This is a genomic window from Microbacterium sp. KR10-403 (genome assembly GCF_040196215.1).
In the GTDB taxonomy this organism is placed as follows: Bacteria; Actinomycetota; Actinomycetes; order Actinomycetales; family Microbacteriaceae; genus Microbacterium.
Genome location: NZ_JBEGDC010000001.1, coordinates 168969 through 222442 on the forward strand (window position 1 = coordinate 168969; position 53474 = coordinate 222442).

At 70.4% G+C, this 53474-nt stretch carries 61 protein-coding genes (1 of these 61 only partly in view); 27 read left to right on the forward strand and 34 right to left on the reverse strand.

Annotated features, from left to right (window positions below):
• The first annotated feature begins 101 nt into the window (after positions 1-101).
• Positions 102-1271, forward strand: coding sequence for a MalY/PatB family protein (locus tag ABMQ42_RS00815; RefSeq protein WP_349720705.1), 1170 nt, complete (start codon positions 102-104; stop codon positions 1269-1271).
• Positions 1272-1286: 15 nt separating this feature from the next.
• Here the strand turns inward: ABMQ42_RS00815 and ABMQ42_RS00820 are convergent, their stop codons facing one another.
• A complete protein-coding gene (locus ABMQ42_RS00820) occupies positions 1287-2534 on the reverse strand; it encodes an alpha/beta fold hydrolase (RefSeq protein WP_349720706.1) in 1248 nt (415 codons plus the stop codon).
• 88 nt (positions 2535-2622) lie between these two features.
• On the opposite strand from ABMQ42_RS00820, the gene ABMQ42_RS00825 reads away from it, so the two are divergent.
• Positions 2623-3036, forward strand: coding sequence for a cupin domain-containing protein (locus ABMQ42_RS00825; protein ID WP_349720707.1), 414 nt, complete (start codon positions 2623-2625; stop codon positions 3034-3036).
• 3 nt (positions 3037-3039) lie between these two features.
• On the forward strand, positions 3040-4095 hold the full coding sequence (locus ABMQ42_RS00830; protein WP_349720708.1) for an NAD-dependent epimerase/dehydratase family protein: 1056 nt from the start codon (positions 3040-3042) through the stop codon (positions 4093-4095).
• Positions 4096-4195: 100 nt separating this feature from the next.
• Here ABMQ42_RS00830 and ABMQ42_RS00835 read toward each other — a convergent pair whose 3' ends face one another.
• Positions 4196-5782, reverse strand: coding sequence for a sialidase family protein (locus ABMQ42_RS00835; RefSeq protein ID WP_349720710.1), 1587 nt, complete (start codon positions 5780-5782; stop codon positions 4196-4198).
• A 108-nt stretch (positions 5783-5890) separates the two neighbouring features.
• Between ABMQ42_RS00835 and ABMQ42_RS00840 the strand changes: the two genes are divergently transcribed.
• From ABMQ42_RS00840 to ABMQ42_RS00850, 3 genes are read left to right on the forward strand one after another with little or no spacing between them, the layout of a single operon-like run.
• Positions 5891-7387: a class I adenylate-forming enzyme family protein gene (locus tag ABMQ42_RS00840; RefSeq protein WP_349720711.1), complete on the forward strand. Its 1497-nt coding sequence runs from the start codon at positions 5891-5893 to the stop codon at positions 7385-7387.
• Entirely contained in the window at positions 7384-8640 is a 1257-nt protein-coding gene (locus tag ABMQ42_RS00845) for a beta-ketoacyl-[acyl-carrier-protein] synthase family protein (RefSeq protein WP_349720713.1), read from the forward strand. Before ABMQ42_RS00840 ends, ABMQ42_RS00845 begins: the two co-directional genes overlap by 4 nt.
• Positions 8637-9806, forward strand: a complete 1170-nt coding sequence (locus tag ABMQ42_RS00850) for an acyl-CoA dehydrogenase family protein (RefSeq protein WP_349720714.1) — start codon at positions 8637-8639, stop codon at positions 9804-9806. The genes ABMQ42_RS00845 and ABMQ42_RS00850 overlap by 4 nt, the downstream gene beginning before the upstream one ends.
• A 9-nt stretch (positions 9807-9815) precedes the next feature.
• Here ABMQ42_RS00850 and ABMQ42_RS00855 read toward each other — a convergent pair whose 3' ends face one another.
• From ABMQ42_RS00855 to ABMQ42_RS00885, 7 genes are all read right to left on the reverse strand, one after another.
• A complete protein-coding gene (locus ABMQ42_RS00855) occupies positions 9816-11774 on the reverse strand; it encodes an ABC1 kinase family protein (protein ID WP_349720715.1) in 1959 nt (652 codons plus the stop codon).
• Positions 11775-11848: 74 nt separating this feature from the next.
• Positions 11849-12094, reverse strand: coding sequence for a hypothetical protein (locus ABMQ42_RS00860; RefSeq protein WP_349720716.1), 246 nt, complete (start codon positions 12092-12094; stop codon positions 11849-11851).
• A 66-nt stretch (positions 12095-12160) separates the two neighbouring features.
• Positions 12161-12514, reverse strand: coding sequence for a hypothetical protein (locus ABMQ42_RS00865; protein WP_349720717.1), 354 nt, complete (start codon positions 12512-12514; stop codon positions 12161-12163).
• 126 nt (positions 12515-12640) lie between these two features.
• A complete protein-coding gene (locus ABMQ42_RS00870; RefSeq protein WP_349720719.1) occupies positions 12641-13492 on the reverse strand; it encodes a GNAT family N-acetyltransferase in 852 nt (283 codons plus the stop codon).
• 57 nt (positions 13493-13549) lie between these two features.
• The gene (locus ABMQ42_RS00875) at positions 13550-13912 is read right to left on the reverse strand and encodes a hypothetical protein (protein WP_349720720.1); all 363 of its coding nucleotides are present in this window, start codon (positions 13910-13912) and stop codon (positions 13550-13552) included.
• Positions 13913-14045: 133 nt separating this feature from the next.
• A complete protein-coding gene (locus tag ABMQ42_RS00880; protein ID WP_349720722.1) occupies positions 14046-14714 on the reverse strand; it encodes an SGNH/GDSL hydrolase family protein in 669 nt (222 codons plus the stop codon).
• Between the two features lie 194 nt (positions 14715-14908).
• Entirely contained in the window at positions 14909-17419 is a 2511-nt protein-coding gene (locus tag ABMQ42_RS00885) for an MMPL family transporter (RefSeq protein ID WP_349720724.1), read from the reverse strand.
• A gap of 103 nt (positions 17420-17522) precedes the next feature.
• On the opposite strand from ABMQ42_RS00885, the gene ABMQ42_RS00890 reads away from it, so the two are divergent.
• Positions 17523-18101: a TetR/AcrR family transcriptional regulator gene (locus ABMQ42_RS00890; RefSeq protein ID WP_349720726.1), complete on the forward strand. Its 579-nt coding sequence runs from the start codon at positions 17523-17525 to the stop codon at positions 18099-18101.
• A 256-nt stretch (positions 18102-18357) separates the two neighbouring features.
• The gene (locus ABMQ42_RS00895) at positions 18358-18711 is read left to right on the forward strand and encodes a VOC family protein (protein ID WP_349720727.1); all 354 of its coding nucleotides are present in this window, start codon (positions 18358-18360) and stop codon (positions 18709-18711) included.
• 19 nt (positions 18712-18730) lie between these two features.
• Here ABMQ42_RS00895 and ABMQ42_RS00900 read toward each other — a convergent pair whose 3' ends face one another.
• The 3 genes from ABMQ42_RS00900 to ABMQ42_RS00910 all read right to left on the reverse strand — a co-directional run bounded on the left by ABMQ42_RS00900 (position 18731) and on the right by ABMQ42_RS00910 (position 20392).
• A complete protein-coding gene (locus ABMQ42_RS00900; RefSeq protein WP_349720728.1) occupies positions 18731-19162 on the reverse strand; it encodes a pyridoxamine 5'-phosphate oxidase family protein in 432 nt (143 codons plus the stop codon).
• Between the two features lie 35 nt (positions 19163-19197).
• Positions 19198-19527, reverse strand: coding sequence for a GrpB family protein (locus ABMQ42_RS00905; RefSeq protein WP_349720729.1), 330 nt, complete (start codon positions 19525-19527; stop codon positions 19198-19200).
• Between the two features lie 274 nt (positions 19528-19801).
• The gene (locus tag ABMQ42_RS00910; protein WP_349720730.1) at positions 19802-20392 is read right to left on the reverse strand and encodes a TetR/AcrR family transcriptional regulator; all 591 of its coding nucleotides are present in this window, start codon (positions 20390-20392) and stop codon (positions 19802-19804) included.
• A 75-nt stretch (positions 20393-20467) separates the two neighbouring features.
• On the opposite strand from ABMQ42_RS00910, the gene ABMQ42_RS00915 reads away from it, so the two are divergent.
• From ABMQ42_RS00915 to ABMQ42_RS00925, 3 genes are all read left to right on the forward strand, one after another.
• Positions 20468-21520, forward strand: a complete 1053-nt coding sequence (locus tag ABMQ42_RS00915; protein WP_349720732.1) for an ABC transporter permease — start codon at positions 20468-20470, stop codon at positions 21518-21520.
• 81 nt (positions 21521-21601) lie between these two features.
• A complete protein-coding gene (locus tag ABMQ42_RS00920; RefSeq protein ID WP_349720733.1) occupies positions 21602-22024 on the forward strand; it encodes a MarR family winged helix-turn-helix transcriptional regulator in 423 nt (140 codons plus the stop codon).
• A 59-nt stretch (positions 22025-22083) separates the two neighbouring features.
• On the forward strand, positions 22084-22932 hold the full coding sequence (locus tag ABMQ42_RS00925; RefSeq protein ID WP_349720735.1) for a 3-hydroxyacyl-CoA dehydrogenase: 849 nt from the start codon (positions 22084-22086) through the stop codon (positions 22930-22932).
• Between the two features lie 67 nt (positions 22933-22999).
• Here the strand turns inward: ABMQ42_RS00925 and ABMQ42_RS00930 are convergent, their stop codons facing one another.
• The 3 genes from ABMQ42_RS00930 to ABMQ42_RS00940 are packed head-to-tail and all read right to left on the reverse strand — an operon-like array spanning position 23000 to position 24346.
• Positions 23000-23431 carry a TA system VapC family ribonuclease toxin gene (locus tag ABMQ42_RS00930; RefSeq protein ID WP_349720736.1) on the reverse strand — a complete coding sequence of 144 codons (432 nt, stop codon included), beginning with the start codon at positions 23429-23431 and terminating at the stop codon, positions 23000-23002.
• Complete coding sequence (locus ABMQ42_RS00935) at positions 23415-23642, reverse strand: hypothetical protein (protein ID WP_349720738.1); 228 nt, start codon at positions 23640-23642, stop codon at positions 23415-23417. Before ABMQ42_RS00935 ends, ABMQ42_RS00930 begins: the two co-directional genes overlap by 17 nt.
• A gap of 29 nt (positions 23643-23671) precedes the next feature.
• A complete protein-coding gene (locus ABMQ42_RS00940) occupies positions 23672-24346 on the reverse strand; it encodes a 4a-hydroxytetrahydrobiopterin dehydratase (RefSeq protein ID WP_349720740.1) in 675 nt (224 codons plus the stop codon).
• A 48-nt stretch (positions 24347-24394) separates the two neighbouring features.
• On the opposite strand from ABMQ42_RS00940, the gene ABMQ42_RS00945 reads away from it, so the two are divergent.
• Positions 24395-25099, forward strand: a complete 705-nt coding sequence (locus ABMQ42_RS00945; RefSeq protein WP_349720741.1) for an NUDIX hydrolase — start codon at positions 24395-24397, stop codon at positions 25097-25099.
• 1 nt (position 25100) lies between these two features.
• Here ABMQ42_RS00945 and ABMQ42_RS00950 read toward each other — a convergent pair whose 3' ends face one another.
• From ABMQ42_RS00950 to ABMQ42_RS00965, 4 genes are all read right to left on the reverse strand, one after another.
• Entirely contained in the window at positions 25101-25973 is an 873-nt protein-coding gene (locus ABMQ42_RS00950) for a hypothetical protein (RefSeq protein ID WP_349720743.1), read from the reverse strand.
• Entirely contained in the window at positions 25970-26518 is a 549-nt protein-coding gene (locus tag ABMQ42_RS00955; protein ID WP_349720744.1) for a GNAT family N-acetyltransferase, read from the reverse strand. The genes ABMQ42_RS00950 and ABMQ42_RS00955 overlap by 4 nt, the downstream gene beginning before the upstream one ends.
• Positions 26519-26576: 58 nt before the next feature.
• A complete protein-coding gene (locus tag ABMQ42_RS00960) occupies positions 26577-26978 on the reverse strand; it encodes a PPOX class F420-dependent oxidoreductase (protein ID WP_349720745.1) in 402 nt (133 codons plus the stop codon).
• Positions 26979-27254: 276 nt separating this feature from the next.
• Positions 27255-28091 carry an SDR family oxidoreductase gene (locus ABMQ42_RS00965; protein ID WP_349720746.1) on the reverse strand — a complete coding sequence of 279 codons (837 nt, stop codon included), beginning with the start codon at positions 28089-28091 and terminating at the stop codon, positions 27255-27257.
• 75 nt (positions 28092-28166) lie between these two features.
• Between ABMQ42_RS00965 and ABMQ42_RS00970 the strand changes: the two genes are divergently transcribed.
• Positions 28167-28691: a TetR/AcrR family transcriptional regulator gene (locus tag ABMQ42_RS00970; protein WP_349720747.1), complete on the forward strand. Its 525-nt coding sequence runs from the start codon at positions 28167-28169 to the stop codon at positions 28689-28691.
• Positions 28692-29002: 311 nt separating this feature from the next.
• On the opposite strand, the gene ABMQ42_RS00975 is transcribed toward ABMQ42_RS00970, so the two are convergent.
• Positions 29003-30457: an MFS transporter gene (locus ABMQ42_RS00975; protein WP_349720748.1), complete on the reverse strand. Its 1455-nt coding sequence runs from the start codon at positions 30455-30457 to the stop codon at positions 29003-29005.
• A 105-nt stretch (positions 30458-30562) separates the two neighbouring features.
• Between ABMQ42_RS00975 and ABMQ42_RS00980 the strand changes: the two genes are divergently transcribed.
• The 4 genes from ABMQ42_RS00980 (at position 30563) to ABMQ42_RS00995 (ending at position 33719) form a co-directional block, all read left to right on the forward strand.
• A complete protein-coding gene (locus ABMQ42_RS00980; protein ID WP_349720749.1) occupies positions 30563-31036 on the forward strand; it encodes a MarR family winged helix-turn-helix transcriptional regulator in 474 nt (157 codons plus the stop codon).
• Positions 31037-31145: 109 nt separating this feature from the next.
• Positions 31146-31718 (forward strand): PadR family transcriptional regulator, encoded by a 573-nt coding sequence (locus ABMQ42_RS00985; protein WP_349720751.1) that lies wholly within the window; start codon positions 31146-31148, stop codon positions 31716-31718.
• 4 nt (positions 31719-31722) lie between these two features.
• Positions 31723-33480 carry an ABC1 kinase family protein gene (locus ABMQ42_RS00990; RefSeq protein ID WP_502884569.1) on the forward strand — a complete coding sequence of 586 codons (1758 nt, stop codon included), beginning with the start codon at positions 31723-31725 and terminating at the stop codon, positions 33478-33480.
• A 59-nt stretch (positions 33481-33539) separates the two neighbouring features.
• Positions 33540-33719, forward strand: coding sequence for a DUF1918 domain-containing protein (locus ABMQ42_RS00995; protein WP_349720752.1), 180 nt, complete (start codon positions 33540-33542; stop codon positions 33717-33719).
• A gap of 15 nt (positions 33720-33734) precedes the next feature.
• Here ABMQ42_RS00995 and ABMQ42_RS01000 read toward each other — a convergent pair whose 3' ends face one another.
• Complete coding sequence (locus tag ABMQ42_RS01000; RefSeq protein ID WP_349720753.1) at positions 33735-34181, reverse strand: hypothetical protein; 447 nt, start codon at positions 34179-34181, stop codon at positions 33735-33737.
• Positions 34182-34431: 250 nt separating this feature from the next.
• Between ABMQ42_RS01000 and ABMQ42_RS01005 the strand changes: the two genes are divergently transcribed.
• Positions 34432-35907 carry an MFS transporter gene (locus ABMQ42_RS01005; protein WP_349720755.1) on the forward strand — a complete coding sequence of 492 codons (1476 nt, stop codon included), beginning with the start codon at positions 34432-34434 and terminating at the stop codon, positions 35905-35907.
• A 140-nt stretch (positions 35908-36047) separates the two neighbouring features.
• Here ABMQ42_RS01005 and ABMQ42_RS01010 read toward each other — a convergent pair whose 3' ends face one another.
• From ABMQ42_RS01010 to ABMQ42_RS01025, 4 genes are all read right to left on the reverse strand, one after another.
• The gene (locus ABMQ42_RS01010; protein ID WP_349720756.1) at positions 36048-37079 is read right to left on the reverse strand and encodes a tocopherol cyclase family protein; all 1032 of its coding nucleotides are present in this window, start codon (positions 37077-37079) and stop codon (positions 36048-36050) included.
• 5 nt (positions 37080-37084) lie between these two features.
• A complete protein-coding gene (locus tag ABMQ42_RS01015; protein WP_349720757.1) occupies positions 37085-37507 on the reverse strand; it encodes an HIT family protein in 423 nt (140 codons plus the stop codon).
• Positions 37508-37805: 298 nt separating this feature from the next.
• Entirely contained in the window at positions 37806-38084 is a 279-nt protein-coding gene (locus ABMQ42_RS01020) for a putative quinol monooxygenase (protein WP_349720758.1), read from the reverse strand.
• A gap of 84 nt (positions 38085-38168) precedes the next feature.
• On the reverse strand, positions 38169-38792 hold the full coding sequence (locus ABMQ42_RS01025; RefSeq protein ID WP_349720760.1) for an NADPH-dependent F420 reductase: 624 nt from the start codon (positions 38790-38792) through the stop codon (positions 38169-38171).
• Between the two features lie 93 nt (positions 38793-38885).
• Between ABMQ42_RS01025 and ABMQ42_RS01030 the strand changes: the two genes are divergently transcribed.
• On the forward strand, positions 38886-39389 hold the full coding sequence (locus ABMQ42_RS01030; protein ID WP_349720761.1) for a MarR family winged helix-turn-helix transcriptional regulator: 504 nt from the start codon (positions 38886-38888) through the stop codon (positions 39387-39389).
• Between the two features lie 157 nt (positions 39390-39546).
• Positions 39547-40710 (forward strand): acyl-CoA dehydrogenase family protein, encoded by a 1164-nt coding sequence (locus ABMQ42_RS01035; RefSeq protein ID WP_349720762.1) that lies wholly within the window; start codon positions 39547-39549, stop codon positions 40708-40710.
• Positions 40711-40736: 26 nt separating this feature from the next.
• On the opposite strand, the gene ABMQ42_RS01040 is transcribed toward ABMQ42_RS01035, so the two are convergent.
• Positions 40737-41666, reverse strand: coding sequence for a VOC family protein (locus ABMQ42_RS01040; protein WP_349720764.1), 930 nt, complete (start codon positions 41664-41666; stop codon positions 40737-40739).
• A 102-nt stretch (positions 41667-41768) separates the two neighbouring features.
• On the opposite strand from ABMQ42_RS01040, the gene ABMQ42_RS01045 reads away from it, so the two are divergent.
• The 3 genes from ABMQ42_RS01045 to ABMQ42_RS01055 are packed head-to-tail and all read left to right on the forward strand — an operon-like array spanning position 41769 to position 43596.
• On the forward strand, positions 41769-42533 hold the full coding sequence (locus tag ABMQ42_RS01045; protein ID WP_349720765.1) for a class I SAM-dependent methyltransferase: 765 nt from the start codon (positions 41769-41771) through the stop codon (positions 42531-42533).
• A 31-nt stretch (positions 42534-42564) separates the two neighbouring features.
• Complete coding sequence (locus ABMQ42_RS01050) at positions 42565-43047, forward strand: methylated-DNA--[protein]-cysteine S-methyltransferase (protein ID WP_349720766.1); 483 nt, start codon at positions 42565-42567, stop codon at positions 43045-43047.
• 15 nt (positions 43048-43062) lie between these two features.
• Complete coding sequence (locus ABMQ42_RS01055; protein ID WP_349720767.1) at positions 43063-43596, forward strand: putative immunity protein; 534 nt, start codon at positions 43063-43065, stop codon at positions 43594-43596.
• 6 nt (positions 43597-43602) lie between these two features.
• Here ABMQ42_RS01055 and ABMQ42_RS01060 read toward each other — a convergent pair whose 3' ends face one another.
• A complete protein-coding gene (locus ABMQ42_RS01060; protein ID WP_349720768.1) occupies positions 43603-44127 on the reverse strand; it encodes a hypothetical protein in 525 nt (174 codons plus the stop codon).
• A gap of 59 nt (positions 44128-44186) precedes the next feature.
• A complete protein-coding gene (locus ABMQ42_RS01065) occupies positions 44187-44702 on the reverse strand; it encodes a GNAT family N-acetyltransferase (protein WP_349720769.1) in 516 nt (171 codons plus the stop codon).
• A gap of 72 nt (positions 44703-44774) precedes the next feature.
• Between ABMQ42_RS01065 and ABMQ42_RS01070 the strand changes: the two genes are divergently transcribed.
• Positions 44775-45704 (forward strand): ketopantoate reductase family protein, encoded by a 930-nt coding sequence (locus tag ABMQ42_RS01070; protein WP_349720771.1) that lies wholly within the window; start codon positions 44775-44777, stop codon positions 45702-45704.
• 32 nt (positions 45705-45736) lie between these two features.
• Here the strand turns inward: ABMQ42_RS01070 and ABMQ42_RS01075 are convergent, their stop codons facing one another.
• Together ABMQ42_RS01075 and ABMQ42_RS01080 are read right to left on the reverse strand one after the other, a co-directional pair.
• Positions 45737-46219 (reverse strand): PIN domain-containing protein, encoded by a 483-nt coding sequence (locus ABMQ42_RS01075; RefSeq protein ID WP_349720772.1) that lies wholly within the window; start codon positions 46217-46219, stop codon positions 45737-45739.
• Positions 46216-46461, reverse strand: a complete 246-nt coding sequence (locus tag ABMQ42_RS01080; RefSeq protein ID WP_349720773.1) for a ribbon-helix-helix domain-containing protein — start codon at positions 46459-46461, stop codon at positions 46216-46218. The genes ABMQ42_RS01075 and ABMQ42_RS01080 overlap by 4 nt, the downstream gene beginning before the upstream one ends.
• Positions 46462-46621: 160 nt before the next feature.
• Here ABMQ42_RS01080 and ABMQ42_RS01085 point away from each other — a divergent pair, with 160 nt between their 5' ends.
• Positions 46622-46816 (forward strand): hypothetical protein, encoded by a 195-nt coding sequence (locus tag ABMQ42_RS01085; RefSeq protein WP_349720774.1) that lies wholly within the window; start codon positions 46622-46624, stop codon positions 46814-46816.
• 11 nt (positions 46817-46827) lie between these two features.
• On the opposite strand, the gene ABMQ42_RS01090 is transcribed toward ABMQ42_RS01085, so the two are convergent.
• Entirely contained in the window at positions 46828-47748 is a 921-nt protein-coding gene (locus tag ABMQ42_RS01090) for a hypothetical protein (protein WP_349720776.1), read from the reverse strand.
• Positions 47749-47997: 249 nt separating this feature from the next.
• Positions 47998-50292 carry an ABC transporter permease gene (locus ABMQ42_RS01095; RefSeq protein ID WP_349720777.1) on the reverse strand — a complete coding sequence of 765 codons (2295 nt, stop codon included), beginning with the start codon at positions 50290-50292 and terminating at the stop codon, positions 47998-48000.
• Between the two features lie 135 nt (positions 50293-50427).
• Here ABMQ42_RS01095 and ABMQ42_RS01100 point away from each other — a divergent pair, with 135 nt between their 5' ends.
• A complete protein-coding gene (locus tag ABMQ42_RS01100; RefSeq protein ID WP_349720778.1) occupies positions 50428-51087 on the forward strand; it encodes a TetR/AcrR family transcriptional regulator in 660 nt (219 codons plus the stop codon).
• Between the two features lie 39 nt (positions 51088-51126).
• Here the strand turns inward: ABMQ42_RS01100 and ABMQ42_RS01105 are convergent, their stop codons facing one another.
• Entirely contained in the window at positions 51127-51720 is a 594-nt protein-coding gene (locus ABMQ42_RS01105; RefSeq protein WP_349720779.1) for a TetR-like C-terminal domain-containing protein, read from the reverse strand.
• A gap of 83 nt (positions 51721-51803) precedes the next feature.
• Between ABMQ42_RS01105 and ABMQ42_RS01110 the strand changes: the two genes are divergently transcribed.
• Positions 51804-52250, forward strand: coding sequence for a DUF6069 family protein (locus ABMQ42_RS01110; RefSeq protein WP_349720781.1), 447 nt, complete (start codon positions 51804-51806; stop codon positions 52248-52250).
• Positions 52251-52432: 182 nt separating this feature from the next.
• Here the strand turns inward: ABMQ42_RS01110 and dnaB are convergent, their stop codons facing one another.
• Positions 52433-53474, reverse strand: the 3' portion of a protein-coding gene (gene dnaB, locus ABMQ42_RS01115) for a replicative DNA helicase (RefSeq protein ID WP_349720783.1). 332 nt of this gene lie beyond the right edge of the window; only the last 1042 of its 1374 coding nucleotides appear in the window; its start codon lies off the right edge, out of view; it ends in the stop codon at positions 52433-52435.

A 53474-nucleotide genomic window follows, 5' to 3' on the forward strand; every position in this document is an offset into this window, starting at 1 on the left:
GCGCCGCACACCCGAACCCGCGCCGCGCGCGCCGCGCCGCGCACCCGCGCGCCCCGCGCGAGGGTGTGCCCGCGGCATCCCGAGCAGACGATGATGGAGGGATGAGCTCCTCCCCGTTCGACGACATCACCGAAGCCGAGCTGCGCCGCATCGGCGGCATGAAGTGGTCGGCATTCCCCGATGCGATCGGCGCGTTCGTCGCCGAGATGGACTTCGGCACCGCCCCGGCCGTGCGCAGCGCGCTGCACGAGTGGGTCGACGGCGGTCTGTTCGGCTATCCGCCGAGCGGGCTCGTCGAGGCCATGACGCAGGCGTGCGCCGACTGGCAGCGCGATGCATACGGGTGGGACGTCCCCGTCGAGCGCGTGCGCCCGCTCGCCGACGTGCTCTCGGGGCTGTCGGCGGTCATCGAGCTGTTCACGACGCCCGGCAGCGCCATCGTGCTCCCGACACCCGCGTACATGCCGTTCCTCACCATCCCGGCCGTGCATGGGCGTGAGGTCATCCAGGTGCCGATGCTGCGCGACGACGCCGGCTGGCACCTCGACCTCGACGGCATCGACCGCGCGTTCGCGGACGGCGGCGGGCTGCTCGTCATGTGCAATCCGCACAACCCGATCGGCAAGGTCTACACGCCCGACGAGATGCTCGCCGTCGCCGAGGTCGTCGAGCGGCACGGCGCGAAGGTGTTCTCCGACGAGATCCATTCGCCGCTGGTGTACCCCACCGCGCAGCACGTGCCGTACGCATCGGTGTCGGCGGCCGCGGCATCCCACACCGTCACGGCGACCTCCGCCTCGAAGGCCTGGAATCTGCCCGGCCTGAAGTGCGCGCAGCTGATCCTGTCGAATGATCGGGATGCCGCAGCCTGGGCCGACAACCGCCGGTCGATGACCGCCGAGCACGGCGCCAGCAACCCGGGCCTCGTCGCCAACACCGCCGCCTACACGGACGGGCGCGGGTGGCTCGCCGACGTCGTCGGATATCTCGACGGCAATCGCACCCTGATGAGCGAGCTCGTCGCCGAGCACCTGCCCGGTGTGCGCTACCTGCCCCCGGAGGGCACCTATCTCGCGTGGCTCGACTGCCGAGAGCTGCAACTGGGCGACCACCCGGCCGAGTTCTTCCTCGAGCAGGCGAAGGTCGCCGGCACCGACGGCGCCCTGTGCGGCGACGCCGGCGCGGGCTCGATGCGCTTCAACCTGGCGATGCCGCGGCCACTGCTGCGCACCGCCGTCGAGCGCATGGGCGCAGCGCTGGCCGCGCGGTAGCGCGAGGCCCGCCGCTCAGCGCACGCGGCGGCCGTGCGCGAGATCGAGCAGGTGCGGCAGCACATCGCCCTCGCGCAGACCCGAGTGCTCGTGCTCGCTGGTGATCCACGGCGTCACGCCCGGCAGCAGCTCGAGCGTCTCGAGCGAGTATTCGACCGGCACGTAGAGGTCGTTGACGTAGACGGCCGCCGCGCCGTGCGCGCCCGAGGCGCGCAGCGCGTCGGCGTCGTACACCCGCGGCCACTCGTGCTCGGCCAGGGCGAGGGTGACGTCCTTCCACGGCCGGAACCCGGGCACCGTGTCGAGCCACTCGCGGCGCACGTGCTCGCCGGTCAGCAGGGTGACGTCCTCGCGGAAGTCATCGGGCTCGACGCGGTCGGCCGACCAGCGCGTGGCGGAGCCGTCGGCATAGCTCGACTCGTGGAACACCATGTACAGCGGATTGCGCGTGCCGTACGGCAGCGCGGCGGCCAGATCGTGCCGGAACGCGTTGGTGTGCGGCTCTTCGTCGAGCAGGTGGTGGAGCGTCTGCCATCCGTGGTTGCTGCCCAGCAGCATCCCGAGCGAACGCAGCCGCGAGGTCGCGACGACCTCGCCGTCGGGCAGCACGATCTTTCCCGCGTCGGTGAGGTCGGCGAGGCGCCGCACGGTGTCGCGGTGATGCGGGAAGCGCCGGTAGTAGCGCTCCGACCCGTCACGCAGCTTGTCGTACGTGAGCGCGTAGACCTCGTCGGGGTGACGGCCGATCGCCGACAACCCACCCGTGAAGAACACCTCGCGCAGCGACGAGGCGTCGGTCGACAGGTAGGCGAGCGTCGTGAAGCCGCCGAACGACTGGCCCAGCACGCTCCAGGTGGTGGCCCCCAGGTGCTCGCGCAGCGCCTCGCAGTCGCGCACGATGCCGTCGGCGCGCAGGTGCGTGATGTACTCGGCGAGCTCGTCGGTGCCGCGGGCGAGATCGGCGTCGCCGATGGGCGTCGAGCGACCGGTGCCCCGCTGGTCGATCATCACGACGCGGTAGTGCTCGAGCGCGGCATCCAGCCACGACGGCGCCACCGGCGCGTGATACGGACGCGGCGCCTCACTGCCCGGGCCGCCCTGCAGGTAGACGAGGTACGGCAGGTCCGCACCTCCCTCTCGGGCGATGACCGCGGCGTACACCTCGATCGTGCGGGTGTCGGTGTCGTCACCCCAGACGAGCGGCACGGTGATGGTGTGGTCTTCGACGGTGAGGTCCTGCATGCGACGCGTGGTGACGGCCATGCCGTCGAGTCTATTCGGGCTTCCACCGGTCGACGGATGGGGATGGATGCCGCCGCCGGCGTCTCCCGGGCGGGGTTAGTGTCGGGGAATGACCTCTTACGACGTGGCGCAACTGGGCGGACTCGACACATGGCTGCAGGCGGGCGACCGCCCCGGCAAGCAGTTCGTCGACAAGCTGATCCCGACGCAGTACATCGGCGTCTCGGCCAATGCGACGGCCCCGGGCGACCAGTCGCCGTTCTGGCACTCCCACGACCGGATCGAGGAGGTCTACGTCTTCCTCGGCGGCGTCGGGCAGATGGGTCTCGACGACGAGGTCGTCGACGTGCAGCCGGGCACCGTCGTCCGCGTCGGGCAGGGCGTCATGCGCATCCTGCGCGCGCTGCCCGACAGCCCGGAAGACCTGCGGTGGATGTGCATCCGCGCCGGCGGCGACACGCTCGAGAACGTCGGACACGACGGCGCGCTCGACCGCGAACGCCCCGCCCCCTGGGCCGAGTAGCGCGTGACGAAGGCGATCGTCCTCGGCGTCAGCGGGATGACGGGGCGTGCGATCGCGCGCGAGCTCGTCGACGCGGGGTGGGATGTCACGGGCACGGGTCGTGACGCGGCGCACTTCCCCGCCGAGCTCGGGGCGTCGGGCGTGGATTTCGTGCGCTCGGACCGCGGCGACGCCGCCGACCTCGACGCGGTGCTGGCGGGCGGCGCCGACCTGGTCGTCGACTGCGTCGCCTATACAGCCGCGCACGCGCAGCTGCTCGTCGAACGCGCCGCAGGCCTGGGCGCGATCGTCGCCCTGTCAAGCAAAGCCGTCTACGTCGACGCGCAGGGCCGCCACTCGAACAGCGACGATCCGCCCGACTTCGGCGGGCCGGTCGTCGAGACCACGGCGACTCTCGAGCCCGACTTCTCCGGCGAGTACCAGTCGCGGCTCGGTTACGGCACGAACAAGGTCGCGATGGAGCAGACGCTGCTGGCGGCATCCTGTCCCGTCTCGATCCTGCGCCCGTCGCGCATCCACGGACCGGGATCGTCCCGCCCGCGCGAGTGGTTCGTGGTGCGGCGCCTGCGCGATGGGCGCACGCGTCTGCCGCTCGCGCACGGCGGGCGCACCGGCAACCATCCCACGGCGGCGGTGAACCTCGCGCGCCTCGTGCGGGTGTGCGCCGAGCGGCCGGCGACGCGCGTGCTCAACGCGGCCGATCCCGGCACGCCCACGGCCGCCGACATCGCGCAGGCGATCGCCGCGGCGGCGAAGCTGCCGCTCGAGATCGTGGGTCTCGACGAGGGGGTGCCGGATGCCTGGGGCCGCAGCCCGTGGGACACCTGGCCGCCCTTCTTCCTCGACATGAGCGCCGCCGCAGGGATCGGCTACACGCCGGTCGGCACCTACGCCGAGACCGTGGCGGCGACCGTGCACGAGCTGCGGGCGCTGCCGCCGGCCGATTCGGCCGCGATCGACGCCGACCCGTTCTTCACGGGCCGCTTCGACTACGCGCTCGACGACGCGGCGCTGGCCGCGGCATCCATCCCTTCCGCGCCCCCTTCTTCTTCTCGGTGAGACTGCAACGGACGGGTGAGAGTGTGGTTGCTTCCCGCTGTCTCGTCCGCCCGTTGCAGTCTCACGGTTCGGCGCGCGGCGAGCGCGCGCCCACGCGCCCTCAGGGCAGGGCGCGCCCCGTCGCCGTCGCGTATCGCGGCTCGGCCGACAGCCCCAGAGCAGGCACGGCGAACCGCGCGACGACCTGACCGGCGGCCACGTCGGCGTCGCTCACGGTCAGCGTCGGGTACGGCGCGCCGAACACCGCGCTGCCGCCCGCGGCGATGTCGAACGGCCCCGCGGTACCGCCCGGATGCTCGAGCGTCACGCCACCAGCGGCCTGGCCGCGCGGCATCCTGACCCGCACATGGAAGGCGAGGATTTCACCCGCGCGCAGCCCCGGCCGCGGCGGGCCGTAGTTGCGCAGCTGCGCCTCGCGCGTGCCGAGGATCATCCCCCCGGCGGCGGCGTAGGCCTGGCCGACCTCCTTCCACGCGCTGGCGTCGACGCCCGCCGTATCGACGGGGTAGACGTGATACTCGCCGACGGGCACCCACTCGGCAGGAAGGCCCGGGGTGATCGAGCGCAGGATGACCTCGAGCAGAGGCTGCTCGGGCGGGGCGATGCCCGCCGACACCGGATCGACGGGGCCGGATGCCGCGATCTCGGCGGCCGTGACGCGCGTGAAGACGATCTCGCTGTACCCCTCGCGCTCGTAGAGCAGGCCGATGTCTCCGTCGGGCAGCATGGCGGCGCACGAGTATCCGCTGCTGCCGTCGCACACGATCAGCTGATGCGGCCAGGTCGCGCCGCCGTCGCGTGACAGGCTGAGGCCGGTGTGCCGGCGCAGCTGAGGGTCGAGGTTGCTCGAGACGAGCAGAGTGGATGCCGCGCCCGCGGCCTCTGCGGCGGCCCCCGGGGGCAGCGCGATGAGCGATCCGTTGTCGCTGGGATCGGGCAGTCCTTCGATCGGCTCCGGCGCGCTCCAGCTCGCGCCGCCGTCGTGCGATCGCGCGGCCAGCCTCGTCGGTGTGCCGCGCGAATGCAGCAGCAGCGATCCGTCGGGCAGAACCGCGATCGCCGATTCGTTGGTGTCACCGCCGACCGCAACGCCCAGTATCCACGTCTCCCCGTGGTCGTCGCTGTAGGCGGCGGCCGCGGTGATGCGGCCGCGTTCGAGCAGCACCATCGGCTGCACGAGACGGCCCGCGAACGGCCCGTGAGTGATGTGCACACCGGTGCCCGAGGCGGCGAAGACACCGGTGACGCCGGGCCTCTTCAACTGTGCGGTCAGGCGCCGGTGCGTGAAGGTGAGGCCGTCGTCGTCGGAGATCGACAGGTCGACGTGCTGCACGGCGTCTTCGGGCTCGACGCCCTCGACCGCCTCGAAGAAGCCGGCGAGGGTGCCCGCGGCGTGGAAGAGCAGGATGCGGCCGGTGTCGCCGTCGACGAGCAGCGAGGGGTCGCCGAACCCCTGCAGACCTGTCCCGGTGCGCACGACCTGCTGCGGGCCCCAGGTGAGTCCGCCGTCGGTGCTGCGGCGCAGCAGCAGATCGATGGGGCTCGGCAGGTCATCGAGGTTCGGGCGCCCGTCATAGGCGGCCAGCACCGTGCCCGCCGTCGTCACGGCGAGGGCGGGGATGCGGTACTGCGCGTAACCGCCCTCGCCTCGCCGGGCGATGAGGACATCAGATGTCTCGGCACGCATACGCCCACCCTAAGCGGTGCGCGAGCGCCGGGCCGCCGTCGCCTCCTGGACCGGGTGTAAAAACACCGCATTACACTGGCATCAGCGAGCGAGGGCAGGAGGTCACCGGTGCCGATCACGGGGACGATCCTCGACGTCGCAGCGCGGCATCCCGAGCGTCTCGCGATCGCCGGTACCGACGGCCGACTGACCTACGCCGAGCTCGTCGAAGACTCGCGCCGCCTGTTCGCGACGGTCGACGTCCTTCACCGGTCCCAGGAGTCGCCGCCGCAGCCGGCGACCGAGACCCGCGGCATCCCGATCACGGCCGTCAGCGTCACCTCGGCGTTCCACACCGCGCGCATCGTCGCCGGACTCGCCGGATACCGGGCGGTCTCGGCGACGATCGACCCCCGCTGGCCCCTCGCCCACCGCGTCAGCATCATCGAGGCGACCGGCATCGGCGTCGTGGTCAGCGACGCCCCCGATCTCGCAGACACTCTCGCCGCGCGAGGCTGGGGCGGCACCGTTCTGACGCTCGACGCCTTCACCCGCCTTGGGGCGGCGGTCGCGCCCGCCGAGCCTCCGCGCGTACGCGACGGCGACGAGGCGTTCCTGCTGCTGTTCTCGTCGGGCACGACGAGCGACCCGAAAGCCTTTCTGAAGACGCGGCGCCAGTACCGCGCGAACGTCGCGGTCTCGAGCGCGCATCTCGAACCGCTGCCCGGCGTCGCGACGCTGGCGCCCGGCCCCGTCTCGTACAGCCTGACGCTGTACGCGGTCATCGAGTGTCTGGCCACCGGCGGCACGGTGCATGTGGCCGACGCATTCGATCCGCTCTCGGTCGGGCGGGTGATCCGCAACGAGGGCATCACGCGCGTGGTGGCCGTCCCCGCGGTCGCGCAGGGACTGGTGGATGCCGCGCGCCGCGACCCGCAGCGCTTCGCGGGCCTGCAGCTGGTGGTGACCGGCGGCGCGAATCTGCCGCAGGCGATCCGCGACGCGCTGGCGGCCGTGCTGCCCGGCGTGTGCCTGATCAGCTATTACGGCGCCGCCGAGATCGGGTTCATCGGCGACAGCCGCGAGGGCGACGGCACCCTCATCTCGGTGTACGACGGAGTCCGCGCGCGCATCGACGACGGCACCACGCCCGACGGCGAGCCCGGCACGCTCTGGATCTTCGCCGACGCATGCTCCGACGGGTATATCTCCACCACGACGTCTGAGTTGCTGAAGGGCACCGACGGCTGGGCGACCGTGCACGACCAGGCCCGCATGGTCGACGGGCGGTTGCAGCTCATCGGCCGCGCCGGCGACATCGCGGTGACCGGCGGGCACAAGGTCGCCCTGCCCGAGGTCGAGCGCGCCTTCGACGACATGCCAGGCATCGTCGCCTGCGCGGTCGCGCTGCCCGATGCGACGCTGGGCACGGTGGTCGCGCTCGTGGTCGAGGGCGACGGGCCGGCGAAGGCCGCATTGCAGGCATGGGCGCGCGAGCGCCTCGCCCCGCAGTTCGTGCCGCGGCGCTGGTATCGGGTCGCGCGGCTGCCGCGCACGGTCGGCGGCAAGATCCGCCGCGGCGAGACCGCCGAGCTCGTCGCGCGGGGAGAGGCGGAGCGCCTGTGACCCGCGTCGTCATCACCGGCATGGGGGCGATCACGCCCAGCGGGCTCGACGTCGAGACGACGTGGGATGCCGTCGCCGCCGGTCGCAGCGCGATCACGACCCTCCACGGACCCGAGTTCGACGGCCTGGCCGTGCGTATCGGCGGGCGCGTGCGCGGCTTCGAGACCGCGCTTCCCCTGGTGCTCGCGCGACGGATCACGCCCGTGCAGCAGTGGGCCATCGCCGCAGCCGATCAGGCGCTCGCGCAGGCGGGCGCCCGCGACGGCGCGCTGCCGTGGGACTCCGAGCGCACCGCGGTGATCGCCGCGACCGGCTCCGGCCCGGTCGATGCCATGCAGGCAGCGACCCGGGCGCTCGATGAACGCGGACCGCGTGCCGTGCCCCTCAGCCTCACGATGCACGGGGCGCCGGATGCCGCGGCCGCCCTCATCAGCCATCGCCACCGCCTGTTCGGGCCGGCGCAGGGCGTGTCGGCGACATGCGCGAGCGGTGCTGTCGGGCTCGGCGAGGGCCTGCGCCGCATCCGCCACGGCTATGCCGACGCCGTCGTCGTCGTCGGCATGGAGGACTGCCTGAACGCGGTGAACCTGTCGTCGAACGCGAATATACGCGCACTGGCATCCGGGTATGAGACCGATCCGACGGCGGCGTCGCGCCCCTTCGACACGGCCCGCGCCGGCTTCGTCATGACGCAGGGCGCGGCGGCGCTCGTGCTCGAATCCGCCGACTCCGCCCGCGGCCGCGGGGCCGACGTCCTCGCCGAGCTCGTCGGATTCGGCGCCTCGAGCGACGCCTATCACCCGACGGCGCCCGACCCGGCCGGCACCGGTGGCGCCCGTGCCATCCGCGCCGCGCTCGAGGACGCGCACCTCGATCCGGCGGACATCGATCACATCAACGCCCACGGCACCGGCACCGTGGCCGGCGACGCCGCCGAGCTGAACGCCTTCGATGCCGCGCTGGGGACTGCGGCCCGCGGCATCCCGATCAGCGCCACGAAATCCTCCACGGGACATCTGCTCGGCGCGTCGGGAACGCTCGAGGCGATTATCGCCGTTCAGGCGCTGCGCCGCGGCATCCTCCCCCCGACGATCAACCTCGACGACCCCGCATTCCCGGAATGGAATATCGTGTCGGCGCCGCAGCCGACCACGGCCCGCATCGCCCTGTCGACATCGTTCGGCTTCGGCGGGCACAACGGCGCGATCATCCTCCGCACCGACGCACACCCGACACCACAGGAGACCCCATGACCGATCGTGAGACGCGGCACGCAGAGCTCGCGCAGCGCTACCTTCCCGACGAGCTGCTCGAGCGCTTCCGCGAGCGCGCCGCGGTGTATGACCGCGAGAACCGCTTCTTCGACGAAGACCTCACCGAGCTGCGCGCGCAGGGCTACCTGCAGTTGTTCGTCCCCGAGGAGTTCGGCGGGCCGGGACTGAGCCTCAACCAGGTCTCGCACCTGCAGCAGCGCCTGGCGGGAGCCGCCCCCGCCACCGCCCTCGCGATCAACATGCACCTCATGTGCAACGGCGTCGTCAAGGCCATGTTCGACCGCGGAGACCGCTCGCTCGGGTACGTCTTCGAAGAGACCCTCGCGGGCGAGATCTTCGCGTTCGGCATCAGCGAGCCGAGCAACGACTGGGTGCTGCAGGGCTCGAACACCGTCGCCGTGCCGCAGGAAGACGGCGGCTACCGGCTGACCGGCGTGAAGATCTTCACGTCGCTGTCGCCGGTCTGGACGCGGCTGATCGTGCACGGCCTCGATTCCACCGGCGACGAGCCGCAGCTCGTGTACGGCTTCGTCGACCGCGACGAGCCGGGCATCAGCGTCTCCGACGACTGGGACGTGCTGGGCATGCGCGCCTCGCAGAGCCGCGCGACGATCCTGAAGGACGTGCGCGTGCGCCCCGACCGGGTCGCCCGACGTCTCGCACCGGGACGCACGCCCGACCTGCTCACGTTCGCGATCACGAGCTGCTTCCAGTTGCTGATCGGCTCGGTCTACGCGGGCGTCGCTCGCCGCGCACTCGACCTGGGCGCGGCGGGGCTGAAGCGCCGCAGGTCGGCCAAGGCCGGCGCGAGCTACGCCGAGGTGCCCGAGTCGCGCGCGCGGCTGGCCGACGCGCTCATGGACTTCATGGCGGTGCCCGCGCAGCTCGAGACCTACACGCGCGAGTTCGACGAGCTCGCCGACCACGGCGCGGGATGGCCGCTGCGCCTCGTGTCGGCGCGCATCAACGCGTCGAGGGCGGCGCGGCGCTCGGCCGAGGTCGCACTGATGTGCGCGAGCGGCGCCGGATTCAACAACTCCAACGAGCTGAGTCGCCTGTTCCGGGATGCCACGGCCGGCCTCTTCCACCCGCCGAGCGAAGACGCGGCACGGCCCATGTACGCGGCGGCGCTGCTCGACGATTGAGCGCGCTGGTCACCTCCGTCGCAGCACGTCGAACACGACGCGCAGCGTGAGCACCCCCGACAGGATCACGAGCAGGTACCCGAACAGCTCGAAGAGCGTCAGCGTGGGCGTGATGTCGGGTCCCGCACCGCTGCTGAGCAGCAGCGCCGCCATCAGCCCGAACACGCCCGCCAAGAAGGTGATCGCACCGAGGTTGATGAACTCACGCAGCACGGCGCGGTCGCGGCGATCGGCGAACAGCCGCACGTTGACGCTGAGCCGGCCCGTCGCCAGCTGCCCTGTGATCTGGTCGATCCGGCGCGGCAGACGACGCGCGGCAGGCAGCATCCCGATCAGCTCGTCCGCCACCGAACGTGCGACGGCCTTCGGGCGGCGCTGCTCGTCGACGCGCTCCTGCGCGAAGCCGGTCGCCTCGGTCACCAGGTTGAACTCCGGATCGAGCACGCGTGCGCTGCCCTCGACGGTCGCGATCGCGCGGAAGGCGGCGGTCAGCTCCGGTGGCACGGCCAGCCCGTGCCGCCCCAGGATCTGGATGACCTCGGTGAACGCCGACGCGTCGAGCGCAGACCCGGCGCCCAGATAGCGCGACATGAACTCGCCGATCTGCCGGCGCAGCATGAACTCGTCGAGATCGTCGGGCAGCTCGACGAAGCTGAGCAGGGTGTCGGCGAACAGCCGCGCGTCGCCGCGCGAGAACGAGAGCACGACATCGGTGATCTGCCGGCGCACCTCCGAGTCGAGGCGCCCGACCGACCCGAAGTCGATGAGGGCGAGCTGATCGTCGGGCGTGACGACGACGTTGCCCGGGTGCAGGTCGGCGTGGAACACACCGGCATCCATGATCTGCGACAGCGTGCCCTGGAACAGCCGCATCGCCAGCATCGACCGCTTGTGATCGGTGAGCCGATCGGCCACTCCCGGCTCGCTCAGCGTCGTTCCGTCGATGAACTCCATGGTCAGCACGTCGCGCGCGCTGAACTCGGCGAAGAAGTGGGGCACGCGCAGCCGCTTGTCTTCGGGGAGGGCCGCCTGCACCGCCTCCATCGCGACGATGTTCGCGGCTTCGACCCGGTAGTCGAGCTCGTCGCGCAGGCTCTCGGTGAGCGCCTCGGCGAGCTCGTCGAGACCGAACCGCTGCGCCCAGCCGGTCGACTGCGTGAGCCGGCGCGCCAGGCGCCGGGCGATGTCGATGTCGCGCTCGACGAGCGGCACGATGCCCGGGCGCTGCACCTTCACGGCGACGCGGCGGCCGTCGGGCAGGGTCGCCTCGTGGACCTGGCCGATGGATGCCGCGGCCAGCGGCTCGTGCGCGATCGTGGCGAAGACCTCGTCGACCGGACGGCCGAGGGATGCCGTCAGCACCGGTTCGACGTCGGCCCAGCCCGCCGGCGGCACGCGCTGCTGCAGCCGCTTGAACGCGTCGATGTACTCGGTGGGCAGGGCGTCGCTGCGGGTCGAGAGGATCTGCCCGATCTTCACGAAGGCGCCGCCGGCGTCTTCGAGCGCTGCGGTCAGGGCGGCGGCCTGACGGCGGCGCTCGGAGGCACCGGCACTGCTCTGCTCGGTGGTGAGCTTGAAGGGCAGCAGGCGGTGGCGCGCGCCGATGCGCAGCAGCTCGGCGTAGCGGCGGCTGCGCTCCCGGCTGCGGCGGATGCCCGCGAGCACCTGGTCGGGTCGTGGCAGCGACCCCTGCGGCACGACGAGCTCGGCGACCACGAGGAACGCGATGGCCACGAACAGGATGATCCCGAACTGCACAGGGATGAGCGCCGGGGTGTACGAGCCCCAGACGAACTGCGACTCGAAGCCGACCTCGGCGAGCAGGCCGATGATGCCGGCGAGGATGATCCGCACCGTTCCGACCCGTACGCCGAGCACGCGCCGCGCGAAGGCGCCGATCACCAGCATCGCGACGACCGTGGCGGCCGTCATGACGATCACGTCGACGATGATCGAGCCGACACCCATCGCACGCTCCCCTCACCGGCGCCATCGTGTGGGTCCGGGTTTGGTTCAGCGTAGCCGCCCGGCCGCGGCGGCCGTCAGGGCTGGGTGTCGGCAGCTGCCGTGTCCCCCTCGGCCTCGCGGTGCGTCGGGTCGGCGGACAGCCGCGCGAGGTAGTGCATCGTCCCGTTGACGCGCTCGGCCCCGCGCGGGTCGCTGTCTTTGAGCGCCCACCACGCCTGACCGCCGAGCATGCTCGCCTCTTCGGGCTGACCCGCCTCACCGAGCTTGCGCAGCGCCTTCGTGAACAGGGTGACCAGATCGCGGCCGTCCGCGTTCGCCATGGGGACCTCTTCCTCTCGCTTCGACGCTACCGCCGGGATGCCGGGGCGAGGCCGTCCACGGAGAGATCAGCGCATCGCGAGATGACGGGGCGGGCCCTCCCATCGCGCGATCGCGATCTTCATCTCGACGACTTCGGACTCGACGCGTGAGATGCGCGTCTCGACGCGGTCGAACCGGGCATCCACCTGATCGAACCGGGCGCCCACCTGATCGAACCGGGCATCCACCTGATCGAACCGACGGTCCATGTACGCCTGCATCTGCTCGAACCGCTGATCGGTGTTCGCCCGCTCCCTCGCGAACCTCTCGTCCCAACGTGCATCCTGGCGACGCAGCATCCCGCCCACCACACCTGCGAAGCCGACCGCGGCCACAAAGACGGCGACGATCACGCCGATCACATCCGGTGTCACGGTCATGCCTCCATTGTGCCGCGGGAGATCAGGGATGTCACCGACTGTAGAGCGAGTTCGTGCCGCTCATCGGCACGCAACCAGAATCTGTGGACAGCGGCCACACGCCCTCACGCTGGGGAGGAACCGCCGTCACACCGGAATCTCGACCAGCAGGAACCACTCGCCCGCAGGCGCCAGCCGCGCCCAGTTCGGTATGAGGTGCGGGTCGGACACATGCCCGTCCAGGTCGACGTTCGTGACGCCGCGGTCGGCGAGCACCGCGAGCGAGTGGCGCAGACATCCTTCGACCATCCGCTCCCCCTCGGGCTCATCGGGCCGGGTCGTCTCCGCGCACACGACCGGCGGCTCGGCGTCGAGGTAGACCGCCGCAATCGCTCGCACGCGGCCCTCGTCGTCGAGCGCGAGCGCCGACGCATCCAGGTCGAGGTCGTCGAGCAGCCCCTCGTTCACGACCGCCGCGAAGCCGGGGCCGACCGGGCTCCATCCCCGGTGGATCCACTCGTACATGTCGGCGTGCGCACCCAGCACCTGGGCGAAGGGCACACGACTCGCGGCCACGACAGCGCCGTGCGGTCGCAGCACCTCAGCCCGCGTCGTCCGCACCCGCGCCGGCGGCACGATCTGGATCGTGCGCGCACCGCACGCGAACGCGAAGGTCACGCGCTCGCTGTCGACGTACCCACGGGTCATGAACGGGATGCCGCGGGCCCGCTGCCCCGCGAGGTGCCCGAGCATCGCCCTTCCGATGCCGCGGCGGCGGAGCCGCGGGTCGACGACCATGTCGATCCAGTACCGGTCGCCGTGGGCCCGCGATGTCCAAATGACTCCCGCCGCCACGACGGCCCCCGAATCGTCGACCGCGACGGACGACCGGGTGTCGGCATCCCGCCACCCGTCCTCTCGCAACTCGATCTCGCCGAACCACGCCGGCGCCTCGTCGAGGTCGCGCGCACTCAGCGGCCGGAACCGCACGTTCCCCATGCCCGCGAGGCTACCGCGCCGCGGGTCAGGCGATGACGTCACACCTCGGGCGACAGTTCAGCGCATCGCCAGACGCGGCGGTGGACCCTCGAGCCGCGCTATAGCGATCTTCATCTCGACGACTTCGGTTTCGACGCGCGAAATACGTGTGTTGGTCTCGCCGACTTCGTTCTCGACGCGCGAGATACGGGCATTCATCTCGACGACTTCGGTTTCGACGCGCGAGATGCGTGTGTTGGTCTCGCCGAACTGCGAGTCGATGCGGTCGAACCGACGATCCATGTACGCCTGCATCTGCTCGAATCTCGCGTCGACGGCTGTGCCCTGCCGGCGCAGCATCCCGCCCACCACGCCCGCGAAACCGACCGCGGCCACGAACACGGCGACGATCACGCCGATCACATCCGGTGTCACGGTCATGCCTCCATTGTGCCGCGGGAAATCAACGATGTCACCGACTGTAGATGGAACTTCGCTCCCCCCTGGACACAAAGAGGGGATCGGTGGATAAGCGCGGCGCACGTCCCGGCTGGGGAGGAACCGATGCCCCAGCTCAGTCCGCGGCGAAGTGCGTGCACAGCCGCGGCCCGAGCGCGTCGGCGAGCGCCGCGTGACCCGCGTCGTTCGGGTGGATGCCGTCTTCGCCGTACATGCCACGGCGATACAGGTCGGTCGCGACGGCATCGAGAGGCAGAATGCCGCGGTCCGCACACGCCGCAGCGATCTCTGCCTGCACGCCACGCCAGCCCGGCGGAAGTGCGGAGCCGTCGGTCGGCAGCCCGAGGTCTTCCAGAGGGAACAACTGGTAGAGGTCGAACACGGCCACCCGCGCACGCCCGAAACGCTCGAGCAGCAGGTCGAGGTCTCGCTCGATCGCCCGGCGGATCTCGGTCGTCCAGCGCGTCGAGCCCGTGCGCCGGTCCTCGTTGATGAGCACCGAGTCGTTGCAGCCGAGGGCCACGACGCAGGCGTCGGCGTCGGAGGCGAGCACCTCGGCGAGAAGGCCGATCCGGTCGGCGGTGTGCTCGCGCGGCTCGTTTTCTGAGGGGCGCTCACCGCGCCAGCGCACGAACCCCATGCCGCCGCGGGCGAAGTTCCGCTCCGTCCACCCGTACTCGGCGCACACGCGGGCGGTCCACCGCTTGTCGGGTGCCGAGATCGAGCGCCATCCCGTCGTGATCGAGTCCCCGTAGAAGGCAATGGTCGATCCCGGCGGCAGCACGCGCCCCAGGTTACGGCATCCGCTCTCCCGCCCCCGCCCCCATGCACACCCTCACCGGCGAGAGAACAACGGCTCGCCGAGGGTACGAGTATTACCCGCGCTCTCGGCCGGCCGGTGTTCTCTCGCCGATCAGGGGGCGCGATCAGAGGCAACCCCCACGGCGACGGATGCCGCGGGCCGCGGCATCCGGCCCCTCAGACCACGTGGTGGCGCCGCTCGAGGGCGGCCCCCTCGACGTCGACGTTCGGGATGATGCGGTCCAGCCACTTCGGCAGCCACCAGGCGCCGCGTCCGATGAGGTGCATCAGCGCCGGCATAAGCAGCATCCGCACCACGAAGGCGTCCACGAGGACGCCGAAGGCCAGCCCGAAGCCGATCGAGCGGATCATCGTCGACTCCGAGAAGACGAACCCGCCGAACACCGACACCATGATCAGGCCGGCAGCGGTCACGACGGCGCGGCCGGCGTGGAATCCGCGTTGCACCGCCACGCGCGCCGACGCGCCGTGCACATACGCCTCGCGCATGCCCGAGGCCAGGAACAGCTGGTAGTCCATCGCGAGCCCGAAGAGAATGCCCACGAGGATCACCGGCAGGAAGCTCAGGATCGGCCCGGTCGAGTGGATGCCGAGCACGTCGGCCAACCATCCCCACTGGAACACCGCGGTCAGCGCCCCGAACGTCGCGAACAGCGACAGCACGAACCCGCCGGTCGCGATCAGCGGTACCAGCAGCGAGCGGAACACGCAGATCATGATCAGCAGCGACAGTCCGATCACGACGGCGAGATAGATGGGCAGCACGTCGAGCAGGTTCTCGGAGATGTCGATGTTGATCGACGCCTGGCCGGCAACGCCGAGCGTGATGTCGCCGTCGACCGGCTCGAGCGCGCGCAGGTCACGCACGAGCTGCTCGGTGCTCTCGCTGCTGGGTCCGTCGGCGGGGATCACCTGGAACGCCGCGAGCCGGTTGTCGTCGCTGACGGCGATCGGGGCGACCGCGACGACATCCTTCTGGTTCATGAGAGTGGATGCCACATCCACCTGTGCCTGCAGAACGCCGTCGTCGTCGAGCCCGGCGGGCAGGCTCGCCGACACCAGGAGCGCACCGTTCGCGCCCGCACCGAATTCGTCGTCGACGACCATGAACGCACGGTACGACGCCGATCCCTCGGGCTCGGTCGATCCGTCGGGCAGTCCGACGCGCATCGACAGGGCGGGGATCGCCACCACCAGCAGGGCGACGACCGCTCCGACCGCGGTCAGTGCCGCACGCCAGGTCGACATGGGCTTCACGGCGGGAGCGGCGGAGGCCGCGGCATCCACCCTCTCGTGCTCGGCGATCACGGCCGCGCGCTTCGCGCGGGCACGGCGGGTGAGCAGCTTCTCGCCGGCCATGCCGAGCAGGGCGGGGGTCATGGTGATGGCCATGAGCACCGCGATCGCGACGCACACGGCGCCGACCGTGCCCATGACGCCGAGGAAGGGGACGCCGGTGATGTTCAGAGCCAGCAGCGCCACGATGACCGTCGTTCCGGCGAACACGACCGCGTTGCCCGCGGTGCCGTTGGCGAGTCCGATCGACTCGTGCACGGGCATGCCGGCGCGCAGCTGCTTGCGGTGCCGGTTGATGATGAACAGGGCGTAGTCGATGCCGACGGCCAGGCCCAGCATGACGCCGAGCACCGGGGTGACGCTGGTCATGTCGACGATGCCCGAGAACGCCATCGAGCCGACGACACCCACGCCGACGCCGAGGATCGCGGTGACCAGCGGGAGCACCGCCGCCACGATCGAGCCCAGCATGACCAGCAGCACGACCGCCGCGACCACGAGGCCGACCGCCTCGCCGACGCCGAAGATCGACGGGACACCCTGGGCGATGTCGGTCGAGAATGCGACCTCGACTCCGTCGATCGGGGTGCCGTCGAAGTAGTCGATCACGGCCTGCTTCGACGACTCGGGCAGCTCGAGGCGCGCCAGGTCGAAAGCCACGTTGACGATGGCGGCCGAGCCGTCCTTCGACACCGTGCGGATGCCCTCGGCGTACGACAGCAGCTTCTGCCCCAGCTCGGTCTTGGTGCGGTTCGCGTCGAGCTCGTCCTGGCTGTCGGCGAGCCCTGCCTTCTGCTTCTTCAGCTCGGCCCGGTTCTCGTCGAGCGTCTTCTGCTGGGCGTCGATCTGATCGGTCGGGTAGCCCGCGGCCTCCGCCTGTTCGCGCGCCGCGTCGAGCTGCGTCTGCGCGGCGTCGAGCTGGTCGAGCCCGTCGGCGATCTGCGCCTCGCCGTCGTCGATCTGCTTCTGCGCGTCATCGAGCTTGGTCACGGCGTCGTCGAGCTCGGTCGCCTGGTCGGCGCGCTCCTTCTCGGTGTCGAAGGGGTCGACGACGTCCGAGACATCGGGCAGATCGCCGGCACCGTCGACCAGCGCGCTGATCTGCTTCTTCTGGTCGGCGGTGAACGCCTTGCCGTCGGTCGTCGAGAACACGACCTGGCCGGATGCCCCAGCGAGATCGGGCAGCTTCGCGGCGAGCTCATCGGTGACCTGACCAGACGCGGTGCCCGGGATGTCGAAGCTCGAGGCGAGCGGCTTGAAGCCGATGACGAAGCCGACGACCGCGATCGCCAGGATCGCGAGCCACGAGACGAGCACGACCCAGGCGCGTCGCGCCGAGAATCGTCCGAGTCGGTACAGAAGTTCGGCCACGCGCGCACCCTCCAGAAAAGAAGAAAGGCGCCGGTTCGGGCTCCGACGCCTTCTAGATGATACGCTACGTCTCGTCTAGGCAGCTGTGCCTAGGATGAGAGCCATGACCGAGGGGCACCGCAGCGGACCCGTGCGCAGCGATGCGGCGCGGCGGGCGATCCTCGAGGCGACCGCCCGGCAGTTCCACGAGAAGGGCTACGACCGCCTGACGATCGAGGGCATCGCCCACGACGCCGGCACGGGCAAGCAGACCGTCTACCGCTGGTGGGCATCGAAGGGCGAGCTCATCGCCGAGGCGCTGCTCGAGGGGCTGATCCTGCCCGACACGCTCGCCCCGCCCGACACCGGCGACCTCGAGGCCGACCTCGGCGCCTGGCTGCAGACCCTCTCGGAGGTCATGCAGCAGCCGCGCGGCGAGGCGCTCATGCGCTCGATCATCGCGGCGGCCGCCGAGCACCCCGAGGTGGGCAAGCGCCTGCGGTCGGCGCTCGGCGCCGACTTCGTGTTCGCGCGGCGGCTGCAGGCAGAGGTGGATGCCCACCCCGACGCCGCCCCGGCCTCCGGTGCCGAGCTCACCGAGGCCCTGCTCGGACTGATCATCGTGCGCGCGCTCAGCCGCGAGCCGCTCGACCCGTCGACGGCCGCGCGCCTCGTGCGGGTGCTGACCGCACCCTCGGCTTGAGCCGCGCATCCCGGCGCTGCCGCCGCACGCGCCGTGCCGCGGCATCCCCTCACCCCACTCCACTCCCGCGCAGCCCCCAGACCGTGAGAGAACATCTGACGGACGAGAGATAGGGAAACAACCGCATCCTCGTCCGTCAGATGTTCTCTCACCGATCTCAGACGGGGCGGGATGCCGCGGGCCGAGATGCTGCGCAACGAGGGCGGAGGCCGGAGTAGCGTCGGGGCCAACACGACACCGCGACGGAGGAGCCGCCATGACCGAGCGCCAGGTGAAGATGATCGTCCTGTCCACGGAGGATCTCGACGAGTCCATCAAGTTCTACACGGAGACCCTCGGCTTTCCGCTGAAGTTCCGCGACGGCAATCACTTCGCCGCGCTCGACGGCGGCACGATCACGCTCGCGCTGGCGACGGCGCTCGACCACCCGATTCCCGGACAGGTCGTCGTCGGCATCAAGACCGACGACGTCAACGGCGACGCGAAGGCCGTCGACGACAATGGCGGCGGCATCGCGAAGGGCCCGTACAACGACGCACACGAGCGTCGCGCCGTCGTCTACGACAGCCAGGGCAACGGGCTCACGTTCTACTCGCCGCTGCAGCGCTGACGGCGACGCAGCAGGGGCGTCAGGGACGCCACCGCGCCTCGGCGACGTCGGCCCCGCCCGACGAGACGTCGTAGACGCGCACCCAATCGGGGTGCACGGCGACGACGGCGAAGCCCGCGTCGAGCGCGTGCGACCCGGGCAGCTGCGCGTCGTATGCAGCACCGAGCCGCTGCCGTTCATCGCCCTCGGTGAGCGTCGCGGCACCCTCGAGCTGCAGCGACACGTCGCCGCACAGCCCGACGACGACCGCCACCCGGGCGTGGCCGTGCAGGTTGGCGATCTTGCGGGTGTGCGCGGGCGCGTCGAAGATCAGCGTGCCGTCGTCGAGGGCGGCAAGGCCCACGAGAGCCGCCTCGGGGGCGGCCTCTGCGGTCACGGTGGCGACGACAGCGCGCCCCTCGCTGCGGACGAATGCCGCAACAGCGGCGCGGTCTGCGGGATCGAGCGTCATGCTCAGCACCTTAGGCGGCGACGCTGCCACACGTCTCAGCCTCCTGTGTTCAGCCGCAGAATCGCCGCCTTCTCGCTCTCGCTGAGGTCCGACAGCGCGAGCACCTCCTGCAGAATCGCCGACTTGCCGGCGAGGTACCGGTCGATGTCCATCGCCGCGTCCGCGGCGAGCTCGCGCTTCACCGTTCCGTATCGGTCGCGCAGGTCGGGTCGCGCCCGCAGGATGTCGCGCACCGCGAGATGGTTGCGCACGTGCAGCGTCCCGACGACGCAGACGTAGACGTTCCGCCGCGGCGATCCGCCGGTGCGGAAGGGGGTGAATGCCGCGGCCCGCGGTGAATCGCTCGGACCGGCTCGCCGTGCCACCCGACCTGCCCGGTGCACCGCGCGCTCCGAGCCCACCCGGCCGCGCCGTTCAGCAGTCAGTATCTGCGGCCCCGGATCGACATCGGCGGTAAGAGGCGACTGCTGAACGGAGGGGGCGAATTTTCGGCAGGCGCTTTCGGCAGGCGCAGCGCGCGATGGACCGCAGAACGTGACTGCTGAACGGAGGGGTCGGATGCCGCGGCCGCCGCCCCGCCGACGCACTGCCCGCGCCGCCCCGCGCACGGGCCCTGCCACCCCCGAGAAGAGCGTCCCGTCAGTCGAGCACGGCCTCGACGCCCGCGAAATAGGCGTCGGCGTCGAAGCCCGGGAACAGCCCCGACTGGATGATGTAGCCCTGGGCGAGGGCGAGCATGACCGGCAGAACCTTCTGCGCCCACGCGTCGGCGGCCGCGGCATCCATCCCGCGTCCTTCCACCCCCCAGCGGGTCAGCACCGAGAGGAAACTCGTCTTCAGCGTGTCGAACGCACCGATCGCGATCTCGAAGAAGTCGGGCTCGACCGCGGCCTCGCCCCACAGCTGCACGATGATCGCCGTCGGCAGCTTCACCTGCACGAAGCCGCCCGCGATCATCCGCAGCAGCCGCGACGGCGGGATCACCGGTCCGGCCTCGGCGCCGTCGAGGATCTGGCCCACCTGCAGCCCGATCGTGCGCTTGGCGACGGCGACGGCGAGCTCCTGCTTGCTCGCGAAATACGAGTACACCGCCCCGGCCGACAGGCCCGACGCGTCGAACACGTCGGTCATCGAGGTGCCGCGAAAGCCCTTCTCCGCGAAGCATGCGAGCGCCGCATCGAGGATCTGATCGCGGCGCGACGCGCGATGCGCATCTGAGACCTTCGGCATTTCGCCCTCCCGGGTTGTGATTCGACCGTACTCGTATTATAAAGAACGAGTATTCGTTTTTGTTGAGGAGGACTCATGAACGCCGCACTGCACGCCCCGCACACCCCGTGGGGACGCACGATAGGGCTCGGAGTGGTCCTCTCCTTCGTCGTCTGCATCGTCGTGCTCGCGTTCTCGTGGCCCAGCGTCACGCTCGATCCGAAGAACGTGCCGATCGGCATCTCCGGGCCGGCCCAGGCCGTGCAGCCGGTCGAGCAGGCGCTGAACGAGGCGGCCGACGGCGTGTTCGACCTGCAGGAGTTCGACGACCGCGATGCCGCCGTGCAGGCGATCAAGACCCGTGACATCTACGGGGCGGTCGTGCTCGGCACGACTCCCGAGGTGCTCACCTCGTCGGCCGCGAGCACGGCGACCAACCAGCTCATGACGCAGCTGCACACGCAGGTGCTGGCCTCCGCCCAGCAGCAGGCGGATGCCGCGGCCCAGGCCGCCGGCGCTGCGGCCCCGACCGTGACGGTGAAGCTCACCGACGTCGTTCCGCTCTCCGACAACGACCCACGCGGCGCAGGTCTTGCCGCGGCCGCCCTGCCGCTCGTGTTCGGCGGCATGATCGGCGGTGTCGCGATCGCGTTCACGGTGAGCGGCGTCTGGCGGCGCGTGGTCGCGCTGATCACCTACGCCATCGTCGGCGGTCTCGCCATCACCGGCATCATGCAGGGCTGGTTCGGCGTCCTCGAGGGCGACTACCTGCTCAACGTCTCGGCGTTCTCCCTGACGCTCCTGGCCATGGGCGCGACGATCGTCGGCTTCGCCTCGATGTTCGGCCGACCGGGCATCGCCGTCGGACCCGTGCTGTTCATGCTGATCGGCAACCCGATCTCGGGCGCGACGTTCCCGAAGGAGTTCTATCCGACGCCATGGGGCGAGATCGGGCAGTTCTTCCCGCCGGGGGCGGGCGCGACGCTCATCCGCAACCTGTCGTACTTCCCCGACGCCGATTCGACGTTCCCGATCGTGGTGCTCGCGTGCTGGGCGGTCGGCGGGCTGATCCTCACCGGGCTCGGGCACTTCCGCAATGAGGCATCGGTCGGCGAGCCGGAGACCGCGCCCGAGGCCGTCACCGCCTGAATCGACTGACGAGCGCGGAGTGTTGCGGAATGCAACACTCCGCGCTATTGTTGCATCAAGCAACATAGGAGGAGGTGCGGGATGCCGCGGACCACCGACACCGCTCAGATCCTGAGCGCCCTCATCCTCATCTCGCGCCGCGGCGTCTCCGACGCCCGCACCCCCGACATCGCGCTCAGCATGACCGCGCAGTCGATCGTGGGCTACATCGTGGACAATCCGGGATGCCGCGCGGCCGACATCGCACGAGACTTCCGGCTGAACCGCTCGACCGTGTCACGGCAGCTCGGCGACCTCGTGCGCGCCGGTCTCGTGAGCGAGGTCGAAGGCCCCGGTCGCGGCCGCCCGCTCGAGCTGACCGACGCGGGCGCCCAGGCGTACCGCGAGACCATCGCCGTGCTCACCGGAGCCGTGGCCGATGCGATGCGCGACTGGAGCGACGGCGACGTCGACCGGTTCGCACACGACCTGGCGCGCTTCACCGCGGGGGCGCGCACCGATTGATCGTCCGCGGCCGACAGGCTGCGGCATCCACTCTCCACACACAACAGAAGGAAGAAGAGATGGACAACATCACAGTGCTGGGCACGGGTGTGCTCGGTTCGCAGATCGCCTTCCAGACCGCGTACAGCGGCCACCCCGTCGTCGCGTACGACGTGAACGACGACGCCCTCGCCGCGGCCAAGACCCGGTTCGAGAAGCTCGCCGCCACCTACGCGAAGCACGTCGAGGGTGCCGCCGACGGCAAGGCCGACGCGGCGCTGGGGCGGATCCGGTACAGCTCCGACCTCGCCGACGCAGTGAAGGACGCCGACCTGGTCATCGAGGCCGTCCCCGAGAAGCTCGAGCTCAAGCGCGACGTCTACACGAAACTCGGCGAGGTGGCCCCGGCCAAGACGGTGTTCGCGACGAACTCGTCGACGCTGCTGCCGTCGGCGATCGCCGAGTTCACCGGGCGTCCCGAGCGCTTCCTCGCGCTGCACTTCGCCAACGAGATCTGGGTGCACAACACCGCCGAGGTCATGGGCCACCCGGGTACCGACCCGAAGGTGTACGACGAGGTCGTCGCCTTCGCCAAGAGCATCGGCATGGTGCCGATCCAGCTGCACAAGGAGCGCTCGGGATACGTGCTCAACTCGCTGCTGGTGCCGTTCCTGGATGCCGCGGGCGACCTGCTCGTCGAGGGCATCGCAACCCCCGAAGACATCGACAACGTCTGGCGCATCGGCACCGGTGCACCGGCCGGCCCGTTCCAGATCTTCGACGTCGTGGGCCTGACCACGGCCTACAACATCTCGTCGGCGGGCGGCCCCAAGCAGCAGGCCTTCGCGAAGCTGCTCAAGGAGCAGTACATCGACAAGGGCAAGCTCGGCGTCGCCACGGGCGAGGGCTTCTACTCGTACAAGGGCTGAGCCCGCAGTTGGATGGGGTGGGATGCGCGGGCAGCTCGCGTCCCACCCCATCTCTGACGTTCCACACTCATGCGGCCGACGACCAGATGTCCACCCAGCGACGATCTGTCGGCACCAAGCTGTCTGGAATCGCGGCATCGAACGTCGCCAATGTCACGCCATGGGCGGCTGCGAGATTGACCAGATGGAGGTCGGTGACCTGACGGCGCCCCATGAGAACTCGAGTGTCAATGATCGGATCGGCAAGGGTCGCATCGTCGGGCAAGAAGCGCCAGCCGGGCACTGTTCTGATCGCCGCCAGCTGCCCCATTGCCTCCGCGCCAGTCACGCGACGCCCCACGACAGCTTCCGTGAGTAGCAGCCTCAGGAGTCCCGCCTCGGTGACGGGAGTGGTGTACCAGGTGCCCAGAGTGGCGAATCGAGTATGTGCGGCAGCGTGATGCACGTGCCGGTCCCAGCTCAGCGCGAAGAGAACGTTGACGTCAAGCAGCATCGTCATCGCGGAACTGTCTCACGATCTCCTCCGTCACCAGATGATCGGGGGCTCCATGCAGGACCGGGAAGCCAGACCCCGACGACGCTTGCACCTGGGGCGCCAGCCCCGCGCGTGCCAATGCAGACACGGCTTCGCCCAGCGAAATGCGCTCGGCTGCCGCCTTCGCTCGCGCTGCGCTGAGCACGACGGGGTCAATGTCCAGAGTCGTTCGCATCACCGCATCATAACATCTCGACATCATTATCACGCCACACTGTCGGCCCACCCGGCGATGTCGATGCCGTGGTTGTCGGGCGACGCCACCGTCCAGGTCTGCGGCATGATCGCGCCGTCGCCCACCATCCGGCCACCGTGGGCGAGCGCGGCCCGCATTCGCTCTTCGGCCACGTCGGCCGGCACCGAGAAGTCGATGTGCGTGCGCCCGCGACCCGGCTTGGGCGGCGTGAGCTCGTGGAACCACAGGTGCGGCCCGCGTCGCAGCGGGTCGATGAGGTCCTCCTCCCCCACCCGCACATAGCCGAACACCGACTCGAAGAACTCCCGCAGGTCGACCCCGGCATCCTGCGCCACGGCGATGCCCACGACCGACAGCACGCTCGGGTCGGCCACGAGCCCCCGGGCGTGCGCGGCCGCACTCACGGCCACGGCGACATCGGCATCGGCGCGGCTGAGCGCACCGTCGGCGCGCGTGAACGTCTTGATCGCCACGCCCTCCGGCCGCACGTCGACGTCGGGATCATGCCCGACCTCGGCCGCGGCGCGTGCAATGTCGGCCACGAACGCGGCAGCCTGCGCGAACGAATCGGTGCGGTAGAACGCCTGCGCACCCCAGAACAGCACATGCCAGTCGTCGGTGCCGGGCGTCGCATGGAACTCGTCGGGCATCAGCTGGATGAAACCCTCTTCGGTCGCGGTCATCATCGTCCTCCTCCGGTGGTGTCCGCCGCCCCGAGTACTGTGCTGAGGGTGACAGATGCGGACACGCCGAGTATGGCCGACACCTCCGACATCTCGCCCGCCGACGCCCGCGCCGCTCTCGCCCGCCTCAGCGCGCCGCGAGACTGGCGCCGCCTGCGTCCGGAGAGAGTGGATGCCGCGACCGGTCGCCGCTCGGCGGTGCTGATGCTGTTCGGACCGGCCGACGGCACCGACGGCGAGCATCCCGTCGCCCCCGACGACGCCGCCGTCCTCCTGCTGCGCCGAGCGTCGAGTCTGCGCCATCATCCGGGACAGATCGGCTTTCCCGGCGGCGGGGTCGAGGCCGGCGATGAGTGGCCGGTCGGCACGGCCGTGCGCGAGGCGGTCGAAGAGACCGGCATCGATCCGCGCGGCGTCGAGCTGTTCGCACCGCTGCCCGAGCTGCCACTGGCCGTGAGCAACAACCTCGTCACGCCGGTGCCGGCCTGGTGGCGGCATCCCTCCCCCGTCCACGCCGTCGACGCCGCCGAGACCGAAGAGGTCTTCCTCGCCCCGGTCGGGCAGCTGCTCGATCCCGAGAACCGCCGCAGCGTCACGCGCGTGCGCGGACTGAAGATGCCGCCGATGCCGGCGTTCGAGCTCGACGGCCGCCTGATCTGGGGGTTCACCGGCATTCTGCTGTCGAGCGTGTTCGACTCGCTCGGCTGGACCCGCCCGTGGGACGAGTCGCGACGGGCCGATCCGCGGGTCTGAGTCAGCCCAGCAGCGCGACCGCCGAGACGATCGCGAGTGTCGCCCCGCCGGCGATGAACAGCACGACCACCCCGCCGATCACCCAGGCCCACCACGGGATCTTGCCGAAGAACGAGGAGCGCAGCCGGGCCCCCTGGGGCGCGACGGCGTTGGCGGCGGGCCCGGCCAGCGCGAGCGTCGGCACTCCGACCCGCTCGTCCTGGTACATGTCGGTCTGATCCCACGCCTTGGCGCCGATCGTGCGGCGGATGTGCGCGAGGCGCTCCCAGGTCGCCGGGTCGTGCAGGTCGAACCCGCCGGGCCGGTAGACCATGAGCTTGTCGTCACGGATCTCGACGTCGAGGTCGCCGGTCTCGTCGATCAGCAGCGCCATGAGATCGGGCGTGAACACGTACAGCGCGTCGCGCTCGTAGCCGGTCGGCACGTAGAGACGGAAGTGCGAGTCGAAGTCACCCTCGAGCGAGAGGGCCTGGTCGGCGCGAGGCACGTGCAGCAGGCTCGACGAGCCGTGCCGGTCGTTGCTCGTGGCATCCAGCACCATCTGCGGCAGGCGCCGCGGCAGCGTGATCGCGAGGTAGCCGAGGTTGAGGGACTTCTCGGGCCTGCTGACCGTGACCGAGCGGGTCACCGTCCAGGCGCCCTTCTGCGTCACCGACGTCGCCTCGCGGGTGCCGCCCGTGATGCGACCGGCCTCCCAGCCGGGGCCGCTGACCCGGTCGTGCACGGTGCCGTTCGACGCCCACTCCCACAGGCTCGCGCCCAGCGCGGGCGGGTCGGCGATCGCGTCGTACCGCCAGCCGTTCGCAGCGGCGAACGCGGCGAGCCCGTCGGCCTGGGCGAGCAGATCGGTGCCGTGGAGCGCGACGTCGGTCATGCGTTCTCCTGTCGAGGGGAAGAGGGGATGCCGCCGGCCGGCGCCGGTGCATCGTCGAGCGTCAGCTGCAGGAAGACGAGGTCGAGCCAGCGGTCGAACTTCACGCCGACCTGGGGAAGCCGACCGACCTCGACGAAGCCGAAGCGGTCGTGCAGGGCGATCGAGCCCGTGTTGCCGGCCTCGATGCCGGCGACCATCACGTGCACGCCGGCGGCGCGCGCCCGAGCGATGAGCGCCTCCATGAGCGTGCGCCCGAGACCGGCGCCCCGCTGGTCGGTGCGCACATAGACCGAGTGCTCGACGGTGTGGCGATACCCGTCGTGCGGGCGCCAGGGTCCGTAGGTGGCGAAGCCGATCGCCTCGTCGGCGTCGTCGGCGGCCACGATCACCGGGAAGCCGGCACGCTGCCGCTCGATCATCCAGCTCTCGCGGTCGGGCACATCGACGGGCGCGTCGTTCCACACCGCCGTGGTGTGCACGACCGCGTCGTTGTAGATCGCGGCGATCGCCGCGGCATCCTCCGGTCTCGCGTCGCGGATCCGCATCGCCGTCCCCTCTCGCCGCGGCGAGTCTATCCGCAGACCGTACGGCCGACCGCGCGGCCTACTGCCCGGTCGCGCGCTCGATCGACATCACGAGCACGACCCGGTCTGCCTTGTCGGCGGGCGGCGTCGTGCTCGGGTTGCCGTAGCGGTTCTGCAGCCGCACGTAGAACGCGCCCTCGGGGTCGGGCACGGCCTCGACGAGGCTGCCCGCCACCTCGATGTAGCGCACGGGGTTGTCGGGGTCGACCACCGACAACGCCATCGACGGATTGTGCTGCAGGTTGCGAAACTTCTGGCGCTTGGTCGTGTGGGTGAAGCGCACGTGTTCGCCGTCGAACTCGAACCACATCGGGTTCACCTGCACGGTGCCGTCGGGGCGGATCGTGCCGAGATGCCCGTACAGGGGCTGCTCGAGCAGATGCCGACGCCCGGCGGGCAGGATCGCGTGGAGATCGGTCATGCCTCCACCATGCCAAAGGGCTCCGACACCGCGCGCATCGGACGCGGCGAGGCGGAAGACCGTGCCCTCGCCGGCTTCCCGTGCCCTCACCGGCTTCCCCCGCAACTCCCTCGCCGGCTTCCCCCGCACCGCCCTCGCCCGGGGCGAGGGGATCTGCCGGGGCGAGGGGTCTTCCCCGGATTGCGGCCCTCGCCTCGTCCATTCCCCTCGCCCGGGGCGAGGAGAAGAGGCGGGATGCCGCGGGCCGGGGGGCACCCGCGGCATCCCGCCGTCGCGTCACCCCTCGGGGTTGACCTTGCCCGCGCGGACCGCGGCGACCACGCCGCCGTCGACCAGGAGGTCGGTGCCGGTGACGAACGAGGCGTTCGGCGAGACCAGGAACTCGGCGGCCGCGGCGATGTCGCTCGGGGTGCCGAGCCGGCCGGTGGCCGAGGCATCCACCATCGCGCGCATGTTCGCGCCCGACTCGCTCGCGAGCTCGAGCTGGCCCATCGGCGTCGAGATCACGCCGGGGCTGATGCTGTTGATGCGCGCACCGCGCTCGCCCCAGGCAACGCTCGCGGTCTGCACGCGCAGCTGGTTCGCGCGCTTGGCGATCGAGTACGCGATGCCGGGGTTCGGCACGGCGCCTTCGGCCAGGAAAGGCAGCGCGAGCAGCTGGTCGGTCGGCGTGAGGGCGAGGGCGGTCTCCATCTCGGCGGGGAAGCGACCTGCGGCCATCGTGCCGGCCATGCTCGCGATGACGACGCCGGCGCCGCCGGGAGCGATGACACGGGCGAACTCCTCGAGGCTGATCGCGACGCCGAGCAGGTCGACGGCGAGGATCGCCGGGGTCGGCGCCTGTGTCGGCGAGAGACCGGCGGTGTGGATGACGGTGGTCACCGGTCCCAGCGCGGCGGCTGCATCGGCGAGCGCCGCGACGGACTCCCGCGACGACACGTCGACCTTCTGCGTGGTGACGTCGAAGCCGTCACCGGCCAGCTCTGTCTGCAGCCGGGAGAGCAGCTCGTCGTTGAAGTCGGCGACGACCAGCTTCGTGCCGGCGCCGATGCGACGGGCGATGGTCTCGCCCATTCCGCCGGCACCGACGATCACGGTGACGTTGTGGCTCATGATGCTCCTTCGCAATTTCAAGACATTATGTCTCGTTATTCATCAGTCTAGTCCGGATCGCGTTAGCGTGGGTGCGTGTCAGGAAGAGGCCGACCCCGCAGCGAGGCCGCGCATCGCTCCGTGCTCGTGGCGACCGCGGCGCTGCTGGGCGAGGTCGGGTATGACGGCCTGTCGATCGGCGGCATCGCCGCGCGCGCCGGCGTCGGCCGGCAGACGATCTACCGCTGGTGGGACTCGAAGTCGGCGATCGTCGCCGAGGCCGTCGTCGAGGGACTCATCGCGTTGGAGGAGCCGATGGATGCCGCGCCCGCGACCCCCGCGGAGTGGATGGCCGGCTTCGCGGCCGGCCTTCGCGACGCGCGCAGCGTCTCGCTCGTGCGCGCCCTCGCAGCGGCATCAGCCGAGGACGACGCCGAGTCGGCCGCGCTGTACGCGCGCTTGACCGCGCCCGCACACGCACAGCTGGTGGCGCTCATGGGCGACTCCGACTCGGCGGAAGCCCGGGCCGACGCCGCGATCGGCGCCCTGCTCTACCGAGTACTCACGCGCCGGCCGATCGACGACCAGGTGGTCGCGGCGCTCGTACGCCTCGTGGGGTGAGCCGCTCGGCGTGCACAATTCCGGTCCCTGAGCGAGCGCAGCGAGACGAAGGGCCGGTGCCCTCACCCACACGGCCCGGTCGGTGCCGGGCGCGGCATGGACCTGCGAAAACCGCAGTGAACTTCCCGTTCACGCAGCCTCCTGACCGCCGCTCCGGCAGTCCTCGCCCCAGGCGAGGGGATCTGCCGAGACGAGGATGGTTTCGCGCGATCCGGTCCTCGTCTCGGCCATTCTCCTCGCCCGAGGCGAGGAGATTCGGGATGCCGCAGCCTGCCCGCTCGCTCGCTCGCTCGCTCAGCGAGCTGACGACTTCACCGGGCCGCGGCATCCACCCCCTCATCCGACGCCTCGGCGAGCACCTTCTCGGCCGACGCCACGACACCGCGCCGCGACGACGTGAAGGCCGCGAGCACGGCGGCGACGACCGCGACCGCACAGCCGATGAGCAGCGAGATGCGCATACCCGACAGCGTCGGCACGGTGTACTCACCCATGGGTGTGCTCAACTGGGCGAGCACGACGCCGATGACCGCCGCCGAGGCCGTGGTACCGAACGAGCGCATGAGGGAGTTGAAGCCGTTGGCGGCAGCCTTGTCCTTCGCGGGCGTGGTCGCCATGATCAGTGCCGGCATCGCGCCGTAGGCGAAGCCCACGCCGGCGCTGGCCAGCGTGCTCGTGAGCATGAGACCGACGAGCGATCCGGTCACGAGCGTCGACAGACCGTAGCCGACCGCAATGATGATCGAGCCGAACACGAGCGTGGTCTTCGCACCGTAGCGGCGGGTCACCCAGCCGCCGAGCGGCGAGACGGCCATCATGCCGATGCCCATCGGGGCCATCCACAGTCCCATCTGGAGCATGGTCTGGCCGTGGCCGTATCCGGTCTCCACCGGCAGCTGCATCAGCTGCGGGATCACCAGCGACTGCGCGTACATGGCGAAACCGACGAGCACAGAGGCGAGGTTCGTCAGCAGCACCGGACGACGCACGGTGGCGCGCAGGTCGACGAGGCGATGCGGCGTGCGCAGCTCCCACCAGCCCCAGACCACGAACACGACGACCGAACCGATGAGCAGCGACAGGGTCAGCGCGCTCGTCCAGCCCCACTCCGACCCCTTCGAGACGCCCAGCAGCAGGGCGACCACGCCGATCGCGAGCACGACCGCACCCGCGTAGTCGAAGCTGCGGGATGCCGCGGGCCGCTCCTCGTCACGCGGCACCACGAGCCAGGACGCCAGGATCGTGAGCGCGGTGAGCGCGGTGACGACCCAGAACAGCACCCGCCAGTTCGCATACTGCGCGACGGCGGCGGCCAGCGGCAGGCCGAGCGCGCCGCCGATGCCCATCGAGGCACTCATCAGCGCGACCGCGCCGTGCACCTTCTCGTGCGGCAGCACATCGTGCAGCAGGCTGATGCCCAGCGGCACGGTGCCCGCGGCGATGCCCTGCAGGCCGCGACCGATGATCATCGGCACGAGCCCGCCGGCCAGGGCACACACGATCGAGCCGATGAGCATGGGCACCAGGGCGATCAGCAGGATCTTCTTCTTGCCGTACATGTCACCGAGCCGCCCGATGATCGGCGTCGCGACGGCACCGGTGAGCAGCGTGACCGTGATGATCCACGAAGCGTTCGTGCTGCTGGTGTCGAAGATGACGGGCAGCTCGGCGATCAGCGGCACGACGAGTGTCTGGGTGAGTGCGCCGAGGATGCCGGCGAAGGCGAGCACGGTGATGAGCCGGCCGCTCTTGATGGTTGTGGTCATGAAGATCTCTGTCCTGGTTGTGGTCTGGGGTGCCGAGTGGCGCAGCCCGATCGACTCATGTGCATAGTGCACAGACTATGCACTATACACATGCAGGCTAGACTCATGTCACAGGGAGGAGACGCGATGACCTCGGCCTACGACCGGATCGTGCAGGGATTCCTGCTGATCGGCCGCAACTTCACCGACATGACCCGCCGCGAGAGCCGGCTCGATCGCAGCGCCATGACGCTGCTCGCCTGTCTCGACGCCGGCGGGCCGATGACGCTCGCCGAGCTCTCGGCGGTGCTGGGCCGCGACGTCTCGACCCTCAATCGGCAGACCGCGGCGCTGCTGCGCGCAGACCTCGCCGAGCGCATCCCCGATCCTGCCGGTGGCATGGCGCGCAAGTTCCGCATCTCGCCCGAGGGCGCCCGGCGCCTCGCCGCCGAGCAGGCCAACAACCTCCGCGCGACGAAGCTGCTGCTCGACGACTGGACCGACGACGAGATCGAGAGCTTCGCCACGGCACTCGAGCGTTACAACGCCGCGATCGAAGAGCGCAGCGGGCGACACTGGCCGCGCGGCGACAAGCGCTGAGCCCGCGCCACGGGCCACGGCATCCCCTCTTCACACCTCATTCTCAGCGATATATCGTTCACTATCGTCAAGGCCCCGCTCCGGGACCCGTCTCGAACGGAGGATCATCATGAACGGTTCCACGACAGGCGGGCGTTACGACGCCGGCGCACACGGCTTCGGGCGCCCCGACTTCGGCCAGTTCGGAGCGGGGATGTGGGATGCCGTCGGCAACCTGCGCGACATGTTCGAACAGCGCGTCGGCCCGAGGATGGGGCGCGGCGACGTCCGCGCGGCGATCCTCGCGCTGCTGCTCGAGAAGCCGATGCACGGCTACCAGCTGATCCAGGAGATCGAGGAGCGCTCCGGCGGCTCGTGGAAGCCCAGCCCCGGCTCGGTGTACCCGGCCCTGCAGCTGCTCGCCGACGAGGATCTCGTCAGCGTCACCGAGTCGGACGGCAAGAAGACCTACGCGCTCACCGACGACGGCCGCGCGCAGGCCGAGGCCGCCGAAGGGCCCGCCCCCTGGGAGGGCCCGGCGAGCCGCACCGAGCACATGGCCGCACTGCCGAAGGCCGGCGCCAAGCTCGCCGAGGCGAGCATGCAGGTGATGCGCAACGGCACGGCGGCGCAGAAGGAGCAGGCCATCGCCGTGCTCGACGACGCGCGCCGCAAGATCTACGCGATCCTCGCGGCGGACTGAGCGGATGCCGCACGACGGCCCCTCGACGGCAGGCACGGGCGGCCGCGCGCCCGCCGCAACGGCGACGGCGCCCGCAACACCGGCGGCCGCGGCATCCACCCGCGCCCGGTACCGGCGGATCATGCGCTTCGCCGCGCGCTACATCCTGCAGGAGTGGTGGTTCGCGCTGGTCCTTCCGCGCATCGGGCTCGGCGCCTTCGCGCGTCGTGGACGCCCCGCCCGCTTCGCGCGCATCGCTGCGCGGTTCCACGCGCTGGCCGTCGACCTCGGCGGGCTCATGATCAAGGTCGGCCAGTTCCTCTCGTCACGCCTCGACGTGCTGCCGCCCGAGATCACGAGCGAACTCGAGTCGCTGCAGGACGAGGTGCCGCCCGTGCCGTTCGAGGCGATCCGGCAGCTCGCCGAGGCCGAGCTCGGCGTGCCGCTCGACCGTGCGTACGCGTCGTTCGACCGCGATCCGGTGGCTGCGGCATCCCTCGGCCAGGTGCACCGTGCGCGCCTGGCACCCGACGACTCCGTGCAGGCCGGGTTCGCCGACGTCGTCGTGAAGATCCAGCGACCCGGCATCGACGAGATCATCGACGTCGACCTGCGCGCGCTGCGGCGCATCGCCCGATGGCTCGCGCGCGTCGGGTTCATCGCGCAGCGCGTCGACCTGCCCGCGCTCGTCGAAGAGTTCGCCGTCACCAGCCGGCAGGAGGTCGACTACCTGCACGAGGCCGCCGGCGCCGAGCGGTTCGCGGCGGCGTTCGCCGACGACCCGGGTGTCGAGGCGCCCGTGCCCGCGTGGGAGCGCACGACCCGCCGCGTGCTCACGCTCTCGGACGTCACCGCGATCAAGATCAGCGACCACGCAGGTCTCCGGGCGGCGGGCATCGACCCGCATGAGGTCGCCGAGGCGCTTGCCGCGGCGATGTTCGACCAGCTGTTCCGCGACGGGTTCTTCCATGCCGACCCGCATCCCGGCAACATCTTCGTGACGCCGCGGCCCGACCTTGCGCGTGGATGGGCGCTCACGTTCGTCGACTTCGGCATGATGGGCCAGATTCCCGACACGCTGCGCACCGGACTGCAGAAGCTGCTCATCGCCGTGGCCTCGCGTGACGGCAAGGGACTGGTCGCCGCGATCAGCGGCATGGGCGTGCTGCTGCCCTCGGCCGACGAGGCGCAACTCGAGCAGGCGATGACCGAGCTGTTCGCGCGGTTCGGGGGCATGGCGATCTCCGATCTGCAGAACGTCGACCCGCGCGAGTTCGAAGACTTCGCACAGCGGTTCGGCGAGGTGCTGCGCAGCATGCCGTTCCAGCTGCCCGAGAACTTCCTGCTCGTGATCCGCGCAGCTTCGGTCACCTCCGGCGTGTGCAGCGCGCTCGACCCGCAGTTCAACATGTGGAAGGCCGTCGAGCCCTATGCGCAGGAGCTGATCCGCAACCAGGGCAAGGACGTGGTGCGGGATGCCGCGCAGCAGGCGCTCTCGTGGGTGCGGGTGACGGCAGCCCTGCCGCAGCGCATCGACAGGCTCGTGACGCTGCTGGAGAGCGGGCACCTGCGCGCCGACACGCCCGCGATCGACCGGCGCATGAACCGGCTCGAGCGCACCGCGCGCCGGGCGGTGTCGGCGGTGCTGTTCGCGGGGCTTCTCATCGGCGGCATCCTGCTGCATCCGTCCGACGCGGTGTTCGGCACCGTGCTCATGAGCGTCTCGGCGCTGCCGCTGCTGCACGCCCTGTTCGCGGGGATCGGCGGGCGCGGGCGGTCGTGACCCGATCGGGCCTGTACGCCGCCGCGGGTTCGGCCTACCGTGGAGGCGAGGTGATCATCATGCGAGTGAACGTGGGCGATCGCATCCGGGTGCACGGCAGGACGGTCGAGACGCCCGACCGTGTCGGCGAGGTCGTCGAGGTGCGCGAGGGCGAGCTTCTCGTGGTCCGTTACGACGACGGGCACGAGGCCGTGCTCTCGCCCGGCTCGGACTGCGAGATCGTGCCGGCCGAAGGCTGAGCGACCGGGCAGGCGTCAGGGCTCGTCGGCGTCGGAGAGGTCTTCGACGCCGACCGGCTGCGTGCCGACGAAGTTCACGCCGATGCCGTAATCCGCGCCGACCTGCAGATCGCAGTCGGCGAAGCGCAGCATCCACGTGCCGTCCTCCCAGACGACGGCCTCGGGCATGTCGAACGCGTCGGTGCTCAGGCGGCCGAGGTCTGCGGCATCCAGTCCCCATTCGGGGGCGGCGAGTTCGGCGACGAGGTACACCGCCGCGGCCTCGGCGAGCGCCGCGAAATCGGCGATGACGCCCGCGGCGGTCTCGACCGCCTCGTCGGCGGGAGCGGCGGGCGGCTCGATGAGGATGCTCACGGTGCCGCCGCCCGGCAGGTCGGCGGCCCAGCAGGCGAACTCCTCGGTGACGGCGGTGCTGTGCAGCGGGGTGCCGTGCACGTCGAGGGGGTCGGTGAGTGCGGTCATGGCTCCTCCTGGGTGCGCCCGTCGCGTCGAGTCAAGCAGATCGCGGGCGTCGTCGGGAGGGGTGGATGCCGCGGCCCTCTGTGTGCGCGCGACCGGGCGGTGTGCTCGTGAAGCTCTCAGCCGTCTCCGGTAGCGTGGGCGTCATCGAAGTAGAAACGCGGCTGCGCCGTCCCTGATCTGCCGGACGCTCAGGCCGCGAGTACACGCGATCGCGACCGCGGCGCCACTTCTTCCCCGTGAAGGAGTGCTCATGACCGTCCGTCTCTCTTCGACCCGCGCTGCAGCGCCGCCCCGCACGCTCGGCCAGGCGTGGATCGCGCTGACCGGCCTGTCGGCCGTGTTCCTGTTCGAGATGCTCGACAACTCGATCCTCAATGTCGCGCTGCCCACGATCGGGCGCGAACTGTCGGCGTCGACGACCGCGCTGCAGTGGATCACCGGCGTGTACGCCGTCGTGTTCGGCGGACTGATGCTCGCCTTCGGCGCCCTCGCCGACCGGGTCGGGCGCCGTCGCATCATGCTGCTGGGCTTGATCGTGCTCGCCCTGGCGAGCCTGGCGACCGCGTTCGTCACCACGACCGGCGAGCTCATCGCCGTGCGTGCCGCGATGGGTGTGGCGGCCGCCATGACGACCCCCGGGTCGCTCGCCCTGGCCTTTCGGCTGTTCGACGACGACCTGTTGCGCGTCCGCGCGACGACGGTGATCTCCACGGTCGGACTCGTCGGTCTCGCGATCGGCCCGACCGCCGGCGGCTTCGCGCTGGCGGTCGTCCCGTGGCAGGCGCTGCTGCTGGTCAACGTGCCGGTCGCGGCGCTCGCGTACCTCGGCATTCGCCGCGGCATCCCCGCCGATGCGTCCGGCGAGCTGCACCGCGACCCGGTTGATGTCACAGGTGCCCTGCTGGGCACCGCGACCATCGCGCTCGCCCTGGTGGCCCCGACGCTGTTCGTCGATCTCGGGGCCGGGTCGGTGTGGCCGTGGGTCGCCGTGGTCGCAACGGCCGGAGCCGCCGTGCTGTTCGTCGTGCGCGAGCGGTTGGCGCGGCATCCCCTTCTCGATCTGCATCTCGTCGCGCGGCCGCTGGTCTCGAGCGGACTCGCCTACAAGGCGGCGTCGGGACTCGCGACCGCCGGGCTCGGGTACCTCGTCACCCTGCAGCTGCAGTTCGGCTGGGGGTGGACGCCGGCGCAGGCCGCACTCGGCATGCTGCCGCAGGTGGTCGTGCTCATCGCGGGTGGGGCACTGATCGGTCCGCTCGTGCGCCGACTCGGCATGGGCGCGACGGCGTGGATCAGCGCGATTGCGACCGTCTGCGGTCTCGCCGTGTTCACCGCGCTCGGGCCGCTCGGCTACGGATGGGTCGCGCTCTCGCTCGCGCTGGTCGCACTCGGGATGCGGGTGGTCGGCGTGGTCGCCGGCACGAACGTCATGCGCGGGCTGCCCGAGAACCGCACCACGATCGGCGCGGCGCTCGTCGACACCGCGAGCGAGGTCACGACCGGGCTCGGCATCGCGCTGAGCGGCACCGTCATCGCGGCTCTGTTCGTCGGCAGCATCGCCGACCCCGGATGGACGGGCGCGCAGCACGCGCAGTTCTCCGCCGGCGTCGCATGGGCGGGCGGCGCGCTCACGGTGCTGGCCGCGCTGCTCGTCGGGTTCGGCATATGGCGCGGGCGCGGGGCCGCGGCGCCCACGGCGCCCGTGGCGCCCGTGGCGGCTGGATGAGCGAGCACCTCTGAGAGCGCGAGATCATCCTTCTGCACGCTTTTGGGGCGGAGAAGCGTGCACGAGGATGATCTCGCGGGGACGGAGATGGGTCCCGAAACGCATGTGACTTCCCGCTCACACAACGCGTGCGTCGGCCGTCACAGCGTCGGCGGCGCGTGCGTCGCATCGGGATCGACACCGCGCCGCACGAGCTCCGCGCGAGCTCGCGCGAGGCCGCCGTGCTCGAGCCCGGCGAGCGCCGAGCGTCCCTCCCACACGATGCGCCCGCGGCGGCGCACCTCGATCTCGAGCACGCCGGCGAGGTGCTCGAGGGCTCCGGCGACGTTGCGGTGCTCGCTGGGCAGCGGCACCGGCAGGATGTGGGATGCCGCGCGCGGCGCCTGTGCGCGCACGTCGATCGACCATCCATGGGCGCGTGTGCGCAGCATCCACGTCTCGTCCGTCACCACGGCACGGACGGAACTCGTCCCCGGATTGCCGAGCCGGAGGACCTGTCCGCCCGGCAGTCGCACGACCAGTGCGGTCACCTCGGTGCGCAGGGGCCCGGCGTGCACCTGGCCGCCGGCGAATGCGACGCACGCGTCGGGTTCCGCGAAGCCCTGTGCCTGGCCCCACCACCACGAGTCAGGGAATCCTTCGCGGCCCCAGTTCTTCTCGGCGTAGAGCTGCGCGCCGTCGAGGTTCCAGGTCTCGTCGCCGACGGTCGCGGTGCCGGTGGCGCGGCCGCCGAGCAGCCACGGATGCCAGTACTGATTGAGGGCCGGCACCATGTGGAAGACGCTCGACCCGCCGAACGCGCGCTGCGGCCAGAGCACCGGGTCTTCGATCGAGATCTCCAGCCGGGCGTCGGGCCCGAGGTCGACGCGCAGGTGCCGGTCGTCGCCGTCGAAGGCCGTGCCCGCACTCGCTCCGATGCGGCGGAGGTCGGCGTGGGCTACCGGGTGCGCTTCAGCGCGGAGGAACCCGCCCGGATGCGCGGCGAACCCGAGTGTCGCCCAGGCGCCGTCGGGTCCGCGGTTGACGCCGTTCAGCGCGATGAGCACACGGCCGGTCGCGGGATCGGTGATGCGCCAGAAATAGCCCTCCATCGCGACACCCGGATGCGCAGGCAGCGGGCTCTGGAAGGGCAGGTCGGCACCCGTCGACCGGTACCACCCGCGCAGGCCCATGGCCGTCAGACGGTCGCGGCCAGTCGTGAGCCGAGGGAGGCGATGAGGTCGCTGTCGCCCGGGATGTCAGCCGTCCAGGGCAGGTGCAAACGGTCGCGCGTCTTGTCGAGATAACGCGGGATCACATGCATGTGGAAATGGAACACCGTCTGCCACGCATCGGCCCCGCAGCAGTTGAGCAGGTTGACCCCGTCGGCCCCGAACTCGTCGACCGCGTCGCGCGCGAGCCGCTGCGCCATGAGGGTGACTGCCGTGAGATCTTCGGGCGCGATGTCGAGCAGATCCGCGCTGTGCGCCTTCGGAATCACGAGCAGATGCCCGTCGGAGGCAGGGTTGATGTCCATGAACGCGAGCGTGCGCTCGTCTTCGGCCACGATCACGCTCGGCGCGGCACCGGCCACGATGGCGCAGAAGATGCAGTCGGTCATGCCCGCGACGCTATCGCGTCGGGGGCTGGCGTGCACTTCGGGCGGTGGATGATCTCAGGTCCCTGAGCGAGCGCGGCGAGGCGAAGGGCCGGTCGCCAAGTGGACGCAGATCCCCACCCCGGCCGCCGCGCGTGTGAGATCGCGCCACTTCGGGCTGCGGCATCCATCCGCCCACGATTCGGTGCGCAGATCTGTCGCCGTCGCGCAGCGTGTGGACCGAGAACGCGCAACCGCGACAGATCCGTGTCGCGGGGGGGGGATGCCGCGGGGAGGCTGGATGCCGCGGGCCGTGCCCTCCCTACAGCCCCTCGACCTCGTACCGCCGCTCGATCCCCACCGTCGCGCGCCCCCACGCCGAGCCGGCGACGCGCTGCTGATGCGCACGGAAGGCCGCGGCATCCACGAATCCCTCCTCGACCGACCAGACGAGCGGATCGTCCGTGGGCGCGACCTCGAACGAGACGCACCCGGGCTCGGCGTGCGTCAGCCGCACGTGCTCGGGCAGCCGTGCCACGACGATCGCCGCCTCGTGCGCGTCGCGACAAACCAGAGTGCCGAAGAGGTGGATGCCGCTCATCCGCCGATTCTCGCGCACACCGGCTGCCCCGAAGAACAGAACGCGGCCGCCCGACGAAGGGCGACCGCGTTCACAAGCAGTGCGTCAGGCGCGCACCGCGAACCCGCCGGTCCACGGCACCTGCTCGCGCACGGCGAGCGCCATCTGCAGGAAGCCGAGGGCCTCGAGCTCACGCGCGCGCTTGAGCGACCCGGCGTCGGCGACGGCCACACCGCCGGCCGACACGATCTCGGTCAGCTGCCCCTTCGCCGTCTCGTCGTCGCCTGCGATCACGACGGTCGTGGGCACGCCGCCGACCTCGCCCGTCGCGAGCGTCGCGGCGAAGTTCGTGTTGAACGCCTTGATGACCTTGGCGCCGGGCAGAGCCGCCTGCAGCTCCGCGGCCGCCGACGAGTCGGCCGGCACCGTGAGACCGTCGAACGTGGCGAAGTCGACCGGGTTCGTGACATCCACCACGACCTTGCCGTCGAGCTGGGGGCCGTACGTCGCGATGACGTCGGCGAGCGCGGGGTACGGCAGTGCGAGCACGACGACGTCGCCGCTGAGCGCTTCGCCGAACGAGCCCGCGGTGCCGCCAACCTGCTCGGCGAGCTGCTTCGCCTTCGTGATGTCGCGCGCGACGACCTGCACCGACGCGCCGCCCTTCGCGGCGATGCCGGCGATGGCCGAGCCCATGTTGCCTGTTCCGATGACCGAGATGGATGCCATTGTGCTTCTCCTCATAAGTTGTAGATGCAACTACATGGGCAAACCTCGTTGTAGCTGCATCTATTCCCGTCGGCCAGAATAGACTCGGATGCCATGGCATACCAGGTCCCCCGCATGAGCGAGGACGAGTCGCGCGCGTGGCTCTCGCTCGTCTGGACGGCCGAGCTGCTGCCCGCCGCACTCGACGCCCAGCTGCAGGCCGAGGCCGGCATGACGCACTTCGAGTTCATGGTGCTCACCACGTTGCAACAGGCCAAGGGATCGTCGCTGCGCACGAAGGATCTCGCCGCCGCCGTGAATGCGACCATGCCGCGCCTGTCGCGCGTGGTCGGCAAGCTCGCCGAGCGGGGACTGGTCGAGCGCCTCGGCGGCGACGCCGACGGCCGCGTCATCCACGTGCACCTCACTTCGGCCGGGCGCCGGGCGCTGGTCCGCGCACTGCCCGGTCACCTCGCGCTCGTGCGCCGGCTCGTCATCGACCGCCTCGACCCCGCACAGCTGCGGGCGCTGCCCGACATCCTCGAGCCCCTCGTCGAACGGATCGACCCGCAGCAGCGCACCGGCTTCGCCGCACTGCCGCGCGCCGCCGAGGGGTGACGCGCAGCGGCGCACGCGCCCGACTGAGCCCTGACGCGCGGCGGCGCGCGCGCCCCGCCGAAGTGTGACGCGCCCCCTCCGCACGCGCGCGGCCCGCGGCATCCCGTCGCAAATTAGTTGTAGACATCAATGATTGACACTGCCTATAATCCGGAGCATGGTCAGTGTCGCCCTTCCCCGCACGATCTTCGATGAGTCCCACGACGCCTTTCGTGACGTCGTGCGGCAGTTCGTCGCACGCGAGGTCGTGCCGCACCGGGAGGAGTGGGATGCCGCGCACCGCGTCGACCGCTCGCTCTTCCGCAAGGCGGCCGAGACGGGTCTGCTCGGCGTGACCGCGCCAGAGCGGTTCGGCGGCGGCGGTGTCGACGACTTCCGCTTCCACGCGATCGTGACCGAGGAGTTCGCCCGCGTCGGCGCCACGGCCGAGTCGATGTCGATCGGCGGTGAGAACGACCTCATCGCCCCGTACTTCATCGCGTTCGGCACCGACGAGCAGAACGAGCGGTGGCTGGCGCCCATGCTCGCGGGCGAGAAGGTCGGCGCGATCGCCCTCACCGAGCCCGGCACCGGGTCAGATCTCGCCGCCCTCACGACGACCGCCCGCCCGGACGGCGACGAGTTCGTCGTGAGCGGTGCGAAGACGTTCATCTCCAACGGGTTGCTCGCCGACTTCGTCATCGCCGCGGTGCGCACCGACCCCGAGGCCGGTCACGACGGCATCAGCCTGCTGGTCATCGACACCGACACGCCCGGTTTCGACCGCAACGGACCGCTGCACAAGGTGGGCCTGGATGCGCAGGACACCGCCGAGCTCTTCTTCACCGACGTGCGGGTGCCGCGGGCGAACGTGCTCGGCGGCGAGGGCAAGGGGTGGAGGCACATGCGCCACAACCTGCCCATCGAGCGGATGAGCATCGCCATCACGTCGATGGCCCGCATGCGCGCGACCTTCGAGCAGGCGCTCGCCTATGCGACCGAGCGGCAGGCGTTCGGCCAGCGCATCGTCGATTTCCAGGCCAACCGGTTCTACCTCGCCGAGCTCGCGACCGAGATCGAGGTCACGCAGACCTTCGTCGATCGCTGCATTCTGGATGCCGCCGAGCACCGCCTCGACGAGGTCACCGCCGCGATGGCCAAGTGGTGGACGACCGAGCTGCACCAGCGCGTCATCCAGCGCGCGGTGCAGCTGCACGGCGGGTACGGGTTCATGCGCGAGTTCCCCGTCGCGCGCGACTACCTCGACTCGCGGGTCGCGACGATCTTCGGCGGCACGACCGAGATCATGAAGGAGATCATCGGGCGGCGCCTGGCGCGCTGACCGGCTACAGCCTCAGCGGCCGAGCCTCAGCGCCCGAGCAGCTCCCCCGCGTCGGCGCCCGGCAGCGCGAGCGTGACCTGCGTGCCCCACGGGTCGGCCACGACGACCGAGCGGCCGTCGTCGGCGAACGGCAGCTTGCGCTCGCTCAGCCGCGCCACCAGAGCGTCGAGATCGTCGCGGGCAGGCACCGTGATCGCGACATCCCCGAGCCCCAGGCTCGCGGCGCGCGGGCCGGCGCCGGCGCTGTTCCAGGTGTTCATCGCGATGTGGTGGTGGTAGCCGCCGGCCGACGCGAACAGTGCGCCCGGATAGCTTCCGACCGTCGTCTCGAACCCGAGCGCGTCGACGTAGAACGCCCGCGCGGTCGGTACGTCGCCCACCTGCAGGTGCACGTGCCCGACCTTGCCGGGCGCCTCGCCGACCCCCGCGAAGACCTCCTCGGTCAGGTGCGTGTTCAGGTAGGCGTTCGGGTCGAGGTACAGCGTCGACATGCGCACCTGGCCGTCGGCGTCGTACGTCCACTGCGACCGGTCGCGGTCGGTGTACAGCTCGACGCCGTTGCCCTCGGGGTCGGTGAAGTAGAAGGCCTCGCTGACCAGGTGGTCGCTCGAGCCGGTGAAGCGGCTGCGGGGATCCTGCGCGGCCCGCAGCACCGTGGCGGCCAGCGTCGGCGCGTCGTCGAACAGGAACGCCGTGTGGAACAGCCCCGCCTGCCGCGGGTCGACCGCGGGCAGGTCGGGCGTCGCGATGAGCCGCACCATCGGCACGGTGCCGCGTCCGAGCACACGGTGCACCTCGCGGCCGCGGGTGCGCTCTTCGATGGGGGTGAGCGCGAGGGCGCTCTCGTAGTACGACGACATCAGATCGAGGTCGCCGACGCGCAGGGTGACGGCATCCATCCCCGTCGCCGGGTCGAGGATGCCGTCGGGTGCGGTGACGGTGTGCGTCTGGATCATTGCTTCCTCCGTGATCAAGCTTAGTTGCATGTACAACCACTTGCGGGTCGGATCCATTCCCGACTGGCGCGAGGCACCCGCGATCGGCAAGGCTGGTCCCCGATGAGGGACTGGACCGACACCGCCGACGCGTACGCGCGCTCCTTCGCCCGCCTCTGCGCGGGCACCGTGCCGCACATCCTCGATCGGGCGCCCACAACCGGTCGCGCCCTCGATGCCGGAACCGGCACGGGCACGGTCGCGGCGGCGCTCGCGGAGTCCGGCTGGAACGTGGAGGGGGTGGATGCCGCAACCGACATGGTCCGGCACGCCCGCGCCGCGCACCCCGGGGTGACGTTCACAGCGGCGTCTCTGCCCGATCTCCCGTTCGCGAGCGGCCGCTTCGACCTCACCGTCGCGAACTTCGTCGTCAACCATGTGCCGAAGCCGCGCGCTGCCGTCGTCGAGCTCGCGCGCGTCACCGCGCCGGGCGGGTGCGTCATCGTGACGATCTGGCCGAGCGCGCCGATCAGTCCGATGAATGCCCTGTGGAACGAGGTGATGGCGCGCGCGGGCGCGACGCCACCGGGCGGACAGCGGCTGCCCGCAGCCGACGACTTCGCCCGCACCCCCGACGGGTTGCCGTCGCTGCTGACCGAGGGAGGGCTGGTGGATGCCGCGGCCGCCGAGATCTCGTGGGACTTCGTCATCCCCGCCGACGATCTCTGGCGCGGCGTCGAAGCAGGCATCGCGACGGTCGGGACGGCCTATCGCGCGCAGGACGAGGAAGGCCGGGCCGCGATGCGACAGGCCTTCGACGAGCTGTCGGGCGGCGGCATCCTGACCCTGCCTTCGACGGCGATCATCGCGACGGCGACCCGGCGCTGAGACTGTCGGCACCCGCCCCTAGACTCGCGTCATGTCGTTCGGCACGCTCGATACCCCCGTGGGCACGCTCGGCGTCACCGGCGACGGCGGCGCGATCATCCGCGTGACGTGGGTGCGCGGCGCGGTCGAGCAAGACGTCGACGGGCTCGTGGCCGAGGCGCTGAACCAGCTCGAGGCGTACTTCGCCGGTGAGCTGCGCCGGTTCGACGTGCCGTTCGACCTCGGTGAGCAGGCCGAGTCCACGCGTGCCGTGCTGACCACCCTGTACGACACGGTCGGGTACGGCGACTCGATCACCTACGGGCAGCTGGCCGAGCGCAGCGGCACCGACATCCCGGCCCGCGGCATCGGCGCGATCATGGGCGCGAATCCGGTGCCGATCATCGTGCCGTGTCATCGGGTGCTCGCCAGCGACGGGCTCGGCGGCTATTCGGGCGGAGCGCCCGGCGAGGGGCTTCTCACCAAGCGCCGGCTGCTCGAGTTCGAGGGCGCTCTGCCCGCGCCGCTGTTCTGAGATCGAGGAGCTGACGTGGGCCGATCGACCTCGCCACAGGCGCTGAGCGAGGCCGATCGCCGCACTGTCGCGGCATGGGCGGCCGACTGCGCCGGGCATGTACTCGCCCTGTTCGAGGCGGAAGCACCCGATGACGCACGCGCACGAGACGCGATTGCGCGGGCGCGGGCGTTCGCGCGGGGCGAGCTCGACGCGGCCGGGGAGATCCGTCGGCGGTTCGTCGCGGGGCGGGCGGCCGCGTCGGCGCAGACTCCGGCCGGAGTCGCCGCGGCCCGCGCCGCCGCGCAGGCATCGGGCGTCGCGCACATGGGCGCGCACGCACTGGGGGCCGCGGCGTACGCGGCGAAGGCCGCGGGACTCGCGGTGGGCAAACCCGATGCCACCGACGCCGAGGTCGCGTGGCAGCTCGCGCAGCTGTCGCCGGAGGCGCGCGCGGCGCTGCGTCAGCTTCCGCCGCTCGGCGAGAACAGTTCAGGGCCGCTCGGGGCGGGGCTCCTGGCCTCGGGCGTGCTGGGCGAGGTGATCCGCCGCATTCAGGCGTGCCTGTAATCGGCCCTACTGCGGATGTGGTGCCTCATCGTTCGGTGCGCCACCATCGATCGCCGCACGCCGGAACTCCTGGAACGATGTGAATAGCCCGCCGAGTGCGGCCGCCAGCTCCTGCGGTGAGCCGACCCACGCAGTGTCCTTCGCATCGGGGACCGCTGCCGCTCTGTGGTTGCCCGCCGGGACCACATAGAGCGGGCCGCCCTGATGGTTCACGATCAGCATCCGTCCTGCGACGCACAGCTCATAGATGAACACGCACTCAGCGTCGGACAGAGTGGCATGACCGATGGAGGCCGTGACGGGTGCTGCCTGATCGAGGGGATCGAGCCGCAGATCGCTCCACGAGCCATCGAACGCCAGCGGATTCGCCGCGGTGTCGAAGAGAGCCCCCGTGTCTTGCACCCTACGGATATGAAGCCCGTGCGTCTTCAGAAACTTAGCGAGTCCCTCGCGATCCGCGTCGAGAATCCTGTCGTCACCCACACGGAAGAAGCTCAGCGAAAAGCCCATCTCACGCAGCACCTCCTTCACAACGGCGCCGAGAGCCCGCTCGGTCGGGGCGGGTCGGTGCGAGACGGATGACGGCGCGCTCAGTTCTCGCCGACACGGTACTTGAAGCCGACGTGCGAGTCGACGAAGCCGAGCCGCGTGTAGAAGCGATGGGCGTCGGTCCGCGCGGCATCCGAGGTGAGCTGCACCAGGTCGGAGCCGGTCGCCCGGGCTGCGGCATCCATCACCCAGCGCATCATCGCGCCGCCGATACCGGTGGAACGTCGATCGCCGGCCACGCGCACGGCCTCGACGAGCAGGCGTGTGCTGCCGCGACGAGCGAGTCCCGGAATGACGGTGAGCTGAAGCATCCCGACGACACGGCCGTCGTCTTCTGCGACGACGAGGTCGTTGGAAGGGTCCGCAATGACCCGCTCCAGGCCGCGTGCGTACGCAGGCTCATCGTCGGCGGTGTTCACGTCACCGCGGGAGGCGCTGATCGGGTCATCTGAGAGCAACCGCATGAGGGCCCGCAGGTCGTCGATGCACGCACGGCGGATCGTGACGCCTCCGGTGCGAACGATCAGCTCAACAGGCAGGGAGAGGCTCTCGATCACGCTGACCATCCTCACACGGCGGGAAGACGAGCCGGTGCCGGCTCGGATCGGCCCCGGCTTACGATGAAACGCGTGACGAGCACGATCGAACGGGTCGGCGTGGTGGGCGCCGGCGCCATGGGTGGAATGTACGCGGCGCACTTCGCGAAGGCCGGTTTCGACGTGCGATTCGTCGCTCGCGGCGAGCGCGCCGCGCGGCTGCGCGATGCCCAGCTGGTCGTCAACGGCGAGCCGGTGCACGCGGACGTGATCGACGCCGACGCCCCCGAGGACTGGGCCGCCGACCTGCTGCTCTTCGCCGTGAAGGACGGCCAGCTCGACGCGGCCCTCGACGATGCGGCGTCCACCGCCTCCCCCTCGACGATCGTGCTGTCGGTGCTCAACGGCCTCGACTCGGAGGAGCGCATCGCCGAGCGCTTGGGCGACGGGGCGACCGTGCTGCTGTGCGTCGCGCTCGCGATGGACGCCGAGCGCATCGACGGCGAGATCCGCTATCGGCAGGCGGGGAAACTCGTCTTCGGACGGCCGCACAACGACGAGATCTCACCGGAGGTGCAGGCTGTGCAAGAGACTCTCACCCGTGCCGGACTCGCGTGGGAGACACCGGTCGACATGCGCCACCGGCTGTGGTGGAAGTTCATGGTCAACGTGGGTATCAATCAGGCCTCGGCCGTGCTCGATGCGCCGTACGGTGACTTCCAGCACGATGGCGACGCCCGCGCGCTGATGTCGGCGCTGGTCGACGAGGTCGTCGCCGTCGCGAACGCGGAGGGCGTCGCGCTCGGTCTCGAGGACGTCGAGGCGTGGCACCGTGTGCTGGCCGGGCAGCCCGTCGACGGCCGCACCTCGATGCACCAGGACGTCCGCGCGGGCCGGCCCACCGAGGTCGACTCGTTCGGAGGCCGGGTCGTCGCGCTGGGCCTGGCCCACGGCATCCCGACCCCGTTCAATCAGGCGATGGTCTGGATCCTGCGGGCGCGGGCGCGGGATGCCGCAGCCTGACGCCCACCGCGCTGCAGAGGCGAGAGCTCGCCTCAGCGCGCGAGTACGCGCCGCACGAACTCTCCCGGACGCATGATGAGGCGGCCATGCCACTGCGGACCGAGGTCGAGCAGGTCATGGTCACTCGTGACGATCAGCAGCGCATCGACCGCCGCATCCTTTGCGAGAGCGACGATCTGATTGTCCTCGTGATCGCGAATTCCGTGGTCGCGCTCTTCGGGTTCGATGACGGCGCCGCCCGAGAACTCGCACATCTCCACGATCGCCGATACGAATGCCTCGACCGTCGACTCACTCTGGCCCGCCATCCGCATCACGCGCACCACGTTGCGCACGATGTGCGGCGATGTGAAGAGCCGAAACCGTCCGGCGAAGGCGAGCGCGACGGCATCGGCTGCGGCGTTGTCGGTCGTCGGCGGCACCTCCGGCAGGAGGGGCCAGCTGCCATCGTCGCCGAGGATGTAGTCGAGATAGACGTTGACGTCGAAGACGACGCCGACCGTCGGGTCGATCACTGCGCGGTGGAGTCGCGGATGAGCTGCAGCACCTCGTCCGTCGAGTACCGACGGCCGCCGCGCTCGGCGCGGGCGCGATCACGCAGTTCGTGCATACGCTCCAGACGCAGCCGCCCCTGGTAGTCGCGCACCGCCAACCGAAGGAACTCGCTGCGATTGCCGTGGCCGAAGTGTTCGACCACCTCGTCCAGTGCCGGCCGAAGCTCATCGGAAACCGCGATGCCCACCGTCTTCGCAGCCATGTCCCCTCCAACTTGCTTATGCGTAATCAACATGCTCAGTCTACCTTCTCCATGGTCCAGACGGGCCGCCGAGCCGAAAGGAACTGCGGGGTCATCATCTCCGGCATGACACTGAGCTTGCCGAGCAAGATCCGGAAGTGGGGACGTTGCTCGTCGATCTGTGGACAACTCACGACAGCCTCCGACCTGGGGAGCTCACATCCTGGCCGGTGGCCGGGCGCGCACCCTCGGCTTCGGCATCGCGACGCAGCTGTGCTTCATGGTGCCGCTGGGCGCGATCATCACGATGCCCGCGGCGGTCGCCGGGTCGACGATCCTGGCCCGCGCACTCACCGAGCGCGTGACCGTCGACTGATCACGGCAGGGTCAGCGAAAACCGTCGGGAAGTGTGTGGCCCGAACCGGCGTCGGGTGCGTCGTTCTCGAGCGGAGGGTCGGGCGGCAGCCCCAGGCTGCGCCGACGGCGGCGTTCGGCGTAGGCCGGGAACCCGATCGCGACCAGCACGAGGAACAGCGTCATCGCGGCCCACAGGAAGACGCGGCACACCCACAGCACGACCGGCCCCAGCACGAAGCCCGCACCGGGCACGTCGAACCCCGCGATGTACCCGAGCTTGTCCATCGTGCTGATCGGGATGTCGGCGGTCACACCGGCCGTGCCGATCGCCGCGATTGCGATCAGCGGGACGAACGCCGCCAACAGCGCCCACGTTGTCCTGCCGCGACGGCTCGGCTGCTTCCTCAGGCCGACGAGCATGCCCACCGCGGCGCTCAAGAACACCGAGACGCCCGTGCCGATGAGCGCACCGATCATCCAGCCCATCGCGACGGTGAACGCCAGCGGCAGATAGATGAGGATCCCGAAGAGGATGGCGGTGAGCGGATCGTTCTCCTGCGTCATAGCGACCATCACGCAGAGCACGGCGCCGCCCGAAAGCCCTGCGACCAGGCTGCCCCACAACCAATCACCGAGCGGGCTGAACGCGGCCTCCGCACCCTTCGCGGCATCCTCCGCCGACAGCGTGCGCGTGGGGTCGAGGCGTTCCGCGTAGCCCTCGTACAACGAGAAGAAACGGCTGCCGCTGACGGCGCCCGAGATGGCCGCCGGCCCCGCGAGCAGCACGACGGTCATGTACGTCGACGCGTCGGTCACCTCGCCGGTGAAGAGCGGCCCGCCGGTGAACAGCGGCGCCAGCAGACCCACGACGGGGACGAGCAGACCGAGCCAGACGGCGACGCGCCGATGGGTGTCCCAAGGCTGCCGTCTGCGTCTCGCCGTCTTCCCCACCTCAGGGACGCTACCCCACGCCGCCGGGGTCGCACTTCCTTTGACGCGAAGAGACGGTCAATGGATGCCGCGCCCTGGCGCCCCGCGCAGAGTGGTCGTGATTCCGCGCCGCCCGCCGGCATGGCGTGATTGTGCGTCTACCCTGCGTCGGCGAAGAGCGGCCGGAACCGCGGAGTGGACGCGATCGCATGTCTCCACGTCACCTGAGGCGATTCTGCGTCCACTCCGCGGCCGCCGAGCCGCTCGACCTCAGCTCAGGACGAGCTCACGCTCCCGTTCGTCGGCGTCCTCGGGTTCGGCGGCCGACCCCGCCGACCCATCCGACTCATCCGACTTCTCCGACTCATCGCCGACTGAACCCTCATCGACCGCCGCGGGCGTAGAGCCCCCACCCGCCGGCGCCGGCGCCGCCAGGTCGCCGAAGTCGTGCTCGGTGCGCACCCGCTTGAGCGCGTCGATGATGAAGACTACGACCAGCGACACGAGGCCCCACAGTCCCAGCACCTGCAGGTTGTGGGCGACGGTGTCTCCGTCGAAGTAGACGATCGAGCGGATGATCTCCACCGCCGCCGGCATCGGCAGGTAGTCGTGCATCGTGCGGAACCAGTCGGGCGCCATGTACATCGAGAACGCCCCGTTCGATGAGGGCACCCCCAGGAACATCAGGATTCCGACGGCCGGGATGATCGCGAGCATTCCGATCAGCCTCTCGAAGACCATCGCGAACATCGCGACACAGAAGATCGTGACCGCACCCGCACCCCACAGCGGCCAGAAGTGCCCGTCGACCGAACCGGTGATCGGGTCGGCGATCACCCACAGCACCGCCGACATGAACATGGCGTAGACCGCGGTGAGCGGCAGCATCGTGCGCAGCGGGCGTGTGAAGGGGGCCGCGTTGGCCGCGACGATGACCACCATGAAGCCGGCGAGCATCCACCCCATCGCGAGGTACATCGTCACGAGACCCTGGCTGTCGCGATCGGGCAGCGGTGCGAGGTCATCGATCGTCAGCGTCATCTCCTGGGCCGCCGCGACCTGCGTGAACACGCGGTCGGCGACCTGGTACGCGCTCGGGCTGCCCGCCTGGTTCGCGATCAGTGTGAACTCGGGGCTCGCCTGCGACGGCAGCACGAAAGCGGCGACCAGCTCGCGGTTCTCGACGAGCGTGCGCACATCGTCGGTCTCGGCGGCCGAGTAGGCGGTGAAGTCGAACATGTCGCCCATGCTCTTCTCGAGCCCGACGATCGTCTCGTGCGCCTGCTCGGTGGTCGCACCGATGACGGCGACCGGCATGTCTTTCGGCGACGGCTGGTGCATCGCACCGAGCATCGTGGTGAGCATCATCGTGACCATCGCGAGCGGGAAGAACAGCAGCGTGGCATACCGCCAGAACTTGCCCTTCGGCCGACGTCCGCCGTGCAGTGAGGCGACGTTCACGTCGGTGGGGACGCCTTCGGGATGCCGGTGGCCGCGCAGTCTGTCCCAGATCGCCGTCGCGCCGAGCCCGGCGACCGCGCCGATCGCCAGCACCAGCAGGTGTCCGACCACCCCGGCGGCGCCGAAGTACAGCACCGAGCGCATCGACTCGCCGATCGCCGCCATCGGCAGGATCTCGTGCAGGAAGCGGTAGAAACCGGGCATCGAATAGATCGACAGGCTCATGTTGGATGCCGGCATACCGAGCACCATGAGGAAGAGGATGCCGGCGATCACCCCCATCGACCCGAACAATCGGGTGAGGAACAGCTGCACGCTGCCTATCGCGAACACCCCCAACCAGGCGATCGCGGCCACGGCGAGGTAGTGCTCACCGGCGACGATCCCGAGGATCGGCCCGGTCACGAGCCACGCGATACCGGCGATGAGTGCCGACCACCCGGCCAGCAGCGGGACAATGCGGCGGAACTTCAGCAGCTCGGGCGAGTTCGTGCGCAGCACGCTGAACGGCAGGTACCCGGCCATCACCAGGGCCGTCGCCAGGAACACCGCGCCCAGACCCGAGGGGTCGCCCTCGGGAAGCGGGGCGAGGTCCGTCGTCTCCAGCGTCAGGTTCTGCCCGATGATCACCGGGGTGACCAGCGACGTGACCGTCGTCACCTGTGAGACTCCGGCACCCGACGCGGTGTAGAGGGTCGCCGTGTCGCCGTCGATGACGACGGCGGCCGATGCCTCGCGGGCGGTGACCCTGTCACGCGCGTCCAGCGGGCTGTCGACGACCTCGACGGCGAGGGCGTCGCCGGCTGAGTCCGACAGCTCGTCCGCAAAGGCGGCGGCCGAGGTTCCGGCCACGGCGACGGGCATGTCGCGCACCGTCGGCGAGTGCATGGTGCCGAGGTAGCCGACGATCATCATGCCCACGAGGATCAGCGGCATGAGGAAGATCGCCCCCATACGCCCGATCTTCTCGGCTTTCGCACGCTTCGCGGCCTTGGCCGCGGCATCCACCCCCGGCTTCTCGTCGGTCGCGGTGTCGGCCGCCGGCGCGACGGAGTCGGTTTCACGAGCCTCTTTGCGGGAGAGAGGAGGGGGTACAGCGGTCACGTTTCGCGCTCCTGATGTGATGATGAGTTCCAGTGATCGCCATTGATCGAACGAGAACTATAATTTAAGCCACGCGTCTTAGATTCCGGGAACTCACAATCGGAGTCTCGGTGGATTCACATTTTCGGAGGCCCGATGGGACAGCACAGCGACCGCGTGCGCGCGCAGCTGATGGATGCCGCTGAAGAGCTGTTCGCCCTGCACGGCATCGACGCGGTCTCGAACCGGCAGATCGCTGAGCGCGCGGGCAATGCGAACCACTCCGCGATCGCGTACCACTTCGGCAGCCGCGACGACCTGATCCGTGCGCTGATGGCCCGCCACAACGCCCCGATGACCGAGCGCCGCCGCGAGTTGCTCGACGAGCTCAGCGCCGAGCCGACGGTGTACGACATCGTGCGCTGCCGACTGCTCCCCTTCATCGAGGTGCTCGACTCGTTGCCGCGGCCGAGCTATCGCGCGCAGTTCCTCATCCAGCTGAGGTCGGTGCCGTCGGCCGACGCGATCATCCGCGACTCCGTCGAGAGCCAGGCGCTCACACGCGACATCGAGGCGATGTTCGATCGGGTCGACACCGTCTCGAGGAACGTCCTGCGGGCACGGTCGGGGATCGTCGGGCACCTCGTGCTCGGTGTCGCCGCCGACTTCGAAGCGCGCCGCAACGCCGGCGACGAGCAGGGTGACTGGCTGGACGTCGGTTATTTCCTCATCGATGCGGCGAGCGGGATGCTGTCGGCACCGGTCACCCGCCCGACCGATGTCTCGGGGTTCACGGAGAATCCGCGCCTGGTCTGAGCGGCGCGGCGATCGCCAAGATCGCGGTGACGTTGCGCACTACCGGGGTGCCGCGCGCGATGTGAGCGCGGGGATGACCACCCGGTCGATAAGCTCGACCACCTCGGCCTGCGTTAGAGTGCGCCGTTGCGACGTCAACGTCTGGAAGGCCACCGCGGGCACGATGGTCGCGATGAGGTCGACCGGCGCGTCGACCGCGAGGTCGCCGCGTTCGATCGCACGCGCCATGACCCGGTGGAGCACGTCCACCGGCGGGCGCCCGACCGACTCGTACGCCGCGGCCCGCAGCGCCGAGGCGTCCTGCGCCTCGAGCAGCACGTTCGCGAGCACGCGCGCGGCACGGTCGTCGCGACCGGAGTAGTGCCCGACCGCGACGAGCAGGTCGCCGCGAAGGGTTCCGGTGTCGGGCACGTCGGGCGCGAGGTACAGCCGCCGCACCGCGGCGACGACGAGTTCGGTCTTGCCCGCCCACCGGCGGTAGATCGCGGCTTTGCCGCAGCCGGCGGCGGCGGCCACGGCGTCCACCGTCATCGCCGACGGCCCCTTCTCGGCGAGCAGATCTGCCGTCGCGTCGAGGATGGCGGCGTCGACCTCGGGGTCGCGCGGGCGCCCCACAGGCGATGCGGTGGTCATGGAGACACTTTACATTTCGAAACCGAGGAGTACCGTATGTGTTTACGGAACTAAGGAGTTTCGTAATAGAACGGGAGGTCATCATGACCGGAACATCCTCTTCGCAACTGGCCGGGGTCGCGTCGACCTCCGCCCCGCGCTCCCTCGGCTATCGCATCGGCGTGCTCACCGCCGCGGTGATCGCCGCCGTCGCGGTGAACGCGGGGATCGCCGCCCTCGCCGTCGCGGCCGGAGCGCCGGCACACTTCGCGCCGCTCACCCTGCCCGTGTTCGCGGGGTGCACCGTCGTGCCGATGGTGGTCGGCTGGTTCGCCTGGCGCGCGGTGTCGCGGCGCGTGCGCGATCCGCGGCGAACGATGCCGCAGATCGCCCTCGGGGTGCTCATCGTGTCGTTCGTCCCCGACGTTCTGCTGCTGGTCACGGGGTTCATCCCCGGCGCCACGCTCGTCGGCGTCATCTCGCTGATGGCGATGCACATCGTCGTGATGGGCGTCGCCGTGGTCGGGTACAGGCTCGCCGAGCGACGGTGAGGGCGGGCGGGATGCCGCGGGCCGGCGCATCCCCCGCCGCGCTCCGAGCGCAGCGAGGTGTCTGCGCGTTGGACGGGCGACGCGTCAGCCGGTCCGTGCGATCGTCGGACATTTCGCCGTAGGCGCGAACGCCTCGCGCCGCCGACAGCATCCCGCCGATCGACGTGCGGTGCAGGCCCCTCCTACTGGAAGTCCCCCGCCGGCGCCATGTCGGCGAAGCGGGAGAAGTGGCCTTGGAACGCGATCTCGATCGTCGCGGTCGGACCGTTACGGTGCTTGGCCACGATCAGGTCAGCCTCGCCCGGGCGGGTGTCTTTGTCGTACACCGAGTCGCGGTGCAGCAGGATGACCATGTCGGCGTCCTGCTCGATCGATCCCGATTCACGCAGGTCTGACACCTGGGGCTTCTTGTCCTGCCGCTGCTCGGAGCCACGGTTCAGCTGCGACAGCGCGATCACCGGCACCTGCAGTTCTTTCGCAAGCAGCTTGAGCGCGCGCGAGAACTCGCTGACCTCTTGCTGACGCGACTCGACGCGCTTGCCGCTCGACATCAGCTGCAGGTAGTCGATGACGACCATCTTGAGGCCGACCCGCTGCTTGAGCCGCCGGCACTTCGCGCGGATTTCGACGAGCGTCATGTTCGGGCTGTCGTCGATGTACAGCGGCGCGTCGTTGATGCGCCCGCGGGTGGCGGCCACGGTCGTCCAGTCGCGCTGGTCGAGCATGCCCTTGCGCAGGTTCTGCAGCGGAATCGCACCCTCTGCCGACAGCAGACGCATCGCGATCTCGCTGCGCCCCATCTCGAGCGAGAAGAAGATCGCCGGCATGTTGTGTTTGATGGCCGCGGCCCGTGCGAAATCGAGCGCGAGCGTCGACTTACCCATCGCGGGACGCGCCGCGACGACGATCATCTGCCCGCCGTGCAGGCCGTTGGTCAGCTCGTCGAGCTCGTGGAACCCGGTCGGCACACCGGTCATCTGCCCGTCGCGACCCTTGGCCGCCTCGATCTCGTCGACCGCGGCATCCACCGCCACCGTCAGGGGCACGTAGTCTTCGGACGCCTCCGCACCGGTCACGCCGTAGATCTCGGCCTGCGCGGTGTTGACGAGGTCGAGCGCCTCGCCCTGCCCCGAATAGCCCATCTGCACGATGCGCGTGCCGGCCTCGACGAGGCGCCGCAGCAGCGCGCGCTCGGAGACGATCGACGCGTAGTAGCCGGCGTTG

Coding starts and splice junctions, on each gene's coding strand:
- ABMQ42_RS00815 (WP_349720705.1), top strand. CDS start 102: ATGAGCTCCTCCCCGTTCGACGACATCACCGAAGCCGAGCTGCGCCGC.
- ABMQ42_RS00820 (WP_349720706.1), bottom strand. CDS start 2,534: ATGGCCGTCACCACGCGTCGCATGCAGGACCTCACCGTCGAAGACCAC.
- ABMQ42_RS00825 (WP_349720707.1), top strand. CDS start 2,623: ATGACCTCTTACGACGTGGCGCAACTGGGCGGACTCGACACATGGCTG.
- ABMQ42_RS00835 (WP_349720710.1), bottom strand. CDS start 5,782: ATGCGTGCCGAGACATCTGATGTCCTCATCGCCCGGCGAGGCGAGGGC.
- ABMQ42_RS00850 (WP_349720714.1), top strand. CDS start 8,637: ATGACCGATCGTGAGACGCGGCACGCAGAGCTCGCGCAGCGCTACCTT.
- ABMQ42_RS00855 (WP_349720715.1), bottom strand. CDS start 11,774: ATGGGTGTCGGCTCGATCATCGTCGACGTGATCGTCATGACGGCCGCC.
- ABMQ42_RS00860 (WP_349720716.1), bottom strand. CDS start 12,094: ATGGCGAACGCGGACGGCCGCGATCTGGTCACCCTGTTCACGAAGGCG.
- ABMQ42_RS00865 (WP_349720717.1), bottom strand. CDS start 12,514: ATGACCGTGACACCGGATGTGATCGGCGTGATCGTCGCCGTCTTTGTG.
- ABMQ42_RS00870 (WP_349720719.1), bottom strand. CDS start 13,492: ATGGGGAACGTGCGGTTCCGGCCGCTGAGTGCGCGCGACCTCGACGAG.
- ABMQ42_RS00875 (WP_349720720.1), bottom strand. CDS start 13,912: ATGACCGTGACACCGGATGTGATCGGCGTGATCGTCGCCGTGTTCGTG.
- ABMQ42_RS00890 (WP_349720726.1), top strand. CDS start 17,523: ATGACCGAGGGGCACCGCAGCGGACCCGTGCGCAGCGATGCGGCGCGG.
- ABMQ42_RS00895 (WP_349720727.1), top strand. CDS start 18,358: ATGACCGAGCGCCAGGTGAAGATGATCGTCCTGTCCACGGAGGATCTC.
- ABMQ42_RS00900 (WP_349720728.1), bottom strand. CDS start 19,162: ATGACGCTCGATCCCGCAGACCGCGCCGCTGTTGCGGCATTCGTCCGC.
- ABMQ42_RS00910 (WP_349720730.1), bottom strand. CDS start 20,392: ATGCCGAAGGTCTCAGATGCGCATCGCGCGTCGCGCCGCGATCAGATC.
- ABMQ42_RS00915 (WP_349720732.1), top strand. CDS start 20,468: ATGAACGCCGCACTGCACGCCCCGCACACCCCGTGGGGACGCACGATA.
- ABMQ42_RS00920 (WP_349720733.1), top strand. CDS start 21,602: ATGCCGCGGACCACCGACACCGCTCAGATCCTGAGCGCCCTCATCCTC.
- ABMQ42_RS00925 (WP_349720735.1), top strand. CDS start 22,084: ATGGACAACATCACAGTGCTGGGCACGGGTGTGCTCGGTTCGCAGATC.
- ABMQ42_RS00930 (WP_349720736.1), bottom strand. CDS start 23,431: ATGACGATGCTGCTTGACGTCAACGTTCTCTTCGCGCTGAGCTGGGAC.
- ABMQ42_RS00935 (WP_349720738.1), bottom strand. CDS start 23,642: ATGCGAACGACTCTGGACATTGACCCCGTCGTGCTCAGCGCAGCGCGA.
- ABMQ42_RS00940 (WP_349720740.1), bottom strand. CDS start 24,346: ATGACCGCGACCGAAGAGGGTTTCATCCAGCTGATGCCCGACGAGTTC.
- ABMQ42_RS00950 (WP_349720743.1), bottom strand. CDS start 25,973: ATGACCGACGTCGCGCTCCACGGCACCGATCTGCTCGCCCAGGCCGAC.
- ABMQ42_RS00955 (WP_349720744.1), bottom strand. CDS start 26,518: ATGCGGATCCGCGACGCGAGACCGGAGGATGCCGCGGCGATCGCCGCG.
- ABMQ42_RS00960 (WP_349720745.1), bottom strand. CDS start 26,978: ATGACCGATCTCCACGCGATCCTGCCCGCCGGGCGTCGGCATCTGCTC.
- ABMQ42_RS00965 (WP_349720746.1), bottom strand. CDS start 28,091: ATGAGCCACAACGTCACCGTGATCGTCGGTGCCGGCGGAATGGGCGAG.
- ABMQ42_RS00975 (WP_349720748.1), bottom strand. CDS start 30,457: ATGACCACAACCATCAAGAGCGGCCGGCTCATCACCGTGCTCGCCTTC.
- ABMQ42_RS00980 (WP_349720749.1), top strand. CDS start 30,563: ATGTCACAGGGAGGAGACGCGATGACCTCGGCCTACGACCGGATCGTG.
- ABMQ42_RS00985 (WP_349720751.1), top strand. CDS start 31,146: ATGAACGGTTCCACGACAGGCGGGCGTTACGACGCCGGCGCACACGGC.
- ABMQ42_RS00990 (WP_502884569.1), top strand. CDS start 31,723: ATGCCGCACGACGGCCCCTCGACGGCAGGCACGGGCGGCCGCGCGCCC.
- ABMQ42_RS00995 (WP_349720752.1), top strand. CDS start 33,540: ATGCGAGTGAACGTGGGCGATCGCATCCGGGTGCACGGCAGGACGGTC.
- ABMQ42_RS01000 (WP_349720753.1), bottom strand. CDS start 34,181: ATGACCGCACTCACCGACCCCCTCGACGTGCACGGCACCCCGCTGCAC.
- ABMQ42_RS01005 (WP_349720755.1), top strand. CDS start 34,432: ATGACCGTCCGTCTCTCTTCGACCCGCGCTGCAGCGCCGCCCCGCACG.
- ABMQ42_RS01010 (WP_349720756.1), bottom strand. CDS start 37,079: ATGGGCCTGCGCGGGTGGTACCGGTCGACGGGTGCCGACCTGCCCTTC.
- ABMQ42_RS01015 (WP_349720757.1), bottom strand. CDS start 37,507: ATGACCGACTGCATCTTCTGCGCCATCGTGGCCGGTGCCGCGCCGAGC.
- ABMQ42_RS01020 (WP_349720758.1), bottom strand. CDS start 38,084: ATGAGCGGCATCCACCTCTTCGGCACTCTGGTTTGTCGCGACGCGCAC.
- ABMQ42_RS01025 (WP_349720760.1), bottom strand. CDS start 38,792: ATGGCATCCATCTCGGTCATCGGAACAGGCAACATGGGCTCGGCCATC.
- ABMQ42_RS01030 (WP_349720761.1), top strand. CDS start 38,886: ATGGCATACCAGGTCCCCCGCATGAGCGAGGACGAGTCGCGCGCGTGG.
- ABMQ42_RS01035 (WP_349720762.1), top strand. CDS start 39,547: ATGGTCAGTGTCGCCCTTCCCCGCACGATCTTCGATGAGTCCCACGAC.
- ABMQ42_RS01040 (WP_349720764.1), bottom strand. CDS start 41,666: ATGATCCAGACGCACACCGTCACCGCACCCGACGGCATCCTCGACCCG.
- ABMQ42_RS01045 (WP_349720765.1), top strand. CDS start 41,769: ATGAGGGACTGGACCGACACCGCCGACGCGTACGCGCGCTCCTTCGCC.
- ABMQ42_RS01050 (WP_349720766.1), top strand. CDS start 42,565: ATGTCGTTCGGCACGCTCGATACCCCCGTGGGCACGCTCGGCGTCACC.
- ABMQ42_RS01080 (WP_349720773.1), bottom strand. CDS start 46,461: ATGGCTGCGAAGACGGTGGGCATCGCGGTTTCCGATGAGCTTCGGCCG.
- ABMQ42_RS01100 (WP_349720778.1), top strand. CDS start 50,428: ATGGGACAGCACAGCGACCGCGTGCGCGCGCAGCTGATGGATGCCGCT.
- ABMQ42_RS01105 (WP_349720779.1), bottom strand. CDS start 51,720: ATGACCACCGCATCGCCTGTGGGGCGCCCGCGCGACCCCGAGGTCGAC.
- ABMQ42_RS01110 (WP_349720781.1), top strand. CDS start 51,804: ATGACCGGAACATCCTCTTCGCAACTGGCCGGGGTCGCGTCGACCTCC.